General features: G+C 53.4%; 41 protein-coding genes, 1 tRNA gene and 1 pseudogene. 14 read left to right on the top strand and 29 right to left on the bottom strand.

Going from position 1 to position 42557, the window contains the following annotated elements:
- Positions 1 to 413: pseudogene (locus OGW13_RS15585) on the bottom strand (IS5-like element ISKpn26 family transposase); the annotation flags it as partial.
- Between the two features lie 77 nt (positions 414 to 490).
- Here OGW13_RS15585 and OGW13_RS15580 point away from each other — a divergent pair.
- The 3 genes from OGW13_RS15580 (at position 491) to paeA (ending at position 5874) form a co-directional block, all read left to right on the top strand.
- Entirely contained in the window at positions 491 to 2941 is a 2451-nt protein-coding gene (locus OGW13_RS15580) for a fimbria/pilus outer membrane usher protein (RefSeq protein WP_502874027.1), read from the top strand.
- A gap of 418 nt (positions 2942 to 3359) precedes the next feature.
- Positions 3360 to 4352: a fimbrial protein gene (locus OGW13_RS15575; protein ID WP_082366205.1), complete on the top strand. Its 993-nt coding sequence runs from the start codon at positions 3360 to 3362 to the stop codon at positions 4350 to 4352.
- 184 nt (positions 4353 to 4536) lie between these two features.
- On the top strand, positions 4537 to 5874 hold the full coding sequence (gene paeA / locus OGW13_RS15570; RefSeq protein ID WP_042999204.1) for a polyamine export protein PaeA: 1338 nt from the start codon (positions 4537 to 4539) through the stop codon (positions 5872 to 5874).
- 81 nt (positions 5875 to 5955) lie between these two features.
- Here paeA and OGW13_RS15565 read toward each other — a convergent pair whose 3' ends face one another.
- A complete protein-coding gene (locus OGW13_RS15565; protein WP_004857160.1) occupies positions 5956 to 6162 on the bottom strand; it encodes a DUF1107 domain-containing protein in 207 nt (68 codons plus the stop codon).
- Positions 6163 to 6485: 323 nt separating this feature from the next.
- Here OGW13_RS15565 and OGW13_RS15560 point away from each other — a divergent pair, with 323 nt between their 5' ends.
- Positions 6486 to 7043 (top strand): YtfJ family protein, encoded by a 558-nt coding sequence (locus tag OGW13_RS15560; protein ID WP_042999203.1) that lies wholly within the window; start codon positions 6486 to 6488, stop codon positions 7041 to 7043.
- Here OGW13_RS15560 and cysQ read toward each other — a convergent pair.
- Complete coding sequence (gene cysQ, locus OGW13_RS15555) at positions 7033 to 7773, bottom strand: 3'(2'),5'-bisphosphate nucleotidase CysQ (protein ID WP_042999202.1); 741 nt, start codon at positions 7771 to 7773, stop codon at positions 7033 to 7035. The genes OGW13_RS15560 and cysQ overlap by 11 nt on opposite strands.
- A gap of 188 nt (positions 7774 to 7961) precedes the next feature.
- On the opposite strand from cysQ, the gene cpdB reads away from it, so the two are divergent.
- Positions 7962 to 9905: a 2',3'-cyclic-nucleotide 2'-phosphodiesterase gene (gene cpdB / locus OGW13_RS15550; protein WP_287116268.1), complete on the top strand. Its 1944-nt coding sequence runs from the start codon at positions 7962 to 7964 to the stop codon at positions 9903 to 9905.
- 37 nt (positions 9906 to 9942) lie between these two features.
- Here cpdB and OGW13_RS15545 read toward each other — a convergent pair whose 3' ends face one another.
- Positions 9943 to 10323 (bottom strand): winged helix-turn-helix transcriptional regulator, encoded by a 381-nt coding sequence (locus OGW13_RS15545; RefSeq protein ID WP_104445974.1) that lies wholly within the window; start codon positions 10321 to 10323, stop codon positions 9943 to 9945.
- Between the two features lie 90 nt (positions 10324 to 10413).
- Between OGW13_RS15545 and OGW13_RS15540 the strand changes: the two genes are divergently transcribed.
- The 4 genes from OGW13_RS15540 (at position 10414) to ytfE (ending at position 13966) form a co-directional block, all read left to right on the top strand.
- Positions 10414 to 11262, top strand: a complete 849-nt coding sequence (locus OGW13_RS15540; RefSeq protein ID WP_287116267.1) for an SDR family oxidoreductase — start codon at positions 10414 to 10416, stop codon at positions 11260 to 11262.
- 81 nt (positions 11263 to 11343) lie between these two features.
- Positions 11344 to 12168 (top strand): AraC family transcriptional regulator, encoded by an 825-nt coding sequence (locus OGW13_RS15535; protein WP_090048237.1) that lies wholly within the window; start codon positions 11344 to 11346, stop codon positions 12166 to 12168.
- A gap of 76 nt (positions 12169 to 12244) precedes the next feature.
- Positions 12245 to 13216: a DMT family transporter gene (locus OGW13_RS15530; RefSeq protein ID WP_287116266.1), complete on the top strand. Its 972-nt coding sequence runs from the start codon at positions 12245 to 12247 to the stop codon at positions 13214 to 13216.
- Between the two features lie 87 nt (positions 13217 to 13303).
- Complete coding sequence (gene ytfE, locus OGW13_RS15525; protein ID WP_287116265.1) at positions 13304 to 13966, top strand: iron-sulfur cluster repair protein YtfE; 663 nt, start codon at positions 13304 to 13306, stop codon at positions 13964 to 13966.
- A 60-nt stretch (positions 13967 to 14026) separates the two neighbouring features.
- Here the strand turns inward: ytfE and cycA are convergent, their stop codons facing one another.
- Together cycA and bamJ are read right to left on the bottom strand one after the other, a co-directional pair.
- Positions 14027 to 15436: a D-serine/D-alanine/glycine transporter gene (cycA, locus tag OGW13_RS15520; protein ID WP_287116264.1), complete on the bottom strand. Its 1410-nt coding sequence runs from the start codon at positions 15434 to 15436 to the stop codon at positions 14027 to 14029.
- A 322-nt stretch (positions 15437 to 15758) separates the two neighbouring features.
- The gene (bamJ, locus tag OGW13_RS15515) at positions 15759 to 16379 is read right to left on the bottom strand and encodes a BamJ family beta-barrel-assembly machinery protein (protein WP_042999195.1); all 621 of its coding nucleotides are present in this window, start codon (positions 16377 to 16379) and stop codon (positions 15759 to 15761) included.
- Between the two features lie 222 nt (positions 16380 to 16601).
- Between bamJ and OGW13_RS15510 the strand changes: the two genes are divergently transcribed.
- Positions 16602 to 17246 carry an OapA family protein gene (locus tag OGW13_RS15510; protein ID WP_042999194.1) on the top strand — a complete coding sequence of 215 codons (645 nt, stop codon included), beginning with the start codon at positions 16602 to 16604 and terminating at the stop codon, positions 17244 to 17246.
- Positions 17247 to 17356: 110 nt separating this feature from the next.
- Here the strand turns inward: OGW13_RS15510 and OGW13_RS15505 are convergent, their stop codons facing one another.
- The 6 genes from OGW13_RS15505 to OGW13_RS15480 form a co-directional block, all read right to left on the bottom strand.
- Positions 17357 to 18286, bottom strand: coding sequence for a DMT family transporter (locus tag OGW13_RS15505; RefSeq protein ID WP_042999193.1), 930 nt, complete (start codon positions 18284 to 18286; stop codon positions 17357 to 17359).
- 144 nt (positions 18287 to 18430) lie between these two features.
- Positions 18431 to 18880 carry a 50S ribosomal protein L9 gene (gene rplI, locus OGW13_RS15500; protein WP_042999192.1) on the bottom strand — a complete coding sequence of 150 codons (450 nt, stop codon included), beginning with the start codon at positions 18878 to 18880 and terminating at the stop codon, positions 18431 to 18433.
- 41 nt (positions 18881 to 18921) lie between these two features.
- On the bottom strand, positions 18922 to 19149 hold the full coding sequence (gene rpsR / locus OGW13_RS15495) for a 30S ribosomal protein S18 (RefSeq protein WP_000135199.1): 228 nt from the start codon (positions 19147 to 19149) through the stop codon (positions 18922 to 18924).
- A 4-nt stretch (positions 19150 to 19153) separates the two neighbouring features.
- A complete protein-coding gene (gene priB, locus OGW13_RS15490) occupies positions 19154 to 19468 on the bottom strand; it encodes a primosomal replication protein N (RefSeq protein ID WP_042321531.1) in 315 nt (104 codons plus the stop codon).
- A 6-nt stretch (positions 19469 to 19474) separates the two neighbouring features.
- Positions 19475 to 19870, bottom strand: a complete 396-nt coding sequence (gene rpsF, locus OGW13_RS15485) for a 30S ribosomal protein S6 (protein WP_042321529.1) — start codon at positions 19868 to 19870, stop codon at positions 19475 to 19477.
- A gap of 159 nt (positions 19871 to 20029) precedes the next feature.
- Positions 20030 to 20794: a TSUP family transporter gene (locus OGW13_RS15480; protein ID WP_287116263.1), complete on the bottom strand. Its 765-nt coding sequence runs from the start codon at positions 20792 to 20794 to the stop codon at positions 20030 to 20032.
- 300 nt (positions 20795 to 21094) lie between these two features.
- Here OGW13_RS15480 and yjfY point away from each other — a divergent pair, with 300 nt between their 5' ends.
- A complete protein-coding gene (gene yjfY / locus OGW13_RS15475; protein ID WP_216082091.1) occupies positions 21095 to 21370 on the top strand; it encodes a DUF1471 family protein YjfY in 276 nt (91 codons plus the stop codon).
- Between the two features lie 99 nt (positions 21371 to 21469).
- Here the strand turns inward: yjfY and yjfP are convergent, their stop codons facing one another.
- Positions 21470 to 22219, bottom strand: a complete 750-nt coding sequence (gene yjfP / locus OGW13_RS15470) for an esterase (RefSeq protein WP_044265677.1) — start codon at positions 22217 to 22219, stop codon at positions 21470 to 21472.
- 181 nt (positions 22220 to 22400) lie between these two features.
- Between yjfP and bsmA the strand changes: the two genes are divergently transcribed.
- Positions 22401 to 22730 carry a biofilm peroxide resistance protein BsmA gene (gene bsmA, locus OGW13_RS15465; RefSeq protein ID WP_042999188.1) on the top strand — a complete coding sequence of 110 codons (330 nt, stop codon included), beginning with the start codon at positions 22401 to 22403 and terminating at the stop codon, positions 22728 to 22730.
- Positions 22731 to 22877: 147 nt separating this feature from the next.
- The gene (gene yjfN / locus OGW13_RS15460; RefSeq protein ID WP_072140690.1) at positions 22878 to 23153 is read left to right on the top strand and encodes a DUF1471 family protease activator YjfN; all 276 of its coding nucleotides are present in this window, start codon (positions 22878 to 22880) and stop codon (positions 23151 to 23153) included.
- 37 nt (positions 23154 to 23190) lie between these two features.
- Here the strand turns inward: yjfN and OGW13_RS15455 are convergent, their stop codons facing one another.
- The 15 genes from OGW13_RS15455 to nnr form a co-directional block, all read right to left on the bottom strand.
- A complete protein-coding gene (locus OGW13_RS15455; RefSeq protein ID WP_044265681.1) occupies positions 23191 to 24813 on the bottom strand; it encodes an isovaleryl-CoA dehydrogenase in 1623 nt (540 codons plus the stop codon).
- 113 nt (positions 24814 to 24926) lie between these two features.
- Positions 24927 to 25658 (bottom strand): 23S rRNA (guanosine(2251)-2'-O)-methyltransferase RlmB, encoded by a 732-nt coding sequence (rlmB, locus tag OGW13_RS15450; protein WP_042321448.1) that lies wholly within the window; start codon positions 25656 to 25658, stop codon positions 24927 to 24929.
- Between the two features lie 66 nt (positions 25659 to 25724).
- The gene (gene rnr, locus OGW13_RS15445; RefSeq protein ID WP_044257223.1) at positions 25725 to 28166 is read right to left on the bottom strand and encodes a ribonuclease R; all 2442 of its coding nucleotides are present in this window, start codon (positions 28164 to 28166) and stop codon (positions 25725 to 25727) included.
- Between the two features lie 227 nt (positions 28167 to 28393).
- Entirely contained in the window at positions 28394 to 28819 is a 426-nt protein-coding gene (nsrR, locus tag OGW13_RS15440) for a nitric oxide-sensing transcriptional repressor NsrR (RefSeq protein WP_042321442.1), read from the bottom strand.
- A gap of 220 nt (positions 28820 to 29039) precedes the next feature.
- A complete protein-coding gene (gene purA / locus OGW13_RS15435) occupies positions 29040 to 30338 on the bottom strand; it encodes an adenylosuccinate synthase (protein WP_042321439.1) in 1299 nt (432 codons plus the stop codon).
- Between the two features lie 103 nt (positions 30339 to 30441).
- Entirely contained in the window at positions 30442 to 30639 is a 198-nt protein-coding gene (locus tag OGW13_RS15430; RefSeq protein ID WP_042321436.1) for a DUF2065 domain-containing protein, read from the bottom strand.
- An 86-nt stretch (positions 30640 to 30725) separates the two neighbouring features.
- The gene (gene hflC / locus OGW13_RS15425; protein ID WP_042321433.1) at positions 30726 to 31730 is read right to left on the bottom strand and encodes a protease modulator HflC; all 1005 of its coding nucleotides are present in this window, start codon (positions 31728 to 31730) and stop codon (positions 30726 to 30728) included.
- A gap of 2 nt (positions 31731 to 31732) precedes the next feature.
- Positions 31733 to 32989, bottom strand: coding sequence for an FtsH protease activity modulator HflK (gene hflK, locus OGW13_RS15420; RefSeq protein ID WP_042999185.1), 1257 nt, complete (start codon positions 32987 to 32989; stop codon positions 31733 to 31735).
- 189 nt (positions 32990 to 33178) lie between these two features.
- The gene (gene hflX, locus OGW13_RS15415) at positions 33179 to 34459 is read right to left on the bottom strand and encodes a ribosome rescue GTPase HflX (protein ID WP_042321426.1); all 1281 of its coding nucleotides are present in this window, start codon (positions 34457 to 34459) and stop codon (positions 33179 to 33181) included.
- A gap of 74 nt (positions 34460 to 34533) precedes the next feature.
- Positions 34534 to 34842 (bottom strand): RNA chaperone Hfq, encoded by a 309-nt coding sequence (gene hfq, locus OGW13_RS15410; RefSeq protein WP_042999184.1) that lies wholly within the window; start codon positions 34840 to 34842, stop codon positions 34534 to 34536.
- An 83-nt stretch (positions 34843 to 34925) separates the two neighbouring features.
- Positions 34926 to 35876: a tRNA (adenosine(37)-N6)-dimethylallyltransferase MiaA gene (gene miaA, locus OGW13_RS15405; RefSeq protein WP_109739541.1), complete on the bottom strand. Its 951-nt coding sequence runs from the start codon at positions 35874 to 35876 to the stop codon at positions 34926 to 34928.
- On the bottom strand, positions 35869 to 37734 hold the full coding sequence (gene mutL / locus OGW13_RS15400) for a DNA mismatch repair endonuclease MutL (protein ID WP_287116262.1): 1866 nt from the start codon (positions 37732 to 37734) through the stop codon (positions 35869 to 35871). Before mutL ends, miaA begins: the two co-directional genes overlap by 8 nt.
- Positions 37735 to 37743: 9 nt before the next feature.
- On the bottom strand, positions 37744 to 39075 hold the full coding sequence (gene amiB / locus OGW13_RS15395) for an N-acetylmuramoyl-L-alanine amidase AmiB (RefSeq protein WP_044257230.1): 1332 nt from the start codon (positions 39073 to 39075) through the stop codon (positions 37744 to 37746).
- 16 nt (positions 39076 to 39091) lie between these two features.
- Entirely contained in the window at positions 39092 to 39553 is a 462-nt protein-coding gene (gene tsaE / locus OGW13_RS15390) for a tRNA (adenosine(37)-N6)-threonylcarbamoyltransferase complex ATPase subunit type 1 TsaE (protein ID WP_042999180.1), read from the bottom strand.
- Positions 39525 to 41072 carry a bifunctional ADP-dependent NAD(P)H-hydrate dehydratase/NAD(P)H-hydrate epimerase gene (gene nnr / locus OGW13_RS15385; RefSeq protein ID WP_192502120.1) on the bottom strand — a complete coding sequence of 516 codons (1548 nt, stop codon included), beginning with the start codon at positions 41070 to 41072 and terminating at the stop codon, positions 39525 to 39527. The genes tsaE and nnr overlap by 29 nt, the downstream gene beginning before the upstream one ends.
- On the opposite strand from nnr, the gene queG reads away from it, so the two are divergent.
- A complete protein-coding gene (gene queG, locus OGW13_RS15380; RefSeq protein ID WP_192502119.1) occupies positions 41071 to 42210 on the top strand; it encodes a tRNA epoxyqueuosine(34) reductase QueG in 1140 nt (379 codons plus the stop codon). The genes nnr and queG overlap by 2 nt on opposite strands.
- A 269-nt stretch (positions 42211 to 42479) precedes the next feature.
- Here queG and OGW13_RS15375 read toward each other — a convergent pair.
- Positions 42480 to 42555, bottom strand: a tRNA-Gly gene (locus tag OGW13_RS15375).
- Between the last annotated feature and the right edge of the window lie 2 nt (positions 42556 to 42557).

Below are 42557 nucleotides of genomic sequence, written 5' to 3'. Positions count from 1 at the left end.
TGGGTCATCATGACGCCTGCTTCGGCCAGCCAGCGATTGATGGTCTTGAACAATTGACGGGCCAGTTGATGCTGCTCGAGCAGGTGGCGGAAATTCATGATGGTGGTGCGATCCGGCAGGGCGCTATCCAGGGATAATCGGGCAAACAGGCGCATGGAGGCGATTTCGTACAGGGCATCTTCCATGGCACCGTCGCTCAGGTTGTACCAATGCTGCATGCAGTGAATACGCAGCATGGTCTCCAGCGGATAGGGCCGTCGGCCATTGCCCGCCTTGGGATAAAACGGCTCGATGACAGCGGTCATATTCTGCCATGGCAGAATCTGCTCCATGCGGGAGAGGAAAATCTCTTTTCGGGTCTGACGGCGCTTAGTGCTGAATTCACTATCGGCGAAGGTGAGTTGATGGCTCATGATGTCCCTCTGGGATGCGCTCCGGATGAATATGATGATCTCATATCAGGAACTTGTTCGCACCTTCCTTAGCGGTAATGCTCTTGAGCACTTATGCCGTTGCGGAAGACCAGTTTAATCTGAACGCCTTAAGCCATGATACGCCACTCGCCGACAGCAATATCCTGCAAAAGTATATTGCCGATAACGAAATGCTGGAAGGCAGTTTTTTATCAACTATTTATTTTAATTCTAATTATGTAGAGAAAAAAGAAATCAACTACAAACTCTCTACAGATAGAAACCGACTTGTTCCTGCTCTCACCAAAGCAGATTTACGTCGTTACGGTGTCAACGTTGATGTGCTCTCAGGCTTTCAAAAAGTGAAGGACGAAGACACCATTGGGAATATTGGGCAATATATAGACGGTGCCAGTTATACCTATAGCGAGAAAACGCAGCGTCTGGATATCCGCGTACCACAGATAGCCTTAAATCAGGAAGCGAAAGACGCGGTCTCACCCGAATTATGGGATGATGGCTTACCTGCCCTCCTGTTAGGCTACTATTATAGTGGATCACAGTTGTACGCCCGAAACAGTAGCGACGGAAATACAAACAGTAATTTTTTAAGTTTAAACTCGGGTGCTAATCTTGGCGGATGGCGGCTGCGCAATGTATCGAACTATTCCGGCGAAAAGTGGGACGAGCTTTCAACAACGTTGACGCATGATATTAAAACGTTGCGCAGCCAATTTTTAGCCGGGGACAGCAGCACACCTTCGGACATTTTTGATAGCATTCAGTTTCGCGGCGTCAGAGTCTATTCTGATTCCACTATGCATCCTTATAGCGAGCAAGGATTTGCGCCGCTGATTCGTGGTATCGCGCACAGTGATGCTAAAGTCACCATCAAACAAAATGGCTATAAAATTTACGAAACCTACGTCGCTCCTGGCACGTTTGAAATTCGGGATATTAATCAGGTTTCATCCGGGAGTGACTTCGACGTTATCGTGACCGAAGTTGACGGCAGCGAACATACTTTTACCCAATCGTCTTCCTCCTTACCGGTCATGCTGCGTAGTGGCAGTTATAGTTATAGCGTGGCCTACGGCAAATATCAGAGCAATGATGTTTCCGACGCGCCTGATTTCGGCCAGGCTCAGCTTATTTATGGTATGCCATGGGGAATGACTGTCTATGGTGGGCTGATTGGTACCGATATATATCAGTCTGCTGCTCTGGGTATTGGTATGGATTTGCACGCTGTGGGCTCAATTTCTTTTGATGCCACTCAGGCCAAAAGCCAGCTTAATGATGATCAAAATGAAACCGGTATGTCATACCGTCTTCAGTATGCGAAAAACATAGATGCGACTAACACTAACCTGACTATCGCCAGTTATCGCTATTCTTCTGCAAATTTTTACACTTTTGCGGAAACACTTAACCATCGAGACTCAGCGGATATAGCCGATGATATGTACTCCTACAGAGATCTCTATAACCGCCGGAGCCGTGCACAAATCAACATCAGTCAAGCATTGGGAGAATGGGGTAGCTTATATCTGTCGGCTTATCAGCAGGATTACTGGAAACTGAATAAGTCTGAGCGTAATTTCACGTTAGGCTATAACGTGATGCTCAATAATGTTTCGTACTCATTTAACGCGTCACAAACGCAGATGCCCACCAGCCAAACGGATACGCAATATTTATTAACCATTGGTATTCCATTGGATAAATGGTTGCCGCAAACCTGGGCGACTTATGCACTTAACTCTTCACAGCAAGGCAATGCGGGACACCAGCTTGGTATTAATGGCATTGCGCTGAAAGACAATAACTTAACTTACAATATACAACAGTCATACTCAGAGCAGAACAACGCAACAAGCGGCAGCATGAATGCCGCTTATCGCGGCTCATCCGGTACACTGAGCGGTGGTTACAGTTATGATAATAATAGTCAGCGCGTGAATTACAGTGCACAGGGCGGCATAATCGCTCATCCTTTTGGTGTAACCTTAGCGCAAACCTTACCGGAAACCATGACATTAGTTCGCGCACCCGGTGCCGCAAATATTAACGTCAGCGGCGCATCAGGTATTTATACGGATAAACGTGGTTATGCCGTAGTTCCTTACAGTAATCCCTATCGGCAAAACACTATATCGCTGAATACCAGTGGCAGTAGAAATAGTGATATTAGCGATCCGGTAAAAACTGTCGTACCGACTCGTGGTGCAGTGGCTCTCGCGGATTATAAAGTGCGCAGTGGAGCACGTGTGCTTTTTACATTGCTGCACGGTAATAGTACTGTTCCCTTTGGCGCTCTGGTCTCAACCCCGCAAGAGGAAGAGAACCCAACCAGCCTCGTCGACGATCACGGTCAGGTTTATATCACCGGTGTCTCCAAAGGGATGAAACTGGTGGCCCTATGGGGAAATGGCAGTGATCATACTTGTGAGACGCACGTCCCCTCATTATCCGAAAGCGCTGACAGCGAAGCGACCGTAATGCGCCTCTCGCTGGAATGCCATTAATATTGCCAGGTGACAAGATGCGAAATAAAGAATGAGTCCGTGCTGCCGTGATAACGTCTCTTTCTCCTCATGGAGATACCACAACACCGGTACGCGTCCGATATTAATGTTACCTGTCTGAAAATGATCCGTACCAGCATAAAATTTAATAGTACGACGATAAATGGAAAAAACACTATGCTTCAGTTAGATAATGTTGATATACCCTCCTCTGCTCAAGGGGGCGGTATTCAAATTCCATCCAATATCCAACCTGTTTATTTCATTGGACAATATGATTTATTAACTCACATAACAACACAAGTGACCTTGTCCTGTCAGACCTGTTTAATAGGCTTAACCGCGCTATTAAGACCGTAGATGTCAACGCAACGGCGACATTCGATATGATTTAGCGTTACTACTTTACGGATTAATTATGATTTCACGTTTTATACTGACCTGGATACTGCGTATTTTCTTTAGTGTCTGTGCAATATCTTTATCCTGCTCAGCATGGGCAGATTGTACCCTGAGGAACGGTACAAGTACCGTTTTACAGCAAATCAATATACCTGCATTAAGGTTAAATTATACTAACCCGGCAGATACTATTCTTTGGGAAAGCCCCGTTATCACTGCCTCCACTATGGCGGATATCTATTGTTATACTGATCAAGTGGTTGAATCAGGCTATCAATCAGCAAAGACACCGGTAAGTGACATTTCTACTTCCTATGTTTATGAAACGAACAATCCTGGCATTGGTATAAAAATCCTGGCCGGTCAGGATATGTCCAATTTAATCCCCATGGCCTGGCCGCATGGGACTGAGCAAGCTAAGGCGAGTTACGCTTACAAGCAACAAAATTACTTTAAAGTTCAATTAATTGCTACCGGGTCACGAATTACTACCGGTGTCCTGAATTTAACTAATTACAGCGTTGAACGTGTGTTTGGCTCTGCCCGTCAGTATTTAATGTCCTTTAATCCAACCTCGGTGTTCGTGCAATCTGTTGGCTGTGATATTGAAACCAAAGATATTACCGTCCCATTAACAGGATCACAGGGGATTGCTATCACATCACTTCCTCGTTCCGGCAACACCACCTCTCCCGTAAGCTTTGATATTGTTCTTAATTGCGAACAGGGCACGAATGTGAACATAAAATTTGACGGCACCACCACCGACGGTCAAAAAAAGACGTTGGCGTTGGATAATCCTAATCAGAGTTCCTCCGCTCGCGGTGTTGGCGTACAAGTGATGTATAACTACCAGCCCGTCACCTTCGGAAAAGAGGTTTATTTACTGAGCAATGCAGATTCAACGACGATTACCTTGCCTTTTCAGGCGTGGCTGATTCGTCTGAGCGATGCCATCGAGGCCGGAGACGTCAACGCAACGGCGACATTTGATATGATTTATCGCTGATGGTTTTCTCACTTGCCAACAGAAAGAGATCGACGTTTACCCACCGCTAGCGGCCTGCCCCGCCCTTACGCTATACTAGCCCCTGAACTTACCGGCTCACCTCCACGGGCCGGTTTTCATTAAGTTTTACCACATGGATTTATCAACTTCCCTTCCGAGGATCTGGCGTGACGCCGGATAAGATATGTTAAACAGTATTTTCATTATTCTTTGCCTGATCGCTGTGAGTGCGTTCTTCTCGATATCCGAGATCTCACTTGCTGCCTCACGTAAAATTAAGCTCAAACTGCTGGCCGATGAAGGCAATCTCAATGCGCAACGCGTGTTGAAAATGCAGGAAAACCCGGGGATGTTCTTCACGGTGGTGCAAATCGGTCTGAACGCGGTCGCCATTCTTGGCGGTATCGTCGGTGACGCCGCATTTTCCCCCGCTTTTAACTCGTTATTCTCTCGCTATATGTCGCCGGAACTCTCTGAGCAGTTGAGCTTTATTCTCTCCTTCTCGCTGGTCACCGGTATGTTTATCCTCTTCGCGGACTTAACCCCGAAACGCATCGGTATGATTGCGCCAGAAGCTGTGGCTTTGCGTATCATCAACCCGATGCGCTTCTGTCTGTTTGTTTTCACGCCGCTGGTGTGGTTCTTCAACGGGTTGGCGAACGTGATCTTTCGCATCTTCAAATTGCCGATGGTGCGCAAGGATGACATCACGTCTGATGATATTTATGCGGTGGTGGAAGCTGGGGCGCTCGCAGGCGTATTGCGTAAACAGGAACATGAGTTGATTGAGAACGTGTTCGAGCTGGAATCGCGCACCGTGCCGTCATCGATGACGTCGCGTGAAAACGTGATCTGGTTCGATCTGCATGAAGACGAGCAGAGCCTGAAAAACAAAGTGGCGGAACATCCGCACTCCAAGTTCCTTGTCTGTAACGAAGATATTGACCACATCATTGGTTACGTTGACTCGAAAGATTTACTGAATCGTGTTCTGGCGAATCAGAGTATGGCGCTGAACAGCGGCGTGCAGATCCGCAACACCCTGATTGTTCCGGATACGCTAACTCTTTCTGAAGCGCTGGAAAGCTTCAAAACCGCCGGTGAAGACTTTGCGGTGATCATGAACGAATACGCGCTGGTCGTGGGGATCATCACGTTGAATGATGTGATGACCACGCTAATGGGCGATCTGGTCGGTCAGGGTCTGGAAGAGCAGATTGTGGCGCGCGACGAGAACTCCTGGCTGATTGACGGCGGTACGCCGATCGATGACGTGATGCGCGTGCTGGATATCGACGAGTTCCCGCAATCAGGTAACTACGAAACGATTGGCGGCTTTATGATGTTCATGCTGCGTAAAATCCCGAAACGGACCGATTCCGTGAAGTTCTCGGGCTACAAATTCGAAGTGGTGGATATCGATAACTACCGTATCGATCAGTTGCTGGTGACCCGCCTGGACAGTAAACCAAGCGTACTGGTGCCGAAACTGCCGGACGTTCAGGGAGACGTTAAAGCGTAGTATTCGCTTATTCTGCCTGCTCCAGAAACATCAACGGCTCCCAATGGGAGCCGTTTTTTAAACTACTGCATAGCACTTTGGTTAAGCCATCTCAGTTTGCAGACGCAGAACCTGACGGTTAACTTCGGACATCACAGACAGATGCTGTTTATCCTTCACTTTTGGGATAAGAATCTTGCCCTTATCAAACTCAAAAGCGCCAACGTCCTTGATATATAACCGTCCACGGAACAGGATCTTCACGTACTTCGCCACTTGCAGTGGGTTGTACCGTTGGAAAATTTTCATTGTTATCTCCTGCTTAAGTCACGCCCTTGTGGTCCCACAATCGGTCCAACCGTTCTAAGGCGCAAAATTTAATGCCATTTGACTATAGACTATCTGTACGATGTTTCCAGCGCGTATAAGTTTATTTACCTTTTCATTACAGTTAATCAGAATCATCTCTGAATCAGGGTGCGGTCCTCAGTATAAGCCTTCGTTTTTCGCAGGATTTGTGCGCCCGTCCGCAAACTGGCATCACTCTTGCGGGAAAAAGCATCATTCGCACATATGATTAAAAATCAGACCTAAGTGGTCGGATCACCTGCAAACAATAAGAAGGAAACACCATGACCTTACGTAAGATTCTCGCGCTGGCGTGCCTGTTAGCGCCAATGATGGCCTCCGCGCATAGCTTCGAAACGGGCCAGCGCGTCCCGCCGGTAGGGATTGCGGATCGCGGCGAATTGATTCTTGAAAATGATAAGTTCAGCTATAAAAGCTGGAACAGCGCACAGTTGCCCGGGAAGGTGCGAATCCTTCAGCACATCGCCGGACGCACCTCTGCGAAAGAAAAAAATGCGACGCTGATTGAAGCGATCAAAGCAGCAAAACTGCCCCATGACGTTTACCAGACCACGACGATCGTCAACACTGACGACGCGATTCCTGGCTCCGGTATGTTTGTGCGCAGCAGCCTCGAGAGCAATAAGAAGCTCTACCCGTGGTCGCAGTTTATTGTCGACAGCAACGGCGTGGCCCGTAAAGCCTGGCAACTGGATGAAGAGAGCTCTGCTATCGCGGTGCTTGATAAAGACGGTCGCGTACAGTGGGCAAAAGACGGCGCGCTCACCCAGGAAGAGGTGCAGCAGGTGATTACCCTGCTGCATAAGTTACTCAATAAATAGAGACCCGAAAGCCGGGGTTGAGGAACGACTCACGCGGGGTGTAGTCCAGCGGTTTACCCTGCCAGTCGTGAACGTGCGCCCCGGCTGCCGCCGCGACAGCATGGCCCGCAGCGGTGTCCCAGACGTTGGTCGGTCCAAAGCGCGGGTACAGTTGCGCCTGTCCCTCCGCGACCAGGCAGAACTTCAGCGACGAACCAATCGACGTCGTCTGGTGCTCGCCCAGCTGTTGTAAATATTCTTTCAGTTCGTTGTCTGCGTGGGAGCGGCTAATCACCACCAGCGGCGGACGCGCGTCACGGACCTGAATTTGCTTGCGCACATTGCACTCTTCTTTCCAGGCTTTGCCGTCCGCCGCGCTGTACATCACTTTCATCACCGGCGCGTAGACCACGCCCAGTACCGGTTTGCCCTTCTCGATAAGCGCAATATTTACGGTAAACTCGCCGTTGCGTTTGATGAACTCTTTGGTGCCATCCAGCGGATCGACTAACCAGTAGCGCTGCCAGTGCCGACGCACGTCCCAGGCTGGCGGGTCCTCTTCGGAGAGCACTGGAATATCTGGCGTCAATTGCGTCAACCCTTCAAGAATCACCGCGTGCGCCGCGATATCGGCCGCTGTCACCGGGGAGTCGTCCGGCTTGCTGGTAATCTCCATCGGTTTGACTCCATCATAAACCTGCATAATGGCATCGCCCGCGTTCCGTGCAAGCTGGCATACGTGTTCTAACATTCTCCACCTCATTTGTGGCAGTGGTCTTAACTCATTGTTTTACTTATACCCGATCAAAAGCGAATCCGCCAACTGTGATAGTGTCTGCGGTTTTGCTTGCTAAACTGATGCATGCTTCACAGTTCTGTAAGCAAGAAGATATAAATACATTTTTTACTGTGTTTCAGATCTTAAAAGGATGCCCTCTGATGATTAAGTTTAGTGCAACGCTTCTGGCCACGCTGATCGCGGCCAGCGTGAATGCCGCGACCGTTGATCTACGGATAATGGAAACCACTGATTTGCATAGCAACATGATGGATTTCGATTATTACAAAGATACCGCAACCGAAAAATTCGGACTGGTACGCACCGCAAGCCTGATTAACGCCGCGCGCGATGAAGCCAAAAACAGCGTGCTGGTCGACAATGGCGATCTGATTCAGGGCAGTCCGCTGGGCGATTATATGGCGGCAAAGGGACTGAAAAAAGGCGAGATCCATCCGGTCTACAAAGCGCTGAATACACTGGATTACGCGGTTGGTAACCTCGGTAACCATGAGTTCAACTACGGGCTGGAATATCTGCAAAAAGCGCTGGCAGGCGCGTCATTCCCTTACGTTAACGCCAATATTATCGACGTTAAGACCAAAAAGCCGTTGTTTACCCCTTATCTTATTAAAGAGACGGATGTCGTCGATCAGGAAGGCCATAAGCAGACGCTGAAAATCGGCTATATCGGGTTTGTCCCTCCGCAGATCATGACCTGGGATAAAGCGAACCTGAGCGGCAAAGTGACGGTTAACGACATTACCGAAACCGCACGTCGCTATGTCCCAGAAATGCGTGAAAAAGGGGCCGATGTGGTGGTGGTGATCGCGCATTCAGGACTCTCTGCTGACCCGTACCAGAGCATGGCCGAGAACTCGGTTTATTATCTCAGTGAAGTGCCCGGCGTGGATGCAATTATGTTTGGTCATGCCCACGCGGTCTTCCCCGGTAAAGACTTTGCCAACATCAAAGGCGCGGATATCGTAAAAGGGACGCTGAACGGCGTGCCGGCGGTGATGCCAGGCATGTGGGGCGATCATCTGGGCGTGGTGGATCTGGTGCTCAATAACGACAGCGGCAAATGGCAGGTAACGCAGGCCAAAGCCGAAGCGCGCCCCATTTACGACACCGCTGCGAAGAAATCACTCGCTGCCGAAGACAGCAAACTGGCGGAGATTCTGAAAGCCGACCACGACGCGACGCGCGAATTTGTCAGCCAGCCGATCGGCAAATCCGCAGATAACATGTACAGCTATCTGGCGCTGGTGCAGGACGATCCGACCGTTCAGGTGGTCAATAACGCACAGAAAGCCTATGTCGAACATTTCATTCAGGGCGATCCGGATCTGGCGAAACTGCCGGTGCTTTCCGCCGCCGCTCCGTTTAAAGTTGGCGGACGCAAGAACGATCCGGCCAGTTTTGTCGAAGTCGAAAAAGGCCCGTTGACCTTCCGCAATGCCGCTGACCTTTACCTGTACCCGAATACCCTGGTGGTCGTTAAAGCCAGTGGTAAAGAGGTGAAAGAGTGGCTGGAATGCTCAGCCGGACAGTTTAATCAGATCGATGTCACCAGTAGCAAACCGCAGTCGCTCATCAACTGGGATGGGTTTCGTACCTATAACTTCGATGTGATCGACGGCGTGGAATACCAGATTGATGTCTCACAGCCCGCACGCTATGACGGTGAATGCCAGACGGTAAATCCGTCCGCAGAAAGGATTAAAAATCTGACCTTCAACGGCAAGCCGATTGACCCAAATGCCACTTTCCTGGTCGCTACCAATAACTATCGCGCCTATGGCGGTAAGTTTGCCGGAACCGGCGACAACCATATTGCCTTTGCGTCACCGGATGAGAATCGCTCGGTGCTGGCGGCATGGATTGGCGCGGAATCTCAACGCGCCGGGGAAATTCATCCGGCGGCCGATAACAACTGGCGTCTGGCGCCGATTCACAGCGAGAAGAAACTGGATATCCGCTTCGAAACCTCGCCGGGAGACAAAGCCGCCGCGTTTATCAAAGAGGAAGGCCAGTACCCGATGCAAAAAGTGGCGACCGATGAGATCGGCTTCGCAATTTATCAGATGGATTTAAGCAAGTAACGTTAATGCCGGGTGGCACCCGCCATCCGGCAAGGTTTTACGCCGCCCGTTCTTCCCGTTGTGCTAACACCTGTGGCAGATTCAGCTCAATCCAGTCCGCCAGCGCGGCGACTTTATCACTGACCTGCTCGCCCAGCGGGGTCAAACTGTATTCTACGTGCGGTGGCACCACCGGATACGAAACCCGGGTGATAAACCCATCCTGCTCCAGCGCCTGCAACGACTGCGCCAGCATCTTCTCGCTCACGCCGCCCATTTTACGCCGCAAATCGCTGAAGCGATGTGTGCCGTCACGTAGCGCCACCAGGATCAAGACGCCCCAGCGACTGGTCACATGCTTTAACACCTCACGCGACGGACACTGCTCGGCAAACAAATTGCCGTCACGCAGTTGTTGAGAAAGTGTCTGTGCACTCATCTTTATACTTACCTTTTTGTACGTACTTACTAAAAGTAAGTTTAGGTGCTAGCTTTATAAAACACAAGCGACACATTAAGGAGTCACCCCATGATTGCTATTACCGGCGCGACGGGCCAACTGGGCCAACACGTAATTGAGAACCTGCTGAAAACCATTCCTGCCAGTCAGATTGTGGCGATAGTGCGTAACCCGGCGAAGGCCACGGCGTTAAGCCAACAGAGAATCACCGTACGCCAGGCGGATTACAGTGACGAAGCGGCATTCACCCAGGCGCTGCAGGGTGTCGACAAGCTGCTGTTGATCTCCTCCAGCGAAGTCGGCCAGCGTGCCGTTCAGCACCGTAACGTGATTAATGCGGCAAAGGCGGCGAAAGTGAAATTTATCGCCTACACCAGCCTGTTGCATGCCGACCGCTCTCCCCTCGCTTTGCACGTTGAACACGTCGATACCGAGAAGATGCTGGCTGACTCCGGTATTGCCTACGCGCTGTTGCGTAACGGCTGGTATACCGAAAACTATCTCGCCAGCGCCCCTGCTGCGCTGGAGCATGGCGTATTTATCGGCGCGGCGGGCGAGGGCAGAATTGCCAGTGCAACGCGTGCGGATTACGCCACTGCCGCCGCACAGGTCATCAGCACCGAAGGCCATGCCGGGAAGGTGTATGAACTGGCGGGTGATGAATCCTGGACACTAAGCCAGCTGGCCGCAGAACTGAGTAAACAGAGTGGCAAACCTGTCGTTTATCAGAACCTGAGCGAAGCCGATTTCGCCGCCGTGCTGAAAGGGGTCGGTTTGCCAGCAGGACTGGCGGAGATGCTGGCCGATTCAGACATCGGGGCATCCAAAGGCGGTCTGTTCGATGACAGCCACACGCTGAGCAAGCTGATTGGTCGTCCGACCACGTCGCTGGCCGAAAGCGTCAACGGTATTCTGTAAGTGTTAAAAATCGGTTAATTATGGTGGCATCCCCGCGCATCCTCTCTGATAATGACAGGACGATGCGTGGGGAGAGACAACGTGCAAGGTGTACCCGAGCAGTTTAGCGATGAAAAAGACAGCGCCCGCTTTCGCCATCTGGCGCAGGTGCCTGGCGTTGAGTTGTATCACGCGCATATTTCACGCTACGCCTTTGAGCCACACACCCACGAAGCGTTCGGTATTGGCGCGATAGAAGCCGGTGCCGAGCGCTTTCGCTATCGTGGCACGCAGTACGTTGCCCCAGCCCACTCGGTCGTGACGATGAATCCGGATGAGCTGCATACCGGCGAGGCCGAAACCGCCGACGGTTGGCGTTACCGGATGATCTATCTGGAGCCCGATCTGCTGGAAGAGGTGACCGGCATTCGTCACTGGTGGTTTCACGACGTCACGCGTCACGATCCGCGCCGCTCCCGTCAGATTTGTTCGCTGATCCACGGACTGTGGCACACCGACGATCCTTTAGCGCAAAAAGGATTGTTGCTGGATCTGATCGACACCTTCCAGCCGCTGGCACGTCATGCCCCGTTGCCACGGGAAGGCGCGCATCGCTTTGAGCGCGTGCGCGACTATTTGCATGACAACTACATGCGCCCGGTCACCCTCGATGAACTGGCACGCGTTGCCTCGCTTAGCCCCTGGCACTTTCAACGTCAGTTCAAAGCCCATTTCCACGTGACGCCACACCAGATGCTGATGGCGATCCGTCTGTGGCGGGCAAAAGGTTTTCTGACTCTCGGTATGCCCGCTGCGGACGTTGCCGCCGCGACCGGCCTGACCGATCAATCCCATCTCACCCGCGCCTTTACCCATCGCTACGGCATCACTCCCGTGCGCTATCAAAAGCAGGTTTATTCGCGCTAATGCGCAAGCTCATACAATACGCGCCCCGGTTCCCTGCCTACACTTTTCGCCATGTTTAACGATGTGGATGTAAAGCATGATTAGCGGTGTGTTGTACGCCCTGCTGGCAGGGTTGATGTGGGGACTGATTTTTGTCGGACCGTTGATCGTGCCGGAATATCCGGCGGTGCTGCAGTCGATGGGGCGTTATCTGGCATTAGGCTTGATTGCCCTGCCGCTGGCATGGTTCGGACGTGTGCGCCTGCGGCAGCTTTCGGCGAAAGACTGGCTGACCGCGCTGGCGCTGACCATGATGGGCAACCTGATTTATTACGTCTGCCTTGCCAGCGCCATTCAGCGCACCGGCGCACCGGTCTCAACGATGATCATCGGCACGCTGCCGGTTGTCATTCCGGTATTTGCCAACCTGCTGTACAGCCAGCGCGATGGCAGGCTCTCCTGGCTACGGCTGGCCCCAGCACTGCTGCTGATAGGCATCGGATTGCTGTGCGTGAACATTGCGGAACTCAACCAGGACTTGCCTGATTTTAGCGGCTGGCGCTACGGTTCTGGCATCGCGTTGGCGCTGGTATCAGTGGTGTGCTGGGCCTGGTATGCGCTGCGTAATGCCCGCTGGCTGCGGGAGAACCCGGAAAAACACCCGATGATGTGGGCGACGGCGCAGGCGCTGGTAACCCTGCCCGTTTCGCTGCTGGGCTACCTCGTCGCCTGCTTCTGGCTGCATGGGAAAATGCCCGACTTCGCCCTGCCGTTCGGCCCGCGCCCTGCGGTGTTTGTAGGCCTAATGGTGGCGATTGCGGTGCTGTGCTCATGGGTAGGCGCGCTGTGCTGGAACATTGCCAGCCAGCGATTACCGACGGTGATCCTCGGCCCATTGATCGTGTTCGAAACGCTGGCGGGTTTGCTCTACACCTTCATCTTGCGCCAGACCCTTCCCCCTGTGCTGACGCTCAGCGGTATCGCTTTGCTGGTTATCGGCGTGGTGGTGGCAGTCAGAGCAAAACCGGAAAAACCACGCGTCATTCCGCTTTCAGAGCCAGGCCGTTAATCCGTCCCCCCCCTCGAAAGGGTTATAGCGCTCGATTAAAGGTGCATTTAAAATGCACCTTATATTATTGAGAATGAGGTAATGGCTATGGCTTATCGCGATCAACCTTTAGGTGAACTGGCGCTCTCTATCCCTCGCGCGTCGGCCCTGTTTCGTAAGTACGATATGGATTACTGCTGCGGCGGTAAGCAGACGCTGGCGCGTGCTGCTGCCCGTAAAGAGCTGGCCGTTGATGCTATCGAAGCGCAACTGGCACAACTGGCAGAACAACCGATCGATAAAGACTGGCGTACCGCGCCGCTGGCCGAAATTATCGACCACATCATCGTGCGTTATCACGACAGACACCGCGAGCAACTGCCGGAACTGATCCTGCAAGCCACCAAAGTTGAACGCGTTCATGCTGATAAGCCCAACGTACCAAAAGGTCTGGCGAAGTATCTGACCATGCTGCATCAGGAGCTTTCAAGCCACATGATGAAAGAGGAGCAGATCCTGTTCCCGATGATCAAACAGGGCATGGGTAGCCAGGCGATGGGGCCGATCAGCGTCATGGAAAGTGAGCATGATGAAGCGGGGGAACTGCTGGAAGTGATTAAACATACCACCCAGAACGTGACGATCCCGCCAGAAGCGTGCACCACCTGGAAAGCGATGTACAACGGCATCAATGAGATGATTGATGATCTGATGGAACACATCAGTCTGGAAAATAATGTGTTGTTCCCGCGCGCCCTCGCAGGCGAATAAAAAAGGCGCCCGAGAGCGCCCTGATTCATGTAATTGCAGAGCCGCGTCGCGGCTCTTTTTTTAACGAACGCCTTCCATCCGCTTCTTACCAATCAGCCACCAGCCCAGACCCAGCGCAATGAACCACAGCGGCGTGACGAGCAGCGCCTGACGGGTATCATCTTCTAGCGTCAGCAGTACCAGCACGAAGACGAAGAACGCCATGCACACCCAGCACATCAGCTTGCCAAGCGGCATTTTGTAGATTGACTTCTCATGCAGATGTGGACGCTGTTTGCGATACACCAGGTATGAGCACAGGATGATAGTCCAGACGAACATAAACAAGATCGCCGACACTGTCGTGATCATGGTGAACGCGCCAATCACGCTTGGGTTGACATACAGCATCACGACTCCGCCCAGCAGGCAGATACAGGAGAAGGTCAGCCCTTTCGCCGGAACCGCGCGTTTAGACAGCTTAGCGAATGCTTTCGGTGCCACGCCTTCCTGCGCCAGACCAAACAGCATACGGCTGGTAGAGAACACGCCACTGTTTGCAGAGGAAGCAGCGGACGTCAGGACCACGAAGTTAATCACGCTCGCAGCGGCAGGCAGACCCACCAGCACGAACAACTCAACGAACGGACTCTTATCCGGCACCACTGAACTCCACGGCGTTACGGACATGATGACGATCAGCGCAAAGACGTAAAACATGATGATACGAATCGGAATCGAGTTAATGGCGCGCGGCAGCGATTTCTCCGGATCTTTCGTTTCCGCCGCCGTCGTCCCGACCAGTTCGATCCCGACAAAGGCGAACACGGCAATCTGGAAACCGGCAAAGAAGCCGCTAATGCCTTTCGGGAACCAGCCGCCATCATTCCACAGGTGAGCAAACGACGCTTCCACACCGGTTGGCGACTGGAAGTGCATGGCAATCATCACCAGGCCGACGATAATCAGCGACACGATAGCGACGATTTTGATCATCGCGAACCAGAACTCCATCTCACCGAACATTTTCACGGTGGCAAGGTTAAGGCTCAGCAGCAGGATCACTACCGCCAGCGAGGCGACCCAGTCGGAAAGACCGGGGAACCAGAACTGCGCGTAGGCCGTAATAGCGACGACATCCGCCATCCCGGTCACCACCCAACAGAACCAGTAGGTCCAGCCGGTGAAATAACCTGCCCACGGCCCCAGCAGATCCGAAGCAAAGTCGCTAAAAGATTTGTATTCCAGATTTGAGAGCAGCAATTCTCCCATTGCGCGCATCACGAAAAAAAGCATAAAACCAATGATCATATAAACAAAAATGATCGACGGCCCGGCGAGACTGATCGTTTTACCCGACCCCATAAACAGGCCCGTACCAATGGCACCGCCGATGGCGATAAGCTGAATATGTCGGTTTGTAAGATTGCGCCGTAGCGACTGTTCAGTCGGAGCCTGTTCATCGGCGGCGACTTTTACCTGATCTACCATGTTTTATTCTTCCTGTACCTGTCTGTGTTGTGCGGGCTCTGCGGCCTTTAATGCGTCTGTTGTGCATCAATGATACGACGATCCTGTTTTCAGGACTTATCGATATTAGGTAAGAATCGGCGGGATGAATACTAAGATTTAGATATTATGTTAATTATATGTTTAAAGTGAGTGTCATATCACTCTGGTAACGCGAATTAGCTCACAAAAATACACGCAACTGATGCATTTGCAAGATAAAACTCCGATACCCGGCAATCGAGCAGCGTTATTGCGCATTTTTCGTCCCCCTCCGGCGTGGAGGGGGAACAGAAGTGACTAGTTACAGAATTTCCAGCAGTTCGACGTCGAACACCAGGGTGCTGAATGGCGGGATCGACGCACCGGCGCCACGTTCGCCGTAAGCCAGTTCCTGAGGAATGGTCAATTCCCATTTAGAGCCAACCGGCATCAGGGTCAGCGCTTCAATCCAGCCAGGAATCACGCCGTTTACCGGGAATTCAGCCGGTTCGCCGCGCGCAACAGAGCTGTCAAAGACGGTACCGTCGATCAGTTTACCGGTGTAGTGCACACGAACGCGGTCAGTACGAGCCGGGATAGCGCCTTCGCCCTGAGTCAGGACGCGGAATTGCAGACCAGATTCCGTGCTGTTCACACCGTCTTTCTCACGGTTTTCTTCCAGATATTTCACGCCATCTGCGGCCATCGCCTGGAAGCGTTCGCGACGTACGGCATCCGCACGTTCATGGATCTCGCGCAGCGCGCGGTGTACCACATCAACCGGCACGGCTGGCTGCTTGCCTTCCAGCGCGTCAGCAATACCGGCAACCAGCGCTTCAGGCAACAGCCCTTCCAGTCCGGATTCGCTCAGTTGCTGTCCTACCTGCAAACCAATGCCGTAGCTTGCTTGCGCTTCGATAGTGTCAAAAGTCGGGGTTGCCATCGTATTTCCTTTCATCGGATATAAAAAAGTAGCGGGCAGCATAACAGCCAGGCTTCTCCCGGTAAAATGTTGTCTCGGGGTGGATGACAAATCACGACGAAAAAGAAACAATAGGGATATCCCCCTGTATATGTGCCAAAAACGGGGAATATCACGAACATCATAGCGTTAGCTGTCTATACTCTATGATTGAGGAACGAGACGCGGAGCAGGAGGAAAGCCATGCCCGGGCGCTTTGAATTAAAACCAACCCTGGCGAAAATCTGGCATGCACCGGACAATTTTCGCATTATGGATCCGCTTCCGTCTATGCATCGCCGCGGCATTATCATTGCAGCGATTGTGCTGGTCGTCGGTTTCCTTCTCCCCTCAAGCGACACGAACGATACGCCAGCGGTAACCCGTAACGCGCAACTGGATCTCCAGTCGCAGTCTCAACCCCCGACGGAAGCGCAGCTTCAGGCCCAGCTTGTGGCCCCGCAAAACGATCCAGGCCAGGTCGCTCCCGTTGCGCCGGAACCCATTCAGGAAGGGCAACCGGAAGAGCAACCTCAGTCACAGCAACCGCAAACCCAGCCTTTCCAGCAGGATAGCGGCATTGAGCAGCAATGGCGCTCCTATCGCGTAGAGCCCGGTAAAACCATGGCACAACTGTTCCGCGACCACGGACTGCCACCTACAGATGTTTATGCGATGGCGCAGGTTGAAGGTGCGGGGAAACCGCTAAGCACTCTCCAGAGCGGGCAGATGGTGCAAATTCGCCAGAACGCGAATGGCGTGGTGACCGGACTGACTATCGACACCGGCAACAATCAGCAGGTACTGTTTACTCGTCAACCTGACGGCAGCTTTATCCGCGTACGTTAATTCATCGTGCCGGGGTCTGCCAGGTCTGATAAGCGTAGCGCCATCAGGCACATCAGCGCCGTGCCGGATGGCGGCTTGCCCTTATCCGGCCTACCACGGCATTGGCGGCGTTACCGCTTCACCTTATTAACCCACCAGATCCCCGAGCACACCAGAACCAGCGCAATCGCGTATTTCCACTCCAGGATATTCTCACCGAGAAAAATCGCGGACAGCACCGCGCCGGAGACCGGGATCAGGAAGTTAAACGGTGCAATCATCCCCACACGGTTATACTTAAGCAAAATACTCCACAGCGCGAACGCCACTGAAGAGAGCAACGTCAGGTAACCGAGAATCGCCACCGATGCGAGACCGTGAACCGCCAGTGTGCCGCCAAAGACATAACCACCGATCACCAACACCAGCCCGCCAATCCCTAACTGATACCCCGTCATCACGGTTGGATCGACCGTCTGAGAGAGTCGCTTACCGTAAAGCGTCGCGGCGGAGAGAATAAATGCCGCCAGCACAATCGAGCCATCGCCCGCCAGGGTAAAATTAAAATCCAGCAGCCCGCTGTTGAAGTTCACCACCATCACGCCGGTAAAACCGAGAATGCATCCCAGCGTTTTGTTGTAACTCAGTTTGTCGTTCTGATAGATGAAGTGCGCCAACAGCACGCTGAAGAAGGTGCCCGTGGCATTCATGATCGATCCCTTCACGCCGGTAGTGAACGCCAGACCGATGTAAAAGAAGATGTATTGCAGCGAAGTCTGCGTCACTCCCAGCAGCGTCAATTGCCCGAACTGCCGGGAACTCAGGCGGCCAATCGGCTTACGCTGCGCTATCGCCAGCAAGAGTAACAGCAGACCTGCGAACAGGAAGCGGTAACCAGCGAAAACAATTTTGGACGGAATATCGTCAGCGGCGATCTGGAAGATCTCATAACCGCTCTTTATGGCCGGATAGGCGCTGCCCCAGAGCAGACAACAAAACGCCGCGCTCAGCCAGACAACATTTTTACGCGCAAACAAAGGTTGCGGGTGCGGAGTATCCATTCATCACCAGATTGAAATTATGTTTTATTTTTAATGATTATCCCGAAAAGGACAAAGAATAGCCAGAGCGAAAAATGAGGGGAGCAGAAAAGCAAAACGCCGACACAAGGTCGGCGTTTCTTACGACGTTATCAGAATAAAAACTTATTCTGCAACAACGTTAATGGTCAGCTTAGCGAATACTTCGCTGTGAACCTGGAAGTCCACTTCGTGCTCACCAGTGGTACGCAGAACGCCGTTCGGCAGACGAACTTCGCTCTTAGCCACTTCAACGCCAGCTGCAGTTACAGCATCAGCGATGTCGCGGGTACCGATGGAACCGAACAGTTTACCTTCGTCGCCTGCTTTAGACGTGATGGTAACGGTTTCCAGTGCGTTGATTTTCTCTGCGCGTGCATTTGCAGCAGCCAGAACGTCAGCCAGTTTAGCTTCCAGTTCAGCGCGACGTGCTTCGAAGTATTCAACGTTTTTCTTGGTAGCAGGAACAGCTTTACCCTGTGGTACCAGGAAGTTACGAGCATAGCCCGCTTTAACGTTAACCTGATCACCCAGGCTACCCAGGTTTGCTACTTTATCAAGCAGAATAACTTGCATTACCTTATCCTCTCAAAGTCGTATTAATGGACCGTGACCGATTACTGATGACGATCAGTGTACGGCAGCAGAGACAGGTAGCGAGCGCGTTTGATAGCGCGAGCCAGCTGACGCTGGTATTTTGCACGGGTACCGGTGATACGGCTTGGGACAATCTTACCGCTTTCGGTGATGTAGTTTTTCAGCGTAGCGATATCTTTATAGTCGATCTCTTGAACGCCTTCCGCGGTGAAACGGCAGAACTTGCGACGACGGAAATAACGTGCCATATGGCTAGTCTCCAGAATCTATCAATTCAATCTGCTCGGCATGCAGAACCATTTTGCTCAGGCCGTTCTTTGCCTTGTGGCAAGAGATGAACCCCTGAACGGTCACTGCGCTACCGACCGTTATACTGTGAGTAATGGCCTGGTTTTCGTGTCCGCTAACAATCACGGGCATTTGGCACCACGCCTGCCGGTGAAATCCGGCTTCCTCCTGCACAGAACGATGCTCAAGCACGAACTGGCAGTGCGGAATTCCTGATGGACTGACCTTTCGAAGGGGGGTCCTGCACACGGTGCCGGACAACACCAGACGGTTGGTCATCAGAAATTACTCTTCAGAATCCCCAGCTTCAGCATCATCTGCGGTTTCGTTTGCGAAATCATCGCGACGCTCACGGCGCTCGTCTTTCGCTTTAACCATCGGAGATGCTTCGGTAACAGCGTGCTTAGTACGCATTACCATGCTGCGGATAACGGCGTCGTTGAAGCGGAAAGTTGTTTCCAGCTCATCGATCACTTCCTGCGGTGCTTCAACGTTCAGCAGAACGTAGTGAGCTTTGTGCAGTTTGTTGATCGGGTAAGCCAGCTGACGGCGGCCCCAGTCTTCCAGACGGTGGATCTTGCCTTCTGCACCAGTGATGGCAGCAGAGTAACGCTCGATCATACCCGGAACCTGTTCGCTCTGGTCAGGATGGACCATAAAAACGATTTCGTAATGACGCATCGAATTGCTCCTTACGGATTATTCAGCCTCCTGTCTGGGTCAGCCGCGGCCCATGGAGGCAAGGAACGTGTTAAAGGTCGGCTGAAAAATTGACGCGTCATAATACTGGTGTCAGGCCGCAAACTCAAGGTGATTCCAGGAATATTTGTCAGGACGCCCTTAATACATATCCAATAGCATTTTGCCGCTGATGCAGATAGAGACAATCACGATCATCGGCCTGATCACTTTCTTGCCGCGCGTGAGGACTACCGTCGCCCCCAGGCGTGCGCCAAGCGCCTGCCCGGCGAACATCACCAGTCCCAGCGACCAGATCATTTTGCCACCGAAAATGAAGAACAGAATAGAGGCGATGTTGGACGCAAGATTAATGAAATTAGAGTGAATTTGCGCTTTATCGATGCTGTATCCCCACAGCAGGATGTAGCACAGGGTATAAAAGGAACCGGCCCCGGCGCCGAGGAATCCATCATAGAAACCAACGCACCCTCCCCCTATCAGGGAAAAGAGAAACAGTGACACCTGCTGCTTCTTTTTTGGTTCAGTGAGATTGGGGGCAAAAATAAAGTACAGCGCTACCGCGATGATGAGTACCGGTAACAGTTTTTTCAGCAGTTCCGGTTCAATGAACTGGATAAGCGTCGTCCCCAGAGCCGATCCCACAAACGCGGATAAAAAGACATACTTATGCTGCTGGATGTTGATATGTCCGCGACGCAGAAAGTAGATCCCCGACGTCAATGAACTGCCCAGCGCCTGAATCTTATTGGTGGCCAGCGCATTGGCTGGCGGCAATCCTGAGAGCAATAGCGCTCCAATCGATAAAAACCCACCGCCGCCTGAAACTACATTAATAAAACCCGCTATCAGCGCCACCATAAACATAATGGCGAAGTAGCTGAAATTCATGAATGAAGTATCCATATCTTTTTGCCTTATTATCATAAAGTTAGCTTTATGTTTCGGCTCACTATAAGCGGCGATGGCCGACAGTGATATTGACGATTCGGTAAGAGTTCTTGTCAGAAAAACAGGTATTTTTCGCCACATCAAAACGGGTTAGCCGATTGTTTACATTCAGAAAGAACGGATCGCGGTAATTTTTTGAACAACTGCATCAGAAATGGTCGCTATCGACCAACAAAGTAGCGATTAAAATTAAATCAGACGTTATCGACTTACAGGAGAAATCGCTAATCAGAGTCAGCTGTCGAGGAGGTAGATATGCGAATCCGTTTTGTCACCCTTCTGGCGGGACTGTTACTCAGTGCAAATACGCTCGCCGCCATTGAAATAGACCACCAGCAAGCCCGAAACATGGATGATGTGCAGAGCTTAGGCGTCATTTACATCAACCATAACTTCGCCACTGAAAGTGATGCGAAAAGGGCACTGAATGAAGAGACCGACGCGCAAGACGCAACGTACTACCACGCGATCCTGATGCGGGAACCCGGTAGTAACGGCAACATCCGCGCCAGCGCAGATATTTATCGCTAGCACCAGGAAAGTCCAACGAAAAGAAAGCCATAGTTTGACTTGCCCCCTGTTCAGGGGGCTTTTTTTGCATGATGATGTATGGCTAGCTAACGCCTGGCATCAGAGATGCTGACGGAAAAACGACACCGTTGCGGCCAGGGCTTCGGGCGTAATGCGATGGCGTACGCCTGCTTGCCACTGACAGGTCAGATTGTGGTCCAGGCCGGCCTGAATCATTGCCTGCTGTAAACGGAAACTTTCCGCCGCTGGCACCACATCATCGTCCTGGCCATGCCATAACAGCAGCGGTCTGTCGGCCAGTCGGGCGAGCTGCTGCGACACATCCCACTTCGCCAACGGCGCAATGATATGCGTGAATTCCTCCTGACGGGCGGGCGTGTCCAGGGCACAAGGGGGAAACAGCGTTCGCGCCAGACGGGTGAAATAACCCGAGCCCATCAGGCTGGCGACACATTTGACCTCCGGATGCTGAGTCATGATCCCCAGCGCAGTCATTGCCCCCATCGATGCGCCGCCAACCGCAAGACGTTCCTCCAGCAGCCAGTTTTCTGCACGCAGTGCCGCACGTAACGCCGTAAACTCCTGCATGCTCTGCTGCAAAATCTGCCAGAAGTGGCCCATTCTCGCCTGTTCGTCACCATTGAAACGCGCCCCATGCCCGGCGGCGTCTGGCATAATGACCCGAAATCCGGCCTGCGCCAGCGCCACGGCAAAATAGCTGTAGACCAGGCTGGAAGAGGTAAACCCGTGGTAGAAAACAATACACGGCAAAGGTGTACTGCGTTGCCCCGAAGGAAAGGCGTGAAGCAGATGATGTTCCGCCAGTTGACATGTTTCAATTTCAATCATTTGCACCTCTTTTGGCGCGGGTATGCTATAGGTCACATTATTAAACAAGGTGACGTATTCAACAACGATTCATAATGTTGAGAACTGGATTACGCTTTCACGACATTTTCATTCGAAAATCGCGCGGAAGGTAACATTTTGGGAACATTCCCCCAAAGGGAAATTAATAAGGCACTACACTATGGCTATCAGGAAACGAGATAGAGTGATGCGTCGGTTTACCTCTTTGATGTTGGTGATGCTGTTAAGTGGATGTAGCATTCTTCAGGGAACGCCACAGCCAGCACCGCCTGTCGCCGATCATCCGCAGGAAATTCGTCGCGACCAGACACAAGGGTTGCAGCGAATGGGAACCGTGACCTCTCTGGTCAGAGGCTCTCCGGATGATGCAGTTGATGAAGTCAGAGCGAAAGCCGCCGCAGCGAAAGCCGATTATTACGTTATTGTCATGGTTGATGAAACTATCGTGACGGGTCAGTGGTACTCACAGGCCGTCTTATATCGTAAATAATCATTGATGGAATTTAAGCCAATTTCACGTAGCTTTACGCCTCTATACGTTTACCTGTGCACAATAAACCGACAGCAGGAGGCTGGACGTTTATTTCGGCGATGGAATGCCCTGCGCATTGCGGGGAAACGTAAAATGGAGCTGACGATGAAACAATCTCTTGCCTTATCCTCACTGCTGTTAACTGCCGGACTGGTGAGTACGACGGCGCAGTCTGCTGAATTCGCGAGTGCGGATTGCGTGACTGGCCTCAATGAAATTGGCCTGATCTCTGTCAGTAATATTTCCGGAAACCCACAGGATGTGGAGCGTATTGTCGCGTTAAAAGCCGATGAACAAGGCGCATCGTGGTATCGCATTATTCAGATGTATGAAGAGCAGCAGCCCGATAACTGGCGCGTACAAGCCATACTCTACGCATAACAGATTGCCGGATGGCGTAAACGCATCCGGCAACGTATCAGCGCAATCCCCCCGTCGCCCGCAGCAGCAACGCGTCCTGTACCCGTTCTGATAACCGCATTCCGCCGCGCGTATCCAGCATCATCTGACACCAGGCCTGGGCAACAGGCGGTGATGCGTGCCGTAACATTTCCATTCCGCATCCCAACAGGAAAATCTGCTGGGTGATCTCACGACCCAGTTCTTCGGAAGGTTTGCGAAGTCGCGGCAAAAGCTGGCGTACCGCGCGATCAAAATGCCTGTCCTGCCCCCTGACCTCAGAGAATGCCTCACTCAGCATCTCATCGACCCCGGCTTGCTTGTTGATAACCCGCAAGACGTCGAGACACATGACGTTACCGGATCCCTCCCAGATACTATTGACCGGCATTTCCCGGTACAGTCGCGGCAGTTCGCTCTCTTCGCAATACCCTACGCCGCCAAGCACTTCCATTGCCTCCGCCACGAACGGAATGCCGCCTTTACAAACGGCAAATTTTGCCGCAGGCGTGAACAGACGCGCCCAGAGTCGCTCTTTGGCATCGCTACGCCGATCCCAGGCATGGGCCAGACGAAACAATAATGCGGTTTGTCCTTCCAGCTGGAGCGCCATACGACTAAGCACCTGACGCATCATCGGTTGCTCAATCAGCGGCTTGCCGGACACCTGACGCTGGTGCGCGTGGTAAATCGCCACCGAGAAGGCGCGGCGCATCAGTCCGTGACTGCCGAGCGCACAGTCAAAACGCGTCAGACCACCCATCTTCAGGATATGACGAACGCCCTCTCCCTCATCACCAAGAAGCCAGCCGATGGCATCCTGAAACTCGACTTCCGCGCTGGCATTGGAACGATTCCCCAGCTTGTCTTTCAGCCGTTCAAGGCGGATCGCATTGCGCTGGCCGTCAGGTAAAAAGCGCGGGACGAAGAAACAGGAGAGGCCACCTTTTGCCTGTGCCAGCACCAGATGGGCATCACTTTGCGGCACAGAGAAAAACCATTTATGCCCCACCAGCCGGTACGACCCATCCGCCAGACGCTCGGCGCGGGTGGTGTTGCTCAATACATCAGAACCGCCCTGTTTTTCCGTCATCCCCATGCCGATCAACAGGCCACGTTTTTGGCCCCCCGGCGCAAGATGCGAATCATAGCGATCGCTGTGTAGCGGCGTTTGCCAGTCGGCAAATACGGCGGGCAACATTTGCTGCAATAGCGGTGTCGCGGCAAAAGTCATGGTGATGGGGCATAACGTGCCGGCCTCCACCTGCGCATGCAGGACAAAGCGGGCTGCCCGGGCGACAAACGATCCGTCTCGCGCCGCCTCTACCCAGGGCAGATTGTGGATACGGTTGGCACACAGTCCCTGCATCAACAGATGCCACGCGGGATGGAAGCGAACGTCGTCCAGACGCTGCCCCTGGGGATCGTAACGTAGTAATTCTGGCGGCCAGGCATTCGCCAGCCGTCCCAGTTCCAGCGATTCCGCAGTGCCAAGTTGTTGACCGATACTGGCGAGAAGTTCGCTGTCCCAGCCTGCCCCCTCACGCGCTACGGCCTCGCAGAGCGCGCCATCAGACAGAAACAGATTGCTGTTATTCAGGGGTAACGGCTGATTAAAAACAGTGTGAGTTTGCCAGTGCATTGTGTTTCCCTCCTTCAATGGCATCTCAATAAGTATGGTCAGTCTGAGGGGAGAATGCCTGGAAAGGAGGGCACAAAAAAGCCATCCTGCTGGATGGCTTCAGAAATCGTCTATTAGCTGCGCTGCCGCACAGCCTCGAACAGACAGATGCCTGTCGCGACAGAAACGTTGAGCGAAGAGACGCTTCCGGCCATTGGAATGCTGATCAGCTCATCGCAATGTTCACGCGTCAGGCGACGCATCCCCTCACCTTCCGCCCCCATCACCAGCGCCATACGGCCGGTCATTTTGCTCTGATAGAGAGTATGGTCAGCTTCACCCGCCGTGCCGACAATCCAGATATTCTCTTCCTGCAACATACGCATGGTACGCGCCAGGTTGGTCACCCGAATCAACGGCACGCTTTCCGCTGCACCGCAGGCGACTTTCTTCGCCGTGGCATTCAACTGCGCAGAACGATCTTTCGGCACGATCACCGCATTAACGCCAGCGGCATCGGCGCTACGCAGACAGGCACCGAGGTTATGCGGATCGGTCACGCCATCAAGGATCAGCAGGAACGGTTGATCCAGCGAAGCAATCAGATCCGGTAGATCGTTTTCCTGATACTGACGACCCGGCTTCACGCGAGCGATAATGCCCTGATGGACGGCTCCTTCGCTTTTCTCATCCAGAAACTGACGGTTTGCCAGTTGGATGACCACGCCCTGTGCTTCCAGAGCATGGATCAGCGGCAGCAGGCGTTTATCTTCACGGCCTTTGAGAATAAAGACATCCTGAAAACGTTCAGGAGCACGCTCCAGCAGGGCCTGCACCGCATGGATGCCGTAAATCATTTCACTCATGAAATCACTCGTTAATAGTTAATCATGCCGGGTGACGCAATGCTTCCCCGGCTTACACTGTCCGGCTTACTGTGCCGTTTTCTTTTTAGCGGCACGCTTTGCTTTTGTCGCCGCCGCTATTTTTTGCGTTTTCTCAGAAGGCTTTTTCGCTTTTCTGGCCTCTTTCTTCGCCGCCTTTGGTTTTTGTTTCTTCTCGCCACGGAAAGCGCTGTCAGGCTCAAAATTGGCTTTCTTACCAACCTGACGACGGCGGCCGGTTTTTTTACCCGCATCGCCTTTCTTCGCTCTTTCACGCGCCGTTTTACCTTCGTTACGCGGCGCACGCTCGCTGGAAATCAGGCTGAAATCAATCTTGCGCTCATCCATATTTACAGCTTCGACTTTCACTTCCACGCGATCGCCAAGACGATAAGTCTGGCCGCTGGATTCGCCGGTCAGGCGCTGCCCAACCTGGTCAAAACGATAGTAGTCGTTATCCAGCGAGGAGACGTGGACCAGGCCATCGATGAACAGTTCGTCCAGACGCACAAAGAAGCCAAAGCCGGTGACGCTGGCAATCACGCCTTTAAAGACGTTGCCGACCTGATCCAGCATGAAGTCGCACTTCAGCCAGTCAGCGACGTCACGGGTTGCTTCATCCGCACGGCGCTCAGCCATCGAACAGTGCTGACCCAGTTGCAGCATCTCTTCCATCGAATAATGGTAGCCACCCGTTTCGGTGGTGTTACCTTTATGGCCCTGCTCTTTCGCCAACAGATACTTAATGGCGCGGTGCAGGGAGAGATCCGGGTAACGACGGATCGGCGAGGTAAAGTGCGCATACGACTGTAGCGCCAGACCAAAGTGACCGCGGTTTTCCGGATCGTAAATCGCCTGCTTCATCGAACGCAGCAGCATCGTTTGCAGCATTTCGGCGTCAGGGCGATCGGCAACCGATTCCAGCAGTTCCGCGTAATCGCGCGGCTCCGGCTTATTACCGCCAGGCAGTTCCAGCCCCAGCTCCGCCAGAACAGAACGGAAGGAAGTGATCGCCTCAGTCGTCGGTTTGTCGTGTATACGGAACAGCGCAGGCTCCTGAGCTTTCTCAACGAAACGCGCCGCCGAGATGTTCGCCAGAATCATGCACTCTTCGATCAGCTTGTGCGCATCGTTACGCTGGGTCTGCTCAATTCGCTCAATACGGCGTTCCGCGTTGAAAATGAACTTCGCTTCTTCACTCTCAAACGAGATGCCGCCGCGCTCTTCACGGGCTTTATCCAACACTTTGTAGAGGTTGTGTAGCTCTTCGATATGCTTAACCAGCGGCGCATACTGCTCGCGCAACTCCTGATCGCCCTGCAACATGTGCCAGACCTTGGTGTAGGTCAGACGCGCATGTGAGCTCATCACCGCTTCGTAGAATTTATATCCCGTCAGACGGCCTTTGGTAGAGATGGTCATTTCGCAGACCATGCACAGGCGGTCAACCTGCGGGTTCAGTGAGCACAGGCCGTTGGAGAGCACTTCCGGTAGCATCGGTACCACCTGCGACGGGAAGTACACGGACGTCCCGCGATTACGCGCTTCCTGATCCAGCGGCGTCGGCGGACGCACGTAATAGCTCACGTCAGCAATCGCCACCCACAAACGCCAGCCGCCACCGCGTTTCTTCTCGCAATAGACCGCATCATCAAAGTCGCGGGCATCTTCGCCGTCGATGGTGACCAGCGGCAAATCGCGTAAATCCACACGCCCGACTTTTGCCTCTTCAGGCACCTCTTCTTTCAGACCGGCAACTTGTTTCTCAACGGCGGCTGGCCAGATATACGGGATTTCATGGGTTCGCAGCGCCATATCGACGGCCATACCGGTTCCCATGTTGTCGCCCAGCACTTCGACGATTTTCCCTACCGCTTTGGTGCGGCGGGTCGGGCGCTGGGTGAGTTCAACCACCACCACAAAGCCCATGCGCGCGCCCATGATATCTTCAGGCGGGATCAGAATATCGAAGCTCAGACGGCTGTCGTCAGGAACTACAAAACCCACGCCCGCTTCAGTAAAGTAACGACCGACAATCTGGCTGGTTTTTGGCACCAGAACGCGCACAATACGCGCTTCACGGCGGCCTTTACGATCCGCGCCCAGCGGTTGCGCCAATACCTGATCGCCATGAATGCAGGTTTTCATCTGCTCGCTGGAGAGATACAAATCGTCTTTACGCCCTTCGACGCGCAGAAAGCCGTAGCCATCACGGTGGCCAATAACGGTACCTTTCAGCAGATCGAGGCGTTCCGGCAGCGCATAACACTGCCGACGGGTGAAGACCAGTTGTCCGTCACGCTCCATCGCGCGCAGGCGGCGACGCAGGGCTTCCTGCTGCTCTTCGCCTTTTATGTTCAGTTCCACAGCCAGCTCATCGCGGCTGGCCGGTTTTTCGCGTTTAGTTAAATGTTCGAGGATAAATTCCCGGCTTGGGATAGGATTTTCGTACTTTTCAGCTTCGCGTTCCTGGAAAGGATCTTGTGACATTGAGGTTCCTCCATTGTCAGCTCCGGTGGAATTCCGTCGTCTTTCACGCCGTCTCTTTGTTGGCTGCCTTTGCTCTCCCCAGTCGCTTACTTTTGTAAGCTCCTGGGGATTTATGAGAGACATCCCTGTCTCTCACCGAAGGCCAGCCTGCGGCTGTTCAAATTCGTTCCTGACGAATTTGTCACTCAGTTGCCGCCGCGATACGACGCGAAATGCTTTGGACTTAACTATTCCACCAGCAATAATTTATAAAGCGGTTGATTCTCTTCAACCAAATCGGCCAGCGTGTAGTTATCCAGCTCCGTTAGAAAACTTTGCACGGCCTTAGAAAGCGCCTGTTTGAGTCGACAGGCAGGGGTGATATGGCAAAACTCACTGCTACAATTCACCAGCGACAGCGGTTCGAGTTCGCGCACGACATCGCCAATTCGAATGGTATTCGCGGCTTTGCCTAAACGGATCCCGCCATTTTTTCCCCGAATAGCAGTTACAAAGCCCGCCCGACTAAGTTGATTGATTATTTTGACCATATGATTACGGGAAACGCCATAGACGTCTGTCACTTCCGAAATACTGGTCATGCGACCTTCCGGGAGTGATGCCATATAGATTAGCGCTCGTAGTCCGTAATCGGTGAAACTCGTTAACTGCACATCAACCTCAGGGAAAAGGGGGAATCGGGATACATCTTATTTATATTGATGATAAACCAGCCACTAGCCAGGCCGCTAATTTATTTCAGTTCGGAAGGAAAAAAGCGAGGATTTAACGCACGATTAAGCCGGATGACGACGCCTGGCATCTTGTCCGGCTAACTACACTTTGTAGGCCTGATAAGCGCAGCACCATCAGGCACTGCGCCACGAACCAAAATTATGCGTCGAACGGGTCACGCAGAATCATGGTCTCAGTACGATCCGGGCCAGTCGAAATAATATCAATCGGTACACCGGTCAGTTCTTCGATACGCTTAATGTAGTTCAGCGCTGCCTGTGGCAAACCGCTACGCTCTTTCACGCCGAAGGTGGACTCAGACCAGCCCGGCATGGTTTCGTAAATCGGCTCGATACCTTCCCAATCGTCAGCCGCCAGCGGTGTTGTGGTCACTTCACGGCCATCCGGCATACGATAAGCGACACAGATTTTCACCTCTTTCAAACCGTCCAGTACGTCCAGTTTGGTCAGGCAGAAGCCCGACAGGGAGTTGATCTGTACTGCACGACGCACAGCAACGGAGTCCAGCCAGCCAGTACGACGACGACGCCCCGTGGTAGCACCGTATTCGTTACCCTGTTTGCACAGGAACTCACCGATGTCATCAAACAGCTCAGTCGGGAACGGACCCGCACCCACACGCGTGGAGTAAGCCTTGATGATACCCAGCACGTAATCCACATAACGCGGCCCCAGGCCAGAACCTGTTGCCACACCACCCGCAGTGGTGTTAGAGGACGTTACGTACGGATAGGTACCGTGGTCAATATCCAGCAGCGTACCCTGCGCGCCTTCGAACATGACGAAATCGCCACGCTTGCGCGCCTGGTCCAGCAGATCGGACACATCAACAACCATCGAGGTCAGGATGTCGGCAATCGCCATCACATCATCCAGCACTTTCTGGTAGTCAACCGCGTCAACTTTGTAGAAGTTAACCAGCTGGAAGTTGTGATATTCCATCACTTCTTTCAGTTTTTCAGCGAAGGTGGCTTTGTCGAACAGATCGCCAACGCGCAGACCGCGACGGGCGACTTTGTCTTCGTAAGCCGGCCCGATACCACGACCGGTAGTCCCGATCGCTTTCGCGCCACGTGCTTTCTCACGCGCGTTATCCAGCGCAACGTGGTAGTCCAGAATCAGCGGGCATGCTTCAGACAACAGCAGACGCTCGCGAACAGGAACACCACGATCTTCCAGTCCTTTCATCTCTTTCATCAGCGCAGCCGGAGACAGCACAACACCGTTACCGATGATGCTGATGACGTTCTCGCGGAGAATACCTGATGGAATAAGATGGAGGACGGTTTTTTCACCGTTGATTACGAGAGTATGGCCTGCGTTGTGACCGCCCTGGTAGCGTACAACATATTTAGCCCGTTCAGTCAGAAGATCGACGATCTTTCCTTTACCTTCGTCACCCCATTGGGTGCCCAGTACGACGACGTTGTTACCCATTTTTCAAAATCACCGTTTGCTTAAAAATGGATTCTACCATCGCTTTTTCAGATATACAGCACTTTTTGCATGCAAAAATTAGCTAAATTCGCACGTTTTTTGATCAGCCAATCGTTTTCCTCAACATGTAGTAGACCACAATGCCCGCAACCACAAGTCCACCACCAAAACGACGTAAAGTATTTTCAGGCAACTGCGTCATGGCAGAAATCATCTTCTTCCATGCTCGCGGGTAAAGCATCGGACCTAAACCTTCAAGCACTAAAACCAGCGCAAGCGCGAGCCAGATTGTTGAGTTCATCGGACGTCCTTTATAAAAAGAAAACCACCGGCATCCTCAGGGATGCGGTGGTTTTATGCGTCTAACCTAAAACCGTTGCGACGATATTATCGCGTTGCGGTATTCGGTGTCTTCATGTAGCGGAAGAAATCGCTGTCCGGGCTCATGACCATGACATCCTGATTGCCTTCGAAGCTCTTCTCGTAAGCACGCAGGCTACGAATAAAGGCGTAGAAGTCAGGATCCTGGCTGAACGCATCGGCAAACAGCTTCGCCGCTTCTGCATCCCCTTCACCGCGCATGATACGCCCCTGACGCTCAGCTTCCGCCAGCGTTTTGGTCACTTCATAGTCGGCTGTCGCGCGCAGTTTTTCCGCTTCTTCCTGACCTTGTGAACGGTGACGACGCGCTACCGCTTCACGCTCAGCGCGCATACGGTTATAGATCGCTTCAGACACTTCGGTCGGCAGGTTGATCTGCTTGATCCGCACGTCGACCACTTCGATACCCAATGCGGCCATACTGTTCGGGTTGATCACCGGCACATTGCCGTTGGTTTCAGCCTGAACACGTTCAGCGGCTTCGGCAATCGCGTTATCCGCTGCCGGGGTCGCCACTTCGTCTTCGGTTCCGGCAGAGCCAGAGTTCAGGGCGTCACGCACTTCCAGGGTCAGACGACCACGGGAGTCGGTCACGATGTCTTTCACATCCAGACGACCAATCTCAGAACGCAAACGGTCAGAGAACTTACGTTTCAACAGAACTTCAGCCTGAGAAATATCGCCGCCGCCTGTCGCCAGGAAGTAACGGCTGAAATCGCTGATGCGCCATTTGATGTAAGAGTCGACAATCAGGTCTTTCTTCTCTTTGGTGACAAAGCGATCGGCCTGGTTATCCATCGTCTGGATACGCGCGTCGAGCATTTTCACCGACTGAATAAACGGTACCTTAAAGTGCAGACCCGGCTCATAAATCAATGGTTTTTTGTCGGCATCACGCACGACGCTGCTGAACTGGAACTTAATTCCGCGCTCGCCTTCTTTCACCACGAAAATTGAGGTGTACAGCACTACCAGCACGATGATGATAATCGCAATAACTGACTTACGCATCGTTATTCCCCCTGACGCTGGTAGTCGTTACGCTGCGCGTTAGCGCGGCGTTGGTCCATAATATCGCCCTGACTGGTGGACGAGGTGTTGCTTGCTCCGCTGCTGCTGGAAGATGACGTGGAGGGCAGACGCAGCAGGTTCGAACCGCTATCGCTCTTTGCCGCCGGCGCGCTCGCGCCTTTCAGCATCTGATCCAATGGCAGAACCATCAGATTGCCACCTTTGTCGTTAACCAACACTTTACGGGTATGGCTCAACACTTTTTCCATCGTCTCGATATACAGACGCTCGCGGGTAATCTCTGGCGCCGCTTTATATTCCGGAAGAATTTTCGCGAAGCGCGCCACTTCACCCTGCGCTTCCAGGATGGTTTGCGTTCTGTAAGCACGCGCCTCTTCAAGGATACGCTGTGCCTGACCGTTCGCACGCGGCTGAACTTCGTTGGTATACGCTTCCGCTTCACGGATGTACTGCTGTTCGTTCTCACGGGCAGCAATGGCATCGTCAAACGCCGCTTTCACCTCTTCCGGCGGACGTGCAGCCTGGAAGTTGACGTCCAGCAGGGTAATACCCATGTTATACGGACGAATGGTCTCTTCCAATTCACGCTGGGTATCGCTACGAATAACGGTACGCCCTTCGGTCAGGATACGGTCCATGGTGTATTTACCGATCACGCCGCGCAGGGCACTGTCGGTCGCCTGACGCAGACTGTCATCCGCGCTGGTTACGCTAAACAGATATTTTTGCGGATCGGTGATGCGGTACTGCACGTTCATCTCAACGCGCACCACGTTCTCATCTGACGTCAGCATCACACCGGAAGCGGCCAGTTCGCGGACGGCTTCCACGTTCACCGGCGTCACCTCGTCGATAAACGTCGGCTTCCAGTTCAGGCCCGGTTCAACCAGATGGCTGAACTTACCAAAGCGTGTCACCACGCCGCGCTCTGCTTCTTTGATGGTGTAGAAACCGCTCGCCGCCCAGATAATGACGATAGCTGCCGCCGCGATGGAGACGACACGTCCGCCCAGATGCGGGCGCGGGCCTTGTGATGAGCTTCCGCCACCAGAGCCAGTACCTTTACCGCCTCCCAGTCCACCGAGTTTTTTACTCAGCTTGCGAAAGATGTCATCGAGATCAGGTGGCCCCTGCTCGCGACCACCTTTGTTTCCATTTCCCTCAGAGTTGCCGCCTGGTTTGCTGCTTCCCCACGGGTCGCGGTCTTGTCCGTTATTACCGGGCTGATTCCACGCCATGTTTGTGCTCCATATTTGTTATGCGATGCTATACCTGTGTTTTTTGCGCGGCAGATGCGTTGGCTACATCCCTCAGCTCCCGTCACATAGTTGACTATGCTCCAGAGAATTTCAGGACTTGCCGCCTTCCTGCAGCTCAACCTCCACAAGGTACAGAGGCGAAAAAATCTTCAGGCCATATCCGTCAGATCAGACAACATAGTCTTCCAAAGCCGGTTCTTGTTTACAGAGGCGACGCCAGTCAACGATCGGCAGGCGAACTTGCAGACTTACGCTACCGTCATCCTCCATCCACTCTTTTTCTATTGCCTGAAGCTGATAAAAACGGCTTCTCAGACGCCCTTCCTGCGGCGGCAAACGCAACGTATGCTGCGCCACCTCGCCGGAAAGTCGCTCCGTCAAAGCCTGAAAAAGCTGTGGTATCCCAACCCCTGTCTGCGCGGAAAGCCAGACACGAATCGGTTTGTTCTCTTCATCCCGGTCGATACGCGGTTCAAAGTCATCCAGCATATCGATCTTGTTCATCACCATCAGGGACGGGATCTCGTGAGCATCGATCTCTTCGAGAACCGTATCCACTGCGTCGATGTTTTCCTGCACGCGCACATCCGCTGCATCAACCACATGCAGCAACAGTGTCGCCTGACGCGTTTCCTGGAGGGTCGCTTTAAACGCCGCAACCAGATCGTGCGGAAGATGACGGATAAACCCAACGGTATCCGCCAGCACGGTCTCCCCGACATCCGCCACGTCAATGCGACGCAGCGTCGGATCCAGGGTCGCAAACAGTTGATCTGCCGCATAGACCCTGGCTTCGGTTATCTGATTGAAAAGGGTGGATTTTCCGGCGTTAGTATATCCCACCAGCGAGACGGTCGGGACATCCGCCTTAATGCGCGACTGTCGCCCCTGCTCACGTTGCTTTTCAACTTTTTCCAGGCGCGACTGGATCTGCAATATACGGTTTCGCAATAAACGGCGGTCGGTTTCGAGTTGGGTTTCACCCGGACCGCGCAAACCAATCCCGCCTTTCTGTCTTTCAAGGTGGGTCCAGCCACGGACAAGACGCGTAGCCAGATGGCGCAACTGCGCCAGTTCAACCTGCAATTTCCCCTCATGGGTACGTGCACGCTGCGCAAAAATATCTAAGATAAGGCCAGTGCGGTCGATAACACGACACTCACACAGGCGCTCCAGGTTACGTTCCTGGGCCGGACTCAATGCATGATCGAATAATACGACGGCAGCGCCTGTCGCTTTTACGGCTTCCGCAATTTCAACGGCTTTACCTTCACCAACAAAGTACTTCGGGTGCGGTGCTTTACGGCTACCGGTAATCACCTGCATTGCTTCGACACCGGCGGAAGAGACCAGAGATTCAAACTCCTGGAGGTCTTCCATATCTTTGTCTTGCGAAAAATAGATGTGTACCAGTACCGCCTGCTCACCGGCGTCATAACGGTCAAACAAGCGTCAACCCCTCGATATAGATCAGCGGGGAACGCAGAAATTCTGGCTCCCCGTGTGTAAAACAGCCAAAAACCTTATTCGGTCTCTTCGCTGTCCTGTTGCGTCGCAGAACCCTGCGCGCCGCTACCGTGATGATAGTTACTGCTGGTACCGCCACCGGCATTGTTACTATGATGAGAAACCGGGCGAGACGGGACAACAGTAGAAATCGCGTGCTTATAAACCATCTGACTGACCGTGTTTTTCAACAGGATCACAAACTGATCAAAAGACTCGATTTGACCTTGCAGCTTAATACCATTCACCAAATAAATAGAAACTGGAACACGTTCCCGACGCAGTGCGTTCAGGAACGGATCTTGTAAAGATTGCCCCTTAGCCATTCTCTCTTTTCCTTATATGCTTATTTGTACTTTGAATCTTTCGATTCTGAAAATTGCGCACGATACGCCTTAATTGTACACATTCAGTTCGCGATAGCACCAACAACCTGTAATACTTCGTTCCGCGCCTGCTCAGGTTTCTCACTGTCAAGCCAGTGCACTCCTTCCCAACCGCGTAACCAGGTTACCTGGCGCTTTGCCAACTGCCTCGTGGCGCAAACACCTCTATAAACCATTTCATCGTATGATATTTCGCCTTCAAGGTATGACCACATCTGGCGGTATCCCACACAACGAATGGAAGGCAAGTCCGTATGCAAATCTCCACGGGCAAAAAGCGCCCGAACTTCTGCTTCAAATCCTGAAGCCAACATCTGATGAAAACGCTGCTCGATGCGTTGATGCAACAGCTCACGGCTCGCTGGGGCGATGGCAAACTGATGCACCTGGTACGGTAAAGCATCACCTGACGTTTGCGTCAGTTCCGTTAAAGTTTTACCCGAAATGAAAAAAACTTCCAGTGCCCGGGAAAGTCTTTGCGGATCATTTGGATGAATACGCGCAGCCGCAACCGGATCGATTGTCTGAAGCTGTTGGTGCAACGCATCCCACCCTTGCTCTGCCGCCTGTTGCTCAATTCTGGCCCTGACCTGCGGGTCTGCCGACGGTAACGGCGAAAGACCTTCCAGCAATGCCTTGAAATACAACATCGTACCGCCCACTAACAGCGGAATACGCCCCGCCGCAGTGATCTCGCTCATCTCCGCCAACGCATCGCGGCGGAAATCCGCAGCAGAATACGCCTGCGACGGATCGCGAATATCCAGCAATCGGTGCGGAGCCACCTTTAACTCTTCAGCGTCCGGCTTTGCCGTCCCGATATCCATCCCTTTGTAAATAAGGGCGGAATCGACGCTTATCAACTCTACTGGCAAAACTTTACGCAATTCAATCGCTAGCGCCGTTTTACCCGAGGCCGTAGGCCCCATCACAAAAATTGCCTTTGGCAGGCTCGCCTTACTGATATCACTCATGTTTCAGGGCATTCATCGCCGTATGTAAATCAACAGGTTGTAACAGACCACCCGGCGGCGCCTTCACGAGCTGCGGGCAAAGCCGCTCCACATCAGCCAACAGGGTAATGGCCTGAGCCATTGTCCACTGCGTATGCTCACTCATCAAATTACGCGCAATCCACTGCGCCAGATTACCAGGTTCACGCGCTGACTGTTGCGTCAGGTAGCCTATCAGTTCAGGAATCAAGATTTGTAAATTTTGTTGGCGTAAGGGTAAAGGCACCGCCCGAATGGTCACATGCTGGGCATCTGCCTGAAATTCAATCCCCAATTCCACCAGTGCGCCCTGCGCATTTTCCAGCGCAGCCTTTTCCTCTGCAGAGACTTTTAGCCGCAGCGGGATCAGCAACGGCTGAGCGCAAACCTGCCCCTCTCCCGGCGAAAGCTGCGCCTGACGCAGCCAGCGTTCTGCCACGGGCAGCGCCAGCAGGTGAATATTCCCTTCGCGCTCCAGCAACGCGCAGTCGTTGCCCACAATCGTGAGCACACGGCCAAAGCTCTGACAGTGTCCCGACAGTGCTGACACAGCTGGCTCCGGCGCAGGCGATAATTTTGTCGCAGGTGTCGGCGTTTGCAGGAGCTGGCGATACACTTCGCCCTGCTGTTTTTGGTAGCCCGGTTGGGCATGCGGCCAGCTTGCCGCCGTTGGGCGCGGCGCGCTGCTGCCCGCTGTCGGTGTGGAAGCGTAGCGCGGTGCCGTAGGTTCGCGGGCCTGCGCCGGCTCAGCAAAATGGTTACGCCCTGCGGCCACACGGTTTTCCGGAACGTGCCGGGGCGCGGGTTCGCCTTCTGCTTCCAGCGGCAATGGCGATTCAAGCTGCTGTTGCAGCACGCTCAGCACGCCCTGGTAGATAAAGTCATGGACCAGGCGCGACTGATGAAAACGCACTTCATGCTTGGCCGGGTGCACGTTGACATCCACCTGATGCGGGTCAATCTCAAGGTACAGCACAAATGCGGGCTGTTGATCGGCGCCCAGCTTATCTTCACAGGCCTGACGAATGGCGTGGTTGATCAACCTGTCGCGCATCATGCGTCCGTTGACGTAGCAGTACTGTATTTCCGCCAGCGCCGTCGTGGTGTGATTGGGATCGGCGACCCAGCCGCGTAAGGTCAGATCGCCATGCTGCCACTCAATCGCCAGCGCATGCTCAAGAAACGGCGTACCACAAATGGCGCCCAGACGACGCTCTTGCGGCCCCTCTTTCGCCACCGCGCGGTACTGACGTACCATTTTGCCGTTGTGCGACAAATTGATCGTCACATCAAAACGCGCCAGCGCAATGCGCCGGATGATCTCGTCAATATGATTGAATTCGGTTTTCTCGGTGCGCATAAACTTGCGCCGGGCCGGGGTGTTGTAGAACAGATCGAGGACTTCCAGCGTGGTGCCTACCGGATGCGCGGCCGGTTTGACTGTTACCTCCATGTCGCGCCCTTCGGCGTAGGCTTGCCAGGCTTCCTGTTGCTCTGCGGTGCGTGACGTGAGAGTCAGGCGAGATACCGAGCTGATACTCGCCAGCGCTTCGCCGCGAAAACCCAGGCTAATGATCGCTTCCAGATCGTCAAGAGAGGCAATTTTACTGGTGGCGTGCCGCGCCAGCGCCAGCGCCAGTTCGTCTTTCCTGATCCCGCAACCATTGTCACGGATACGGATCAGCTTCGCGCCGCCGCGCTCGATATCAATATCGATGCGCGTTGCCCCGGCATCAAGGCTGTTTTCCACCAGCTCTTTGACCACCGATGCAGGTCGCTCAACCACCTCACCTGCGGCAATCTGGTTCGCCAGTTGTGGCGGTAACACCTGAATCGGCATGCAAATTCCTTAGTTGATCAACGACTCACCCGGCGTAGCGGCGCTCGCGGTTTGCGCCGCACTTCCTTGCGGGGCCGACTGCATCGGATGCGCCTGGAAGTAGTTACGCAGCCCTTTGTAAATCGCATCGGCCAGTTGTTGCTGATACGCATCGCTCGCCAACAGACGTTCTTCACTGTGATTACTGATAAACCCGGTTTCCACCAGCACCGAGGGAATATCTGGCGAGCGCAGAACGCCCAGGCTGGCATGTTCAGGGCGCCGTTTATGCAGTGACCCAATCCGTTCGAGCTGGCCTAACATGTTGGTTGCCACATCATACCCTACGCGTTGGGAATGGCCGAACTGCAAATCCAGCACCGCCTGACTTAGGTACGGATCGGCCTGGCTGTTTGCCAGCACATCCCCCGCGCCGCCCAACAGCTCCGACTGTTTTTCATGTTCTTCAAGCCAGTTCGCCATTTCACTGTTGGCGCGCCGGTTCGACAACACCCACACGGAGGCTCCGGTGGCGCTGCGGTTGGGCGCGGCATCGGCGTGAATCGACACCAGGAAGTTGGCGTTTTGCTTACGCGCCACGTCAGAGCGCCCCATCACAGAGATAAAATAATCCCCGTCACGGGTTAACACGCCTTTAAACATCGGATCATCATTAAGCAGCGTGCGCAGTTTACGGGCCACCGCGATAGTGACATTTTTCTCTCGCGTACCGCCGGGGCCGATCGCGCCGGGATCCTGCCCACCGTGCCCGGCATCAATGGCGATCACCACTTTGTCACCATTGCTGGATGTCGCTCTGGCCGCCGGGCGCGTCGCCGTATTGCTGCTGATCACGGCGGTGGTGCGATCGTTGCTGGTTTTAAACGGATTTCGCGCAGGTTCAGTCGGACGCGGCGCCACCACCGGCGTTTCGACGCGTTTAGCGACGACTGGAGCGGGGGGGGGTGGCGGAGGCGTATCGGCGTTAATGGTAAAAACTACCGTGTAGTTTCCGCCATTCTGCCGTTTTACCGCCTCGGTTTTCCCGTTTTCGGTTAAATCCACCATCAGTCGTAGTGACTGTGGATCTTTCGCCGTGCCGGAACGAATGGTCTTCACCAGGTTATTACCGCTAAACATCAGCGGAAGCCCCTGAATGACCCCCGTTTGCTTAATATCCAGCGCAACGGTACGTTTGCCTTCATGGGAAAAGGCATAATCGGGATCGCCAATAAAACTGAGCGTAATACGCGCCTGTCGATCGCCGTTGGAGACCTGGATGTCGGAGAGGCTGGCGGCTCCGGCCTGCGCGCACAGCAGAACCAGCATGGCCACCAACCCATTTCTGATACGATAAATCATCCCGCCACCTTTAAGGTTAACCGGCTAAACGCGCCAGCAACGAATCACCTGATGAGGAGACAGCACGGATGCGCGCCTCACGACCTTGCGCCTGGTAATCTATGTGTATTTCGACATCCGGGTCCGGGAGTACACCTTTACCCTGTTGTGGCCATTCCACCAGGCAAATGGCATCGTTGGCGAAATAATCGCGGATCCCCATAAATTCGAGCTCCTCGGGATCGGCAAGACGATACAAATCGAAGTGATAGACCATCAGGTTATCGAGAGAATAGGGTTCGACCAGCGTATAGGTTGGACTTTTTACATTACCGGAATGGCCTAACGCCTGCAGGAATCCCCGACTAAAGGTGGTTTTACCCGCGCCTAAATCACCGTAGAGATAGATCACGGTCGCGCCGTTGCAGGCCTTGGCTACCCGTTGTCCCAGGTCTAATGTTGCCTGTTCGTCAGGTAGCGGAATTACTCGATTCATCATGATAAACGTCAATCACATCAGGGTTAACAATACGCTGTAGCGTGGAAAAAAGATCGGTTGCCAACATGCCGCGCATACCGGCACGCGCCGCCAGAACATCGGCCGCCGCACCGTGAGCCACGCAGCCAGCACAGGCTGCATCATACGGGGTAAACTTCTGTCCGAGCAATGCGCCAATAATACCGGAAAGCACATCGCCCATGCCGCCGCTGGCCATGCCTGCGTTGCCGACATCAGCAATTCCCAACGCCTCCGGTTGTGCGGCAACCACCGTTCCCGCCCCTTTCAACACCGCAACGCCTCCGTAACGTTTTACCAGACGCTGTGCAGAATGTAAGCGATCACTTTCAATTTCTGCGACAGAACACCCCAGTAACCGCGCGGCTTCTCCCGGATGCGGTGTGATGACGCGATTGTGACGTTTATCGGGATTGATTGCCAGCAGGTTCAACGCATCGGCGTCCCAGACCATCGGTTTACGGAAATTCTCGACTTTTTGCAGCGCTTTCTTCCCCCATTCCGCCTGCCCGAGCCCAGGGCCAATGATGATGACATCCGCCCATGCGAGGCTTTCATCAAGGGACTGCGGCGTCAGTTCATGCACCATCAGTTCGGGACGAGCGGTCAGCAGCGGGGCGATATTTTCGCTGCGCGTCAGCACGCGTACCAGCCCCGCTCCGGCGCGCAGCGCCGCTTCACCGGCCAGTCGAATCGCTCCCGCCGTGCCGTGATCGCCGCCGATCACCACCAGTCGACCGTGATCGCCTTTATGCGACGTTGCACGACGCGGAGAGAGCCAGTGCGCAAGTTGTGAGGCGTCAAAGCGTTGAATCGGCGCGTCCTGCCCTGCCAACCAGTCGTCCAGTCCCAGCGAATTAAAATGAAGGCGCCCGGTCACATCCCGGGCTTTCCCCGTCAGCAGACCGGGTTTCAGGACGATAAAGGTGACCGTGCGTTCGGCCCGGATGACCGCACCGGGCGTCGCGCCCGTTTGTGCCAGCAACCCGGAAGGAATGTCTATTGAGACAACAGGCGCAGGGTGGGCGTTTGCCCGTTCGATTAATTCAGACAACGGCTCGCGCGGCGCCTGGGTTAACCCGATCCCCAGAAGCGCATCAATAATCAGGTCGATATTTTCCGGCCAGGCAATCGCCGGGGAATGGATCACACCTCCTGCATTCAGCCAGGCTTCCCGCGCCTGTGCGGCCTCCTCGGGCAGCGGCTTATCGCTTTCCAGCGCTACCAGGGTGACCAGAATCCCTGCTGCTTTCGCCAGCCTCGCCACCACATAGCCATCGCCACCATTGTTACCGTGACCGCAGAGCACCAACCAGCGCCGGGCATAAGGCCGGGACTCGCGCGCCACGTCAAACACCGCCTCGCCCGCTCGCAACATCAGTTCGAACAACGTGAGCCCCAGCGTGTCAGCAGCTTCTCGCTCCAGCCGTTTGATGTCATCGGCGGGCCAGATGGAGTGTGGTATACTGATGGGGTTTTTCTTCATTGTATGGTCCGTCATGTCAGAGCCCCTCAATCTCAATCAGTTAGCGCAAAATATTAAGCAGTGGGGGCTGGAACTGGGCTTTCAGCAGGTCGGTATTACCGATACTGACCTGAGCGAGTCCGAACCCAAACTGCAAGCGTGGCTGGACAAACAATACCACGGCGAAATGGACTGGATGGCGCGCCACGGCATGATGCGCGCGCGTCCTCATGAGCTACTGCCTGGCACACTTCGCGTCATCAGCGTGCGCATGAACTATCTTCCCGCCCACGCCGCGTTTGCCCGGACGCTGAAAAATCCCTCGCAGGGTTACATAAGTCGCTATGCCCTGGGCCGCGACTACCATAAGCTTTTACGCAACCGCCTCAAAAAGCTGGGTGAGAGGATTCAGCAGCACTGTGTCTCGCTGAATTTTAGACCTTTTGTCGACTCTGCGCCCATACTTGAGCGCCCGCTGGCAGAAAAAGCCGGTCTGGGATGGACAGGTAAGCACTCACTAATCCTCAACCGTGAGGCCGGGTCGTTTTTCTTTCTTGGTGAGTTACTGATTGATTTGCCCCTGCCGGTTGATGCTCCCGTGGAGGAAGGATGCGGAAAGTGCGTCGCCTGCATCACCACCTGTCCGACCGGGGCGATTGTCGCCCCCTACACGGTGGATGCGCGTCGTTGCATCTCCTACCTCACCATCGAACTGGAAGGCGTAATCCCTGAAGCACTGCGACCATTGATGGGCAACCGGATCTACGGTTGTGATGACTGCCAGTTGATTTGCCCATGGAATCGCTACTCGCAGCTGACTGACGAAGACGATTTCAGTCCCCGTAAGCCGCTTCATGCGCCCGAGTTGATAGAGCTGTTCGCCAGAAATGAAGCCTGGTTTTTAAAAGTCACAGAAGGGTCAGCCATTCGTCGTATTGGTCATCTGCGCTGGCTGCGTAATATTGCGGTAGCACTCGGTAATGCGCCCTGGAGTGACGCCGCCCTTTCCGCACTGGAAAGCCGCCGGGGTGAGCACCCACTTCTTGATGAACACATTGAGTGGGCCGTCGCGCAGCAGATCGCGAAGCGAAACGCCGACGTGATCGAGGTGCAATCACCAAAGCAAAGGCGACTGGTTAATGCTATCGAAAAGGGACTTCCACGGGACGCCTGAATCGTCCACAGGCTGTGCATAAAAATAAAAACACATTGCTATTCAAGAACGAAAAAATCGTCAAGTGATCGCATTAACAATTTGTAATCTTAATTTAAACTTTGATTTCAGATAGTTATAAAGAAACTATTCACTTAGCGAAGTATTTGAATATTCCGTAGAAAAATCCGAAGCTGTGGATAACTCTGTTCACAAGAGTATGACAGATACAAAACGAAACGACCCCAACGCATAAACGCACTGTGGTTGATTTTCTGGAGATAAGAATTTGGAGCGGGAAACGAGACTCGAACTCGCGACCCCGACCTTGGCAAGGTCGTGCTCTACCAACTGAGCTATTCCCGCTT

Source organism: Citrobacter sp. Ca225 (assembly GCF_030337175.1).
Lineage (GTDB): Bacteria > Pseudomonadota > Gammaproteobacteria > Enterobacterales > Enterobacteriaceae > Citrobacter_A > Citrobacter_A amalonaticus.
The sequence above is the reverse complement of the archived record's forward strand: the minus strand, read 5'-3'. Positions and strand labels throughout refer to the sequence as shown.

Bases quoted from the DNA above. Each gene is read 5' to 3' on its own strand.
- cycA (WP_287116264.1), bottom strand. From the start codon at position 15,436: ATGGTAGATCAGGTAAAAGTCGCCGCCGATGAACAGGCTCCGACTGAA.
- OGW13_RS15540 (WP_287116267.1), top strand. From the start codon at position 10,414: ATGATTGCTATTACCGGCGCGACGGGCCAACTGGGCCAACACGTAATT.
- queG (WP_192502119.1), top strand. From the start codon at position 41,071: ATGTCAGAGCCCCTCAATCTCAATCAGTTAGCGCAAAATATTAAGCAG.
- OGW13_RS15480 (WP_287116263.1), bottom strand. From the start codon at position 20,794: ATGGATACTTCATTCATGAATTTCAGCTACTTCGCCATTATGTTTATG.
- cpdB (WP_287116268.1), top strand. From the start codon at position 7,962: ATGATTAAGTTTAGTGCAACGCTTCTGGCCACGCTGATCGCGGCCAGC.
- amiB (WP_044257230.1), bottom strand. From the start codon at position 39,075: ATGATTTATCGTATCAGAAATGGGTTGGTGGCCATGCTGGTTCTGCTG.
- OGW13_RS15505 (WP_042999193.1), bottom strand. From the start codon at position 18,286: ATGGATACTCCGCACCCGCAACCTTTGTTTGCGCGTAAAAATGTTGTC.
- purA (WP_042321439.1), bottom strand. From the start codon at position 30,338: ATGGGTAACAACGTCGTCGTACTGGGCACCCAATGGGGTGACGAAGGT.
- hflC (WP_042321433.1), bottom strand. From the start codon at position 31,730: ATGCGTAAGTCAGTTATTGCGATTATCATCATCGTGCTGGTAGTGCTG.
- OGW13_RS15565 (WP_004857160.1), bottom strand. From the start codon at position 6,162: ATGAAAATTTTCCAACGGTACAACCCACTGCAAGTGGCGAAGTACGTG.
- OGW13_RS15455 (WP_044265681.1), bottom strand. From the start codon at position 24,813: ATGCACTGGCAAACTCACACTGTTTTTAATCAGCCGTTACCCCTGAAT.
- OGW13_RS15575 (WP_082366205.1), top strand. From the start codon at position 3,360: ATGATTTCACGTTTTATACTGACCTGGATACTGCGTATTTTCTTTAGT.
- rplI (WP_042999192.1), bottom strand. From the start codon at position 18,880: ATGCAAGTTATTCTGCTTGATAAAGTAGCAAACCTGGGTAGCCTGGGT.
- paeA (WP_042999204.1), top strand. From the start codon at position 4,537: ATGTTAAACAGTATTTTCATTATTCTTTGCCTGATCGCTGTGAGTGCG.
- OGW13_RS15430 (WP_042321436.1), bottom strand. From the start codon at position 30,639: ATGAACTCAACAATCTGGCTCGCGCTTGCGCTGGTTTTAGTGCTTGAA.
- priB (WP_042321531.1), bottom strand. From the start codon at position 19,468: ATGACCAACCGTCTGGTGTTGTCCGGCACCGTGTGCAGGACCCCCCTT.
- cysQ (WP_042999202.1), bottom strand. From the start codon at position 7,773: ATGTTAGAACACGTATGCCAGCTTGCACGGAACGCGGGCGATGCCATT.
- nnr (WP_192502120.1), bottom strand. From the start codon at position 41,072: ATGACGGACCATACAATGAAGAAAAACCCCATCAGTATACCACACTCC.
- yjfY (WP_216082091.1), top strand. From the start codon at position 21,095: ATGCGAATCCGTTTTGTCACCCTTCTGGCGGGACTGTTACTCAGTGCA.
- OGW13_RS15580 (WP_502874027.1), top strand. From the start codon at position 491: ATGCTCTTGAGCACTTATGCCGTTGCGGAAGACCAGTTTAATCTGAAC.
- tsaE (WP_042999180.1), bottom strand. From the start codon at position 39,553: ATGATGAATCGAGTAATTCCGCTACCTGACGAACAGGCAACATTAGAC.
- mutL (WP_287116262.1), bottom strand. From the start codon at position 37,734: ATGCCGATTCAGGTGTTACCGCCACAACTGGCGAACCAGATTGCCGCA.
- rpsF (WP_042321529.1), bottom strand. From the start codon at position 19,870: ATGCGTCATTACGAAATCGTTTTTATGGTCCATCCTGACCAGAGCGAA.
- ytfE (WP_287116265.1), top strand. From the start codon at position 13,304: ATGGCTTATCGCGATCAACCTTTAGGTGAACTGGCGCTCTCTATCCCT.
- yjfP (WP_044265677.1), bottom strand. From the start codon at position 22,219: ATGATTGAAATTGAAACATGTCAACTGGCGGAACATCATCTGCTTCAC.
- OGW13_RS15560 (WP_042999203.1), top strand. From the start codon at position 6,486: ATGACCTTACGTAAGATTCTCGCGCTGGCGTGCCTGTTAGCGCCAATG.
- rnr (WP_044257223.1), bottom strand. From the start codon at position 28,166: ATGTCACAAGATCCTTTCCAGGAACGCGAAGCTGAAAAGTACGAAAAT.
- OGW13_RS15545 (WP_104445974.1), bottom strand. From the start codon at position 10,323: ATGAGTGCACAGACACTTTCTCAACAACTGCGTGACGGCAATTTGTTT.
- rpsR (WP_000135199.1), bottom strand. From the start codon at position 19,149: ATGGCACGTTATTTCCGTCGTCGCAAGTTCTGCCGTTTCACCGCGGAA.
- hflK (WP_042999185.1), bottom strand. From the start codon at position 32,989: ATGGCGTGGAATCAGCCCGGTAATAACGGACAAGACCGCGACCCGTGG.
- OGW13_RS15530 (WP_287116266.1), top strand. From the start codon at position 12,245: ATGATTAGCGGTGTGTTGTACGCCCTGCTGGCAGGGTTGATGTGGGGA.
- bsmA (WP_042999188.1), top strand. From the start codon at position 22,401: ATGGCTATCAGGAAACGAGATAGAGTGATGCGTCGGTTTACCTCTTTG.
- rlmB (WP_042321448.1), bottom strand. From the start codon at position 25,658: ATGAGTGAAATGATTTACGGCATCCATGCGGTGCAGGCCCTGCTGGAG.
- yjfN (WP_072140690.1), top strand. From the start codon at position 22,878: ATGAAACAATCTCTTGCCTTATCCTCACTGCTGTTAACTGCCGGACTG.
- OGW13_RS15510 (WP_042999194.1), top strand. From the start codon at position 16,602: ATGCCCGGGCGCTTTGAATTAAAACCAACCCTGGCGAAAATCTGGCAT.
- bamJ (WP_042999195.1), bottom strand. From the start codon at position 16,379: ATGGCAACCCCGACTTTTGACACTATCGAAGCGCAAGCAAGCTACGGC.
- hfq (WP_042999184.1), bottom strand. From the start codon at position 34,842: ATGGCTAAGGGGCAATCTTTACAAGATCCGTTCCTGAACGCACTGCGT.
- miaA (WP_109739541.1), bottom strand. From the start codon at position 35,876: ATGAGTGATATCAGTAAGGCGAGCCTGCCAAAGGCAATTTTTGTGATG.